46 protein-coding genes and 11 tRNA genes (1 of these 57 only partly in view) are annotated in these 57295 nt (G+C 63.8%); 12 read left to right on the plus strand and 45 right to left on the minus strand.

What is annotated here, in order from left to right; translation table 11 throughout:
• The 7 genes from WM94_RS24565 to WM94_RS24595 all read right to left on the minus strand — a co-directional run.
• Window positions 1-539 carry the 5' portion of a YCF48-related protein gene (locus tag WM94_RS24565; protein ID WP_061552328.1) on the minus strand. Its footprint begins 481 nt before the window's first position, so only the first 539 of its 1020 coding nucleotides appear in the window; the start codon lies at window positions 537-539; its stop codon lies off the left edge, out of view.
• A 267-nt stretch (window positions 540-806) separates the two neighbouring features.
• Window positions 807-3464, minus strand: coding sequence for an aminopeptidase N (pepN, locus tag WM94_RS24570; RefSeq protein ID WP_061552329.1), 2658 nt, complete (start codon window positions 3462-3464; stop codon window positions 807-809).
• A 13-nt stretch (window positions 3465-3477) separates the two neighbouring features.
• A complete protein-coding gene (locus WM94_RS24575; RefSeq protein WP_061552330.1) occupies window positions 3478-4308 on the minus strand; it encodes a DUF2797 domain-containing protein in 831 nt (276 codons plus the stop codon).
• Window positions 4305-4565 (minus strand): YeaC family protein, encoded by a 261-nt coding sequence (locus WM94_RS24580; RefSeq protein ID WP_003260154.1) that lies wholly within the window; start codon window positions 4563-4565, stop codon window positions 4305-4307. The genes WM94_RS24575 and WM94_RS24580 overlap by 4 nt, the downstream gene beginning before the upstream one ends.
• Before the next feature lie 13 nt (window positions 4566-4578).
• Complete coding sequence (locus WM94_RS24585) at window positions 4579-5457, minus strand: rhomboid family intramembrane serine protease (protein WP_038409144.1); 879 nt, start codon at window positions 5455-5457, stop codon at window positions 4579-4581.
• Window positions 5454-6425 (minus strand): metallophosphoesterase, encoded by a 972-nt coding sequence (locus WM94_RS24590; RefSeq protein WP_013971625.1) that lies wholly within the window; start codon window positions 6423-6425, stop codon window positions 5454-5456. The genes WM94_RS24585 and WM94_RS24590 overlap by 4 nt, the downstream gene beginning before the upstream one ends.
• The gene (locus tag WM94_RS24595; RefSeq protein WP_061552331.1) at window positions 6425-7315 is read right to left on the minus strand and encodes an NAD(+) kinase; all 891 of its coding nucleotides are present in this window, start codon (window positions 7313-7315) and stop codon (window positions 6425-6427) included. Before WM94_RS24595 ends, WM94_RS24590 begins: the two co-directional genes overlap by 1 nt.
• 88 nt (window positions 7316-7403) lie before the next feature.
• Between WM94_RS24595 and WM94_RS24600 the strand changes: the two genes are divergently transcribed.
• Together WM94_RS24600 and cybB are read left to right on the plus strand one after the other, a co-directional pair.
• Window positions 7404-8336 (plus strand): DUF1853 family protein, encoded by a 933-nt coding sequence (locus WM94_RS24600; protein WP_061552332.1) that lies wholly within the window; start codon window positions 7404-7406, stop codon window positions 8334-8336.
• 224 nt (window positions 8337-8560) lie between these two features.
• Window positions 8561-9106 (plus strand): cytochrome b561, encoded by a 546-nt coding sequence (gene cybB, locus WM94_RS24605; protein ID WP_013971622.1) that lies wholly within the window; start codon window positions 8561-8563, stop codon window positions 9104-9106.
• Here cybB and WM94_RS24610 read toward each other — a convergent pair.
• Together WM94_RS24610 and WM94_RS24615 are read right to left on the minus strand one after the other, a co-directional pair.
• Window positions 9097-9987 carry a 1-aminocyclopropane-1-carboxylate deaminase/D-cysteine desulfhydrase gene (locus WM94_RS24610; protein WP_061552333.1) on the minus strand — a complete coding sequence of 297 codons (891 nt, stop codon included), beginning with the start codon at window positions 9985-9987 and terminating at the stop codon, window positions 9097-9099. The genes cybB and WM94_RS24610 overlap by 10 nt on opposite strands.
• Before the next feature lie 153 nt (window positions 9988-10140).
• On the minus strand, window positions 10141-12177 hold the full coding sequence (locus WM94_RS24615; RefSeq protein ID WP_061552334.1) for an NADPH-dependent 2,4-dienoyl-CoA reductase: 2037 nt from the start codon (window positions 12175-12177) through the stop codon (window positions 10141-10143).
• 191 nt (window positions 12178-12368) lie between these two features.
• Here WM94_RS24615 and WM94_RS24620 point away from each other — a divergent pair, with 191 nt between their 5' ends.
• Both WM94_RS24620 and WM94_RS24625 read left to right on the plus strand, forming a co-directional pair.
• Window positions 12369-13487, plus strand: coding sequence for a nitrilase-related carbon-nitrogen hydrolase (locus WM94_RS24620; protein ID WP_013971619.1), 1119 nt, complete (start codon window positions 12369-12371; stop codon window positions 13485-13487).
• Between the two features lie 4 nt (window positions 13488-13491).
• The gene (locus WM94_RS24625) at window positions 13492-14532 is read left to right on the plus strand and encodes an AraC family transcriptional regulator (RefSeq protein WP_061552335.1); all 1041 of its coding nucleotides are present in this window, start codon (window positions 13492-13494) and stop codon (window positions 14530-14532) included.
• Window positions 14533-14882: 350 nt separating this feature from the next.
• Here WM94_RS24625 and WM94_RS24630 read toward each other — a convergent pair whose 3' ends face one another.
• The gene (locus WM94_RS24630; protein WP_061552336.1) at window positions 14883-16292 is read right to left on the minus strand and encodes a PLP-dependent aminotransferase family protein; all 1410 of its coding nucleotides are present in this window, start codon (window positions 16290-16292) and stop codon (window positions 14883-14885) included.
• Between the two features lie 121 nt (window positions 16293-16413).
• On the opposite strand from WM94_RS24630, the gene WM94_RS24635 reads away from it, so the two are divergent.
• Complete coding sequence (locus WM94_RS24635) at window positions 16414-17283, plus strand: DMT family transporter (protein WP_061552337.1); 870 nt, start codon at window positions 16414-16416, stop codon at window positions 17281-17283.
• A gap of 207 nt (window positions 17284-17490) precedes the next feature.
• On the opposite strand, the gene WM94_RS24640 is transcribed toward WM94_RS24635, so the two are convergent.
• The 21 genes from WM94_RS24640 to leuC form a co-directional block, all read right to left on the minus strand.
• Window positions 17491-18330 carry a DUF2242 domain-containing protein gene (locus WM94_RS24640; RefSeq protein ID WP_061552338.1) on the minus strand — a complete coding sequence of 280 codons (840 nt, stop codon included), beginning with the start codon at window positions 18328-18330 and terminating at the stop codon, window positions 17491-17493.
• A 199-nt stretch (window positions 18331-18529) separates the two neighbouring features.
• Window positions 18530-18606 (minus strand) — tRNA-Asp (locus tag WM94_RS24645).
• Between the two features lie 141 nt (window positions 18607-18747).
• A tRNA-Asp gene (locus WM94_RS24650) sits at window positions 18748-18824 on the minus strand.
• Between the two features lie 99 nt (window positions 18825-18923).
• Window positions 18924-19000 (minus strand) — tRNA-Asp (locus WM94_RS24655).
• A 66-nt stretch (window positions 19001-19066) separates the two neighbouring features.
• Window positions 19067-19142 (minus strand) — tRNA-Val (locus WM94_RS24660).
• Between the two features lie 241 nt (window positions 19143-19383).
• On the minus strand, window positions 19384-20157 hold the full coding sequence (locus WM94_RS24665; RefSeq protein WP_013971614.1) for an SDR family oxidoreductase: 774 nt from the start codon (window positions 20155-20157) through the stop codon (window positions 19384-19386).
• The gene (locus WM94_RS24670) at window positions 20154-21365 is read right to left on the minus strand and encodes an O-succinylhomoserine sulfhydrylase (protein ID WP_003258500.1); all 1212 of its coding nucleotides are present in this window, start codon (window positions 21363-21365) and stop codon (window positions 20154-20156) included. Before WM94_RS24670 ends, WM94_RS24665 begins: the two co-directional genes overlap by 4 nt.
• A 16-nt stretch (window positions 21366-21381) precedes the next feature.
• Window positions 21382-22887 (minus strand): amidophosphoribosyltransferase, encoded by a 1506-nt coding sequence (gene purF / locus WM94_RS24675; RefSeq protein WP_013971613.1) that lies wholly within the window; start codon window positions 22885-22887, stop codon window positions 21382-21384.
• A gap of 42 nt (window positions 22888-22929) precedes the next feature.
• Window positions 22930-23487: a CvpA family protein gene (locus tag WM94_RS24680; protein ID WP_013971612.1), complete on the minus strand. Its 558-nt coding sequence runs from the start codon at window positions 23485-23487 to the stop codon at window positions 22930-22932.
• A 228-nt stretch (window positions 23488-23715) separates the two neighbouring features.
• The gene (locus tag WM94_RS24685) at window positions 23716-24381 is read right to left on the minus strand and encodes an SPOR domain-containing protein (RefSeq protein ID WP_061552339.1); all 666 of its coding nucleotides are present in this window, start codon (window positions 24379-24381) and stop codon (window positions 23716-23718) included.
• Window positions 24365-25672 (minus strand): bifunctional tetrahydrofolate synthase/dihydrofolate synthase, encoded by a 1308-nt coding sequence (gene folC, locus WM94_RS24690; protein WP_061552340.1) that lies wholly within the window; start codon window positions 25670-25672, stop codon window positions 24365-24367. Before folC ends, WM94_RS24685 begins: the two co-directional genes overlap by 17 nt.
• A complete protein-coding gene (accD, locus tag WM94_RS24695; RefSeq protein ID WP_025338243.1) occupies window positions 25672-26565 on the minus strand; it encodes an acetyl-CoA carboxylase, carboxyltransferase subunit beta in 894 nt (297 codons plus the stop codon). Before accD ends, folC begins: the two co-directional genes overlap by 1 nt.
• A gap of 222 nt (window positions 26566-26787) precedes the next feature.
• Window positions 26788-27408 (minus strand): phosphoribosylanthranilate isomerase, encoded by a 621-nt coding sequence (locus WM94_RS24700; RefSeq protein ID WP_061552341.1) that lies wholly within the window; start codon window positions 27406-27408, stop codon window positions 26788-26790.
• A 61-nt stretch (window positions 27409-27469) separates the two neighbouring features.
• Entirely contained in the window at window positions 27470-28330 is an 861-nt protein-coding gene (gene truA, locus WM94_RS24705) for a tRNA pseudouridine(38-40) synthase TruA (RefSeq protein ID WP_061552342.1), read from the minus strand.
• Between the two features lie 196 nt (window positions 28331-28526).
• Window positions 28527-31253 (minus strand): FimV/HubP family polar landmark protein, encoded by a 2727-nt coding sequence (locus WM94_RS24710; protein WP_061552343.1) that lies wholly within the window; start codon window positions 31251-31253, stop codon window positions 28527-28529.
• A 71-nt stretch (window positions 31254-31324) separates the two neighbouring features.
• Complete coding sequence (locus tag WM94_RS24715; RefSeq protein ID WP_061552344.1) at window positions 31325-32329, minus strand: aspartate-semialdehyde dehydrogenase; 1005 nt, start codon at window positions 32327-32329, stop codon at window positions 31325-31327.
• 483 nt (window positions 32330-32812) lie between these two features.
• Window positions 32813-33925, minus strand: a complete 1113-nt coding sequence (asd, locus tag WM94_RS24720) for an aspartate-semialdehyde dehydrogenase (protein WP_061552345.1) — start codon at window positions 33923-33925, stop codon at window positions 32813-32815.
• Window positions 33926-33988: 63 nt separating this feature from the next.
• Complete coding sequence (leuB, locus tag WM94_RS24725; RefSeq protein ID WP_061552346.1) at window positions 33989-35071, minus strand: 3-isopropylmalate dehydrogenase; 1083 nt, start codon at window positions 35069-35071, stop codon at window positions 33989-33991.
• Between the two features lie 54 nt (window positions 35072-35125).
• Complete coding sequence (locus WM94_RS24730) at window positions 35126-35890, minus strand: class I SAM-dependent methyltransferase (RefSeq protein WP_061552347.1); 765 nt, start codon at window positions 35888-35890, stop codon at window positions 35126-35128.
• A 149-nt stretch (window positions 35891-36039) separates the two neighbouring features.
• Window positions 36040-36684: a 3-isopropylmalate dehydratase small subunit gene (leuD, locus tag WM94_RS24735; protein ID WP_015269431.1), complete on the minus strand. Its 645-nt coding sequence runs from the start codon at window positions 36682-36684 to the stop codon at window positions 36040-36042.
• Window positions 36681-38114: a 3-isopropylmalate dehydratase large subunit gene (gene leuC / locus WM94_RS24740; RefSeq protein WP_013971600.1), complete on the minus strand. Its 1434-nt coding sequence runs from the start codon at window positions 38112-38114 to the stop codon at window positions 36681-36683. Before leuC ends, leuD begins: the two co-directional genes overlap by 4 nt.
• 131 nt (window positions 38115-38245) lie before the next feature.
• Here leuC and WM94_RS24745 point away from each other — a divergent pair, with 131 nt between their 5' ends.
• Window positions 38246-39124, plus strand: a complete 879-nt coding sequence (locus WM94_RS24745; RefSeq protein ID WP_015269430.1) for a LysR family transcriptional regulator — start codon at window positions 38246-38248, stop codon at window positions 39122-39124.
• A gap of 62 nt (window positions 39125-39186) precedes the next feature.
• Window positions 39187-42483: a PAS domain S-box protein gene (locus WM94_RS24750; protein ID WP_061552348.1), complete on the plus strand. Its 3297-nt coding sequence runs from the start codon at window positions 39187-39189 to the stop codon at window positions 42481-42483.
• A gap of 94 nt (window positions 42484-42577) precedes the next feature.
• On the opposite strand, the gene WM94_RS24755 is transcribed toward WM94_RS24750, so the two are convergent.
• The 12 genes from WM94_RS24755 to gltX form a co-directional block, all read right to left on the minus strand.
• On the minus strand, window positions 42578-43021 hold the full coding sequence (locus WM94_RS24755) for an Hsp20 family protein (RefSeq protein WP_061552349.1): 444 nt from the start codon (window positions 43019-43021) through the stop codon (window positions 42578-42580).
• Between the two features lie 233 nt (window positions 43022-43254).
• Window positions 43255-44226, minus strand: coding sequence for a tRNA-dihydrouridine synthase (locus WM94_RS24760; protein WP_023660793.1), 972 nt, complete (start codon window positions 44224-44226; stop codon window positions 43255-43257).
• Window positions 44227-44277: 51 nt separating this feature from the next.
• Window positions 44278-44712: a thioesterase family protein gene (locus WM94_RS24765; protein ID WP_061552350.1), complete on the minus strand. Its 435-nt coding sequence runs from the start codon at window positions 44710-44712 to the stop codon at window positions 44278-44280.
• 141 nt (window positions 44713-44853) lie between these two features.
• Complete coding sequence (locus tag WM94_RS24770; RefSeq protein ID WP_061552351.1) at window positions 44854-45735, minus strand: alpha/beta fold hydrolase; 882 nt, start codon at window positions 45733-45735, stop codon at window positions 44854-44856.
• Between the two features lie 15 nt (window positions 45736-45750).
• Complete coding sequence (locus tag WM94_RS24775) at window positions 45751-46290, minus strand: TetR/AcrR family transcriptional regulator (RefSeq protein ID WP_013971594.1); 540 nt, start codon at window positions 46288-46290, stop codon at window positions 45751-45753.
• A gap of 173 nt (window positions 46291-46463) precedes the next feature.
• Window positions 46464-46539 (minus strand) — tRNA-Glu (locus tag WM94_RS24780).
• A gap of 42 nt (window positions 46540-46581) precedes the next feature.
• Window positions 46582-46657, minus strand: a tRNA-Ala gene (locus WM94_RS24785).
• Between the two features lie 61 nt (window positions 46658-46718).
• Window positions 46719-46794, minus strand: a tRNA-Glu gene (locus WM94_RS24790).
• 41 nt (window positions 46795-46835) lie between these two features.
• Window positions 46836-46911, minus strand: a tRNA-Ala gene (locus WM94_RS24795).
• A gap of 53 nt (window positions 46912-46964) precedes the next feature.
• Window positions 46965-47040 (minus strand) — tRNA-Glu (locus WM94_RS24800).
• A gap of 72 nt (window positions 47041-47112) precedes the next feature.
• Window positions 47113-47188, minus strand: a tRNA-Ala gene (locus tag WM94_RS24805).
• 245 nt (window positions 47189-47433) lie between these two features.
• On the minus strand, window positions 47434-48915 hold the full coding sequence (gene gltX / locus WM94_RS24810; protein WP_025338230.1) for a glutamate--tRNA ligase: 1482 nt from the start codon (window positions 48913-48915) through the stop codon (window positions 47434-47436).
• A gap of 143 nt (window positions 48916-49058) precedes the next feature.
• Here gltX and WM94_RS24815 point away from each other — a divergent pair, with 143 nt between their 5' ends.
• A complete protein-coding gene (locus tag WM94_RS24815) occupies window positions 49059-50114 on the plus strand; it encodes an HlyD family secretion protein (protein WP_013971592.1) in 1056 nt (351 codons plus the stop codon).
• Window positions 50104-51654, plus strand: coding sequence for an MDR family MFS transporter (locus WM94_RS24820; protein ID WP_061552352.1), 1551 nt, complete (start codon window positions 50104-50106; stop codon window positions 51652-51654). Before WM94_RS24815 ends, WM94_RS24820 begins: the two co-directional genes overlap by 11 nt.
• 132 nt (window positions 51655-51786) lie before the next feature.
• On the opposite strand, the gene uvrB is transcribed toward WM94_RS24820, so the two are convergent.
• Window positions 51787-53802: an excinuclease ABC subunit UvrB gene (uvrB, locus tag WM94_RS24825; protein WP_039615454.1), complete on the minus strand. Its 2016-nt coding sequence runs from the start codon at window positions 53800-53802 to the stop codon at window positions 51787-51789.
• Between the two features lie 288 nt (window positions 53803-54090).
• Here uvrB and WM94_RS24830 point away from each other — a divergent pair, with 288 nt between their 5' ends.
• The 3 genes from WM94_RS24830 to WM94_RS24840 all read left to right on the plus strand — a co-directional run bounded on the left by WM94_RS24830 (window position 54091) and on the right by WM94_RS24840 (window position 56826).
• Complete coding sequence (locus WM94_RS24830; protein ID WP_061552353.1) at window positions 54091-55287, plus strand: amino acid aminotransferase; 1197 nt, start codon at window positions 54091-54093, stop codon at window positions 55285-55287.
• A 62-nt stretch (window positions 55288-55349) separates the two neighbouring features.
• A tRNA-Asn gene (locus tag WM94_RS24835) sits at window positions 55350-55425 on the plus strand.
• Window positions 55426-55539: 114 nt separating this feature from the next.
• Window positions 55540-56826, plus strand: a complete 1287-nt coding sequence (locus WM94_RS24840) for a cytosine deaminase (protein WP_061552354.1) — start codon at window positions 55540-55542, stop codon at window positions 56824-56826.
• Here the strand turns inward: WM94_RS24840 and WM94_RS24845 are convergent.
• Window positions 56799-57215: a cupin domain-containing protein gene (locus tag WM94_RS24845; protein WP_061302922.1), complete on the minus strand. Its 417-nt coding sequence runs from the start codon at window positions 57213-57215 to the stop codon at window positions 56799-56801. The genes WM94_RS24840 and WM94_RS24845 overlap by 28 nt on opposite strands.
• Between the last annotated feature and the right edge of the window lie 80 nt (window positions 57216-57295).

Genomic DNA, 57295 nt, shown 5'->3' on the forward strand with positions numbered 1-57295 from the left:
ATACCGTTCAGGTGCAGCTGGTCGGGGTTGTCCAGGCGCTCGGCCACGTCCTGCCAGTGCTGGCCGCCGTCGGTGGTTTCCAGCAAGGCGCCGTAGGCACCTACGGCAAAGCCGTGCCGGGCGTCGAGGAAGGCGACATCGAGCAAGGGTGCTTCGCGGGGCAGGTCTTCGAACTGCTTGCTCCAGGTGGCACCACCATCGCTGCTGGCGAGCACCAGCGCATCGTGGCCGACGGCCCAGCCGCGCTTGTCGTCGAGGAAGAACACCGCGGTCAGCAGTTGCCGGGTGGGCACCCGCGCCTGGGTCCAGGTTCTGCCCTGGTCGTCGGAGAACAGGATATGACCGCGATCGCCCACTACCACCAGGCGCTTACCGGCATGGGTGGCGTCGATCAGCAGGCTTTGGCTGGCCTTGGCCGATTCGGTGGAATATTCGTCGGCGGCAGCGGCTTGCACGCTGTCAGCCCACACGCCGAGCCCCAGCGCCAGTACCGCGCTGGCTGCCAATGGCCAGGCAAAGCGCCTGTTCTGTTCCCTCATGACTGTCCCCCTGTTGTGTTCTTGTCTGGTGGGTCAATGCACTGCAGGTACTGCGAAAAGCCTGATCTAGAGGCTTGCAATAGCTTGAGGGGATCGTAGCGGGGATATTTGCGGGAACACAACGGGCGGGGTGTTATGTTTTGTTGTCGGCTCCAAAAGCTTCGCGGGTAAACCCGCTCCCACAGGTCCTGCACAGCCCGTGAAAGCGGTGCAGGACCTGTGGGAGCGGGTTTACCCGCGAAGAGGTCGGTTCAGGCTACGGAAAACTCAAGCCAGGCTCTTGCTCACAACCTCATACACATCACTGGACAGCTCACCAGAAGCCAGAATTCGCTCCAGCTCGCCCTTCATCAGAGCCTGACGCGCATCGTCATACTTGCGCCAGCGGGTCAGCGGTGCCAGTTGCCGCGAAGCGATCTGCGGGTTCAGCGCATTCAGCTCGATCACCAGGTCCGCCAGGAAGCGGTAGCCGGAGCCATCCGCCGCATGGAAGTTGACCAGGTTCTGCCCGGCAAAGGCGCCGATCAACGCACGTACCTTGTTCGGGTTCTTCAGGGTGAACGCCGGGTGCTCCATCAGCGCCTTGACCCGCGCCAGCCCGCCCGGCAGCGTACTGGCCGCCTGCACGCTGAACCACTGGTCCATGACCAGCGGGTTGTCCTTGAAGTGCTCGGCAAAGGCTTCCAGCGCCTTGGCCCGCTCGGCTTCGAACGGTGAGTTGACCAGCACAGCCAGGGCGGTAAGGCGCTCGGTCATGTTGTCGCAGTGCTCGAACTGCTCCAAAGTCGCCTGCAGCACCTGCGGCTTGCCGCTCTGCATCAGGTACGACAGCGCGATGTTCTGCAGGCTGCGGCGAGCGAAATGCTCGGCCGAGGCCACGTAGGCGGTGCTGCGCGACACTTCGCGGTTGGCCTGGTAGCGCGCCCACAGGGCGTCGAACAGCTGCTCGGCGATCTGCTGGCGGGCGAACTCGCGGGCAGCATGGATGGCGTCCACGTCGGCCACCTGGCTGATCTCGGTGAGGTAGGCCTCACCCGGCAGCGAGAGCATTTCGGCGACCATGGCCGGGTCCAGCGACTCGTTGCCGAGCACGGTGCCCAGGGCGGTGATCAGGCGCTGGTCGAGCTTCAGTGCCTCGCCGCGCTGATGCTGGCCGATCAGCTCCTGCAGCACCTGCACCGACAACTGCTGCCCCGCCTCCCAGCGATTGAAGCCATCGCTGTCGTGCTGCATCAGGAACATCAGCTGGTTGCGGTCGTAGGGGAAGCTCAGCTTGACCGGTGCACTGAAACCACGCAGCAGCGACGGCAGCGGCTTGGCCTGGATGCCCTGGAAGGTGAAGGTCTGCTCGGCCTCGGTCACCGACAGCACGCGGCTGGTGCCCTGCGCCGTATCTTCGCCGGCGAGTTGCAGCGGCAGGTCGTTGCCTGCGGCATCCAGCAGACCAAGCTCCACCGGGATCACGAACGGCAGTTTTTCGGCCTTGTCCGGGGTCTGCGGGCAGCTTTGGCGGAAGGTCAGGCTGTAGGTTTGCGCGGCCGCGTCATAGGCCTCGCTGACTTCCAGGCGCGGGGTGCCGGCCTGGTTGTACCAGCGCTTGAACTGGGTGAAGTCGACGCCGTTGGCGTCTTCCATGGCCTTGATGAAATCGTCGGTGGTCACCGCCTGGCCATCGTGGCGTTCGAAGTACAGGTCGCTGCCCTTGCGGAAGCCGTCGGCGCCCAGCAGGGTACGAACCATGCGCACCACTTCGGCGCCCTTCTCGTACACGGTCAGGGTGTAGAAGTTGGAGATCTCGATGAAGCTGTCCGGGCGCACCGGGTGGGCCATGGGGCCAGCGTCTTCGGCGAACTGGTGAGTACGCAGGTAGGCCACGTCTTCGATGCGCTTGACCGTGCGCGAGTTCATGTCGGCGCTGAACTCGGCATCGCGGAACACCGTGAAGCCTTCCTTCAGCGACAGCTGGAACCAGTCACGGCAGGTGACGCGGTTGCCCGACCAGTTGTGGAAATACTCGTGGGCGACCACGCCTTCGACGCGCTGGTGGGCGGCATCGGTGGCGGTTTCGGCACGGGCCAGCACACAGCTGGAGTTGAAGATGTTCAGGCCCTTGTTTTCCATGGCGCCCATGTTGAAGTCGTTGACCGCTACGATCATGAAGATGTCCAGGTCGTACTCGCGGCCATAGACTTCTTCGTCCCAGCGCATGGACTTCTTCAGGCTGACCATGGCGTGGTCGCACTTGTCGATGTTCTCGGGCTCGACATAGATGCGCAGGGTCACGTCACGGCCGGACTGGCGGGTGAAGCTGTCCTCGACGCACCACAGGTCACCGGCCACCAGGGCAAACAGGTAGGCCGGCTTCATGAACGGGTCTTCCCAGGTTGCCCAGTGGCGACCATCGTCTGCCGGCCCGCTGCCGATCGGGTTGCCGTTCGACAGCAATACCGGGTAGCGATGCTGCTCGGCGATCACCGTGGTGGTGAAGGTGCTCATCACATCCGGACGATCGAGGTAGTAGGTGATCTTGCGGAAGCCTTCGGCCTCGCACTGGGTGCAGAACATCTTGCCCGACTTGTACAAGCCTTCCAGCGCGGTGTTGCTCTCGGGGTGGATCTTCACGCTGGTGTCGAGGGTGAAGCGCTCGGCCTTGGGCTGCACGGTCAGGCTGTCGGCGTCGAGCTGGTAGTCGCCCGGCTGGAGTTCCTGGTCATCCAGCGAGGCGCGCAGCAGCTCCAGCTGCTGGCCATCGAGTACCAGTGGCGGCAGGCCGGCACCGCGTGCCGGGTTGCGGCGCATGACCAGTTGCGCGTGAACCAGGGTATGGTCCTCGAACAGCTCGAAGGTCAGGTGCGTCTCGTCGATCAGGTACTCGGGCGCCTGGTAATCCTTGAGGTAGATCACTTGCGGTTGTTCGGTACGCATGTGCAGGTCCTTTTTACTGGAGTACGGCCAACTGGTAGGCCGTGTACTTGCGAATATTGATCACACCGGTGTCGAAGATCAGGTACTGGCCCTTGATGCCCAGCAGCGTGCCTTCCACTACCGGGTCCTTGTCGAGGTTGAAGCTGACGATCTTCGATGGGTAGGCCTCGACCGGGTACTTCATCTGCACCACTTCGGCGTCGGCCAGCGGCTGGATCGCCTGCAGGCCGAAGCGCCCCTGCAGCTCGCGCAGGCCATCGGCACAGGCGTCGAAGACCTGTTCACGAATGGCCACCAGGTCGAGCTCCTCGGCATCGCCCTTGAGCAGGGCGCGCCAGTTGGTGCGGTCCGGCACCTGGCTGCGCAGCAAGTCTTCGACCAGGCCGGACTGCTGGCGGGTGGCCACGCGCACGATCGGCAGGGCCTGGGTGGCGCCCTGGTCGAGCCAGCGGGTGGGCAGCTGGGTGGCGCGGGTGATACCGACCTTGATCCCCGACGAGTTGGCCAGGTAGACCACATGGTCGGTCATGCAGAACTGTTCGCCCCACGACGGTTCGCGGCAGGTGCCGGCGTCATAGTGGCACTTTTCCGGGGCCATGATGCACACGTCACACTGGGCCAGTTTGGTCATGCACGGGTAGCAGTAACCCTGGCTGAAGCTGGTCTTGGTGCGCTTGCCACAATGGCTGCAGTGAATGGCGCCAAGATACTCAAGGCGCAGGCGCTGGCCGATAAACGGGTTGACCGGCACCTGCGTGTCATCAAGGCGAAAGCTGTACTGCACCACTGGCGCCTGCAGGCTTACCGCCATCTTGCTCAACGAGCCACGAGCGAGTTCGATCAATGTACCGAGTCCGACTTGAACAGAATGTTGGCGATCGGCGCGGACTTCGAGGCGCATTCCTGCGGGCCCATGTAGCCGGTACGCTGGTCTTCGGGCAGGTTTTTCATCTCCCAGGCGATTACCGCCTGCAGCGACAGCTCTTTCTGCTCGGCAGTGAGCTTGCGGCCATCCGACCATTTGCCGATTTCCACGGCCAGTTTCAGGCTCTCGTAGATTTCCGGGGTGATGTTTTCGATCATTTGCGCGAAAGTGGACATAGTGTCTCCTGATTCAAGCCGACAGTTTACGCCGGGCAAGCGCCCCACCCAAGAGCCCGGTCAGGCATCCGATGAGCAGCCCGCCGACGTGGGCAGCGTTGGCGATCTGGCCAAGGCCCAGGGTGTCGATCACGCCGCTCAGGCACACCACCAGCCAGATCAGCATCATCACCAGTACGCCCTTGGGCAGGTTGAAGTAACGGTCGGGTGCCAGCCACTGGTACAGCCAGATGTGCCCGAGCAGGCCGTACAGCACGCCGGACAGGCCACCGAACAGGCTCGGCCCGCTGCTGTAGTGCTGGGCCAGGTTGGACACCAGGCTGAACAGCAGGGTCAGGCCCAGCAGCGCCCACGGGCCCTGGCGCAGTTCGATGCGTTTGCCCAGCTCCCAGTACCACAGGCTGTTCATGGCCAGGTGCAGCACGCCGAAATGCAGCAGCATGGGCGATACCAGGCGCCACCACTGGCCTTGGTCCAGGCTTTGCGCCAGCGGGCTGAAGTACAGGTAGTCGCCCTGGACGCGGAAATCGAGGAAGGTGAACCAGCTGATGGTGGTGAAATTGTCGCCAAGGCCGGTGAGGCCGGCGACGATGAAGCACAGCAGCAGGGTGATAGTCGTGACTTTGCAGGCTTTGGCCTGTTCTGCCAGGGAGGGCCCTTTCGCGGGCTCGCCCGCTCCCACAGGATCGGTGGTGGCCGGCAGGTCGGCGTTGCCGTCGGGGTAGCGCTGGTAGAGTTCGCGGACGTCTGCGGCCAGGGTGTCGGGGGCCCAGAGCACCTGGGCATCGCCCTCCTCGCTGACCCGGTGCGGCACCTGCAGGCGCTGCAGCAGGTGAACGAAGCCGCTGAGGTCGACCGACAGCGGCAGGCGCATCACTTCGATAATGTTCATTGGTTGGCCTGTGGGCGGTCGACGTCGACCCAGACGAACTTGTGCGGGTCGATGCGGGTTTCATCATCCAGCCGGTAGGCTGCCAGCTTGCCATAGAGCACGGCGCTGTAGTCCAGGCAGGCCAGGTTGGCGCGGATTGGCGCCGGGCGGCCGCTGCGCCAGTAATGGCCGACGAACAGCATGGGCTCGTCTTCGGCATAGCGCAGCAAGGCGTTCTTCTGGCTGTGACTGAGCGGGGTGCTGGCCACTTCCGCGGGCAGGGCGTCTGGCTGGAACACGATGTCGCCGTAGGTTTGCGGGTCTTCTTCCCAGAACTTGGTACGGAAGAAGGCACGGGTCAGGCCGTCGCCACCGGTGAGGGTCAGGCCGTCAGGCAGGCGCATGTCGGTACCGCGCAGCAGGCGATTGCACACGGTGGCGGCAAAGCTGCCGTTCACCGCCGAGGCCTGGATGAAGTGTTCGTCGATGCGCCCGTCGGGGTACTGCTGGCGCAGCGGCTCGATCAGCCGCGGGTCCCAGCAGGCATGCACCAGGCGGAAACGCCCGGCGTCGACGAACAGCGGCAATTCGTAGAACCAGTTGACGAAGTCGTGCCAGTCAGCGGGGTGGTGGGCAAATTGGGTCAGGGTTTCGTCGATCAGCCGGGCGTGGCGTGGCGTATGCTCGCGCACAAAGGCCTTGCCGCTGCCAGGCAGTGCCGGGGTGACCCAGCCCAGCGCGTTGTACTCGTGGTTGCCCATGATGCAGAACGCCTGGCCGGCCTCGACCATGTCGTGGACGATGTGCAGCGCCTCGCGGATGCGTGGCCCGCGGTCGACGATGTCGCCAAGGAACAGCGCCTGGCGCCGCGGGTGGCGCCACACGCCTGCCACACGCTTGTAACCGAGGGCGTCGAGCAGGCGTTCAAGGGTCAGCGCACAACCGTGCACGTCACCGATGATGTCGAAACTACGCGCCGGATCGAGCATCAGTCGTCCCTGTTTCCCAGCCGGCTGCCCCAGCCGAGCTTGGTGCGGCAGACCTCGTAGTAATTGTGGTCCAGCGGGTGGATCAGGCGCAGCTTCTGCGGTTTCTTGCTCACCGTGATGGTGTCGCCGGGGGCGCAGGTGAAGTGGTTCTGGCCGTCACAGGATACCTGCGGGTAGATCTGCAGGTCCTTGGACACCACGATCTTCAGTTCGCTGTTGCCGTCGACCACGATCGGCCGGCCCGACAGGGTGTGCGGGTACATCGGCACGATGACGATGGCATCGAGCTTGGGGTGCATGATCGGGCCGCCGGCCGACAGCGCGTAGGCGGTGGAGCCGGTGGGGGTGGCGACGATCAGGCCGTCGGCCTTCTGGCTGCAGACGAACTGGCCATCGATGTAGATCTCGAACTCGATCATGCGCGTGGACTTGCCCGGGTGCAGCACCACATCGTTCAGGGCATCACCCTGGCCGATGGCTTCGTTGTGGCGGCGTACCTCGGCCTGCAGCAGGAAGCGGTTTTCCACCAGGTAGTGGCCGTCGAGCACTTCGGCGACCTTCTCTTCCAGCTCGTCGGGGCGGATGTCGGTGAGGAAGCCAAGGTTGCCACGGTTGATGCCCAGCACCGGAATGTTGTGCCGGGCCAGGGCGCGGGCGGCGCCCAGCAGGCTGCCGTCGCCGCCGACAACGATGACCAGGTCACAGACCTCGCCCAGCAGCTTGCGGGTGGAAGTTTGCAGGCCATGGCCAGGCAACACTTCGGCGATGGTGTCCTCGAGGATCACGTGCAGGTGGCGCTCGATAAGAAATTTTTTCAGTCGGCGAATGGTGTCGAGCACCTGGGAGCTGCCAAGGCGGCCAATGATACCGATATTGCGAAATTGCTCCATGGGGCTCCTGCGAGGCTCTGCGGCGGGTGACTATGCCGCGATTATGGGCGAAACCACCGGGTAGCGGCAAACCGGCTATGCTCGCAGGATGATGCCATTCGCCCTGCTCCACGACCTGCCCCGGCAGCTACGCCGCCCCAACGTGCGCGACCTGGCCTGGGCCCTGCTGTCGCCTCCGTTGCTCAGCGCCCCGCCCTGCCCCCAGCGCCACCCGCTGGCGGGCAGCCTGTGGGCGGACCAGCCACAGCGCCTGGCAGACTGGCTGCGGGCGCTGGATGACGATGACCGCCCATTGCGCGACTGGCTGGCGCAGCTGGGTAGCCGGCGCCTGGGGCACTACTACGAACGGCTGTGGCAATTCGCCCTGGGCCAGGCCCCGGGCATCGAACTGCTGGCGGCCAACCTGGCGATTCGCGAAGGCGGGCGCACCCTGGGCGAGCTGGATGTGGTGCTGCGCGACCGCGATGGTGTGCACCACCTGGAACTGGCCATCAAGCTGTACCTGGGTCCGGAACACCCCGGGCACGACCCCGACGCCTGGCTAGGGCCAGGCTGCCATGACCGACTGGGAAGCAAACTGGCGCACCTGGCACGGCACCAGTTGCCCATGTCGGCGGGGGCACACAGCCGCGAGGTGCTGGCCCGGCTGGGGGTGGAGCAGGTGCAGGCGCATGTGTGGCTGGGTGGCTATCTGTTCTACCCGTGGCCCGGGCATGCGCAGCCACCACAGGGCGCCAACCCGCAGCACTTGCGCGGGCGCTGGTTGCGGCGGCGGGACTGGGTCATGGGCGAAGGTGAGCAATGGCAGCCGCTGCAACGGCATGCCTGGCTGGCGCCGGCGCGGGTCGAGGCGCATGAGTGCTGGGCGGTGGAGCAGTTTGCGGCGTGGCTGCATGTGCTGGAACGGCAGGCTCCGGCGCAGTTGCTGGTGAGGTTGGAGCAAGAGGCTGACGGGGCGTGGCAGGAGGCCGAGCGGGTGTTTCTGGTGGCTGACAGTTGGCCATTTACACCCGAGGCATGATGCAGGCTGTTCCGGCCTCTTCGCGGGCTTGCCCGCTCCCACAGGTACTGCACAGGTCTCTGGCTCAGCGCTGTGCCTGTGGGAGCGGGTTCACCCGCGAAAGGGCCGGTGCAGACAACACAATTTTCACAGACCTGGCGCAAAGATTTGTTACCCCGTAGCCACTACAGTACTTCCTGAGCGCCGGCAAGAGCGCTATTCCGACCTGATGACGAGGACCGATCATGGTTTCATCCACCCCCACGACCCATTACGCGCGCCTGTCCATCGCCCTGCACTGGCTGATGCTGGTGCTGCTGGCCGCTGTCTACGCCCTAATCGAACTGCGTGGCCTGTTCCCCAAGGACAGCGTCGAACGCAACCTGATGAAGGACCTGCACTTCATGCTCGGGCTCAGCGTGTTCGTGCTGGTCTGGTTGCGCCTGGCCATCCGCCTGAGCCGCCCGACTCCACCCATCGTGCCCAAGCCTGCGGCCTGGCAGACCGGCCTCGCGCACCTGATGCACCTGGCGTTGTACCTGCTGATGATCATCCTGCCGCTGGCCGGCTGGCTGATCCTCAGTGCCGCCGACAAACCAGTGCCGTTCTTCGGCCTGGAGCTGCCGCACCTGATCGGCCCGAATCCCGACCAGGCCAAGTTCATCAAAGGCTGGCATGAACGCATCGGCAGCTGGGGCTACTGGCTGATCGGCCTGCACGCGCTGGCCGGGCTCTATCACCACTATGTGCAGCGCGACAACACGCTGCTGCGCATGCTGCCCTACAAGTAACCGCGCCGGCCCTGCAGGCCGCCGGTGTGCACCACGATCAGGCGGGTGCCGGGCGCGAACAGCCCGGCCTCGACCTGCTCACGCAGGGCCAGCAGAGCCTTGCCGGTGTAGAGGGCTTCGAGCGGCACGCCTGTATGCCGCTCGCAATCAGCGATGAACGCCAACTGATCAGCGTCGAATTTGCCGAAACCGCCACGGCAGGCGTCGTGCAGTTGGTAGCCATGCGCGCCGGCCAGTGCTGCTACCGCCTCCGGCACACCATGGTCCCTGGGTACCGCCAATGCACCATGCACCACATGTGCGCCCGCCTCGGCCATTACCAGACCGGCCAAGGTAGTCCCCGTTCCGGTAGCCAGCCACCAGGCGTCGTAACCCGACCAGCCCAGTGCCGCGATCTGCGCCCGTGCCTGCTGCATGATCAGCGCGCAACCCTGTGCACCGGCAAGCCCGCCTCCCCCTTCGGGGATGCAGTGCCAACCCGGGTAGCGTGCCTGCCAAGGGTCCCAGAAACCCGCTTGGTTTCGTGCGCGGTAGCCGCCATAGCCCAGCCAGTGCAGTTCCATGCCCAGCGTCTGCAGGTCACGCACGGTTGGCGTGTCCTGGGCGTGACCACGCAGCAGGCCGGCGGTGGCAAAGCCGAAGCGCTTGCCGGCAGCGGCCAGGGCGTGCAGGTGGTTGGAATGGTTGCCGCCGAGGCTGATCAGGCCCGGGGCGTTGCTGGCGCTGGCCTGTTGCAGGTGATGGCGTAGCTTGAACCATTTGTTGCCGCTGATCAGCGGGTCGATCAGGTCCAGGCGCAGGATGGCGGCTTCTACCTGGGCTTGTTGCAGCCAGGGCAGGATCAGGGGCTGCAGGGGGGCTTGGGGCAGGTCAAAGTGCATCGTGCGAGTTTACCAGTGAAAGCCTGGGGCTGCTTTGCGTCCCTGTGGGAGCGGGTTCACCCGCGAACACCGGCGCAGCCGGTGCCATACACCGCGCAGCCTTATTCGCGGGTGAACCCGCTCCCACAGGGCCGCAAAGCGGCCCCGGCGATCTCAGAGCTCAGCCGCCAATCTCGAACCTTGATTGATCGCCCGCTTGGCATCCAGCTCGGCCGCCACATCGGCCCCACCAATCAGGTGCACCGACTGCCCCGCCGCCACCAGCCCGTCCTGCAGTTCGCGCAGCGGTTCCTGCCCGGCACAGATCACCACGTTGTCTACCGCCAGCACCTGCGGCTCGCCATCGGCCACGCGAATGTGCAGGCCGGCATCGTCGATGCCCAGGTACTCGACGCTGTTGAGCATCTGCACCCGCTTGTTCTTCAACCCGGTGCGGTGAATCCAGCCGGTGGTCTTGCCCAGGCCGTCACCCACCTTGGATTTCTTGCGCTGCAACAGGTACACCTGCCGCGCCGGGACATGCGGCTCGGCCTTGATCCCGGCCACGCCACCACGTGCCTGCAGATGGGTATCGATGCCCCACTCCTTCCAGAACGCCTCACGGTCCTGACTAGTGGCCACGCCCTGGTGCACCAGGTATTCGGAAACGTCGAAACCGATGCCACCCGCGCCAATCACCGCGACAGCCTTGCCCACCGGCTTGCGCTCGAGCAGCACGTCGAGGTAGCTGAGCACCTTGGCATGCTCGACACCGGGGATGGCCGGCGTGCGCGGGGCGATGCCGGTGGCCAGGATGATCTCGTCGTAGCCACCGTCCACCAGGGCCTGCACATTGACCCGGGTGTTCAGGCGCAAGTCCACACCCGTGCTTTTGACCTTGTTGCGGAAGTAACGCAGGGTTTCATGGAACTCTTCCTTTCCCGGTACCCGCTTGGCCACATTGAACTGCCCGCCGATCTCGCTGGCGGCATCGAACAGGGTCACCGCGTGGCCGCGCTCTGCCGCCACCGTGGCTGCCGCCAGGCCGGCCGGGCCTGCGCCGACCACGGCAATGCGCTTCACGGTGCGCACGGGCAGGTAGTTGAGCTCGGTCTCGTGGCAGGCACGCGGGTTGACCAGGCAACTGGTCAGCTTGCCGCCGAAAGTATGGTCCAGGCAGGCCTGGTTGCAGCCGATGCAGGTGTTGATCTCGTCGCCGCGACCAGCAGCGGCCTTGTTGACGAAGTCCGGGTCGGCCAGGAACGGACGTGCCATCGAGACCATGTCGGCATCGCCTTCGGCCAGCACCGCCTCGGCCACCTCCGGAGTATTGATGCGGTTGGTGGTGATCAGCGGAATGTTCACCACGCCGCGCAACTTGGCGGTGACCTTGCTGAATGCCGCGCGCGGCACCTTGGTGGCAATGGTCGGTATACGCGCTTCGTGCCAGCCGATGCCGGTATTGATCAACGTCGCGCCGGCCTGCTCGATGGCCTTGGCCAGCAGCTCGATTTCATCCCAGGTGCTGCCGCCCTCGATGAGATCGAGCATCGACAGGCGGAAGATGATGATGAAGTTCGGCCCGACCGCGCCGCGCACCCGGTTGACGATCTCCACCGCCAGGCGCATGCGGTTTTCATAGCTGCCACCCCAGCGGTCGGTGCGGTGGTTGGTGTGGGCGGCGAGGAACTGGTTGATGAAGTAGCCTTCCGAACCCATGATCTCGACGCCGTCGTAACCGGCGCGCTGGGCCAGCACCGCGCAATTGACGAAGTCGGCGATCTGCTTCTCGATACCCGCCTCGTCCAGTTCCTTGGGCTTGAACGGGTTGATTGGCGCCTGGATTGCGCTGGGCGCCACCTGGCGCGGGCTGTAGGCGTAGCGCCCGGCATGCAGGATCTGCAGGCAGATCTTGCCGCCGGCAGCGTGTACCGCCTCGGTGACGATGCGGTGCTTGTCGGCTTCTTCCTCGGTGCTGAGCTTGGCCGCCCCGGAATACACCCCACCCTCATCGTTGGGCGCGATGCCGCCGGTGACCATCAGGCCGACGCCACCGCGGGCGCGCTCGGCAAAGTACGCCGCCATGCGCTCGAAGCCGCCCGGGCGCTCTTCGAGGCCGGTATGCATCGAGCCCATCAGGGTGCGGTTGCGCAAGGTAGTGAAGCCCAGGTCCAGCGGTGCGAGCAGGTGCGGGTAGCGGTCGGCGGCCATGGAAAGGTCCCCAGGTGGCGTATTCACGGAATGCGGGTGCCTCACCGGCTGGCGGACCCCGTCGTTTGTCTGCCTGCGACATTAAACAGACGTTTGAACGGGCTCAATGATCGAAACTGACAAGTTATTGATCCTCGCGCACAGCGCGACTACCCTAGGAAACTCTTGTTTCCAAGGCGCTGTCCTGCTTCATGCGAAAACTCCTGGCAAGCGCCCTGGCGCTGGTGATGATCGCCGCCCTCTGCGGCTACGGTTTCTGGACCCAGCAGCGCCCGGAAGGCCATTACCTGTCCGACCTGCGCATCGAACTGGCGCTGAACCATGGCGTGCCGGGCGAGCACGGCAACCTGCTTGGCGTCGAACCGCTGCTGTTCCCGGGCGACTACCAGAACCTGCAACGCCTGCACCGCAAGCTCGCGGCCTACCTGGAGCAAGCCCGCACCCAAGGGCTGGTCGGCCCGCGCACGGTGGTGGTGCTACCCGAGCACATCGGCACCTGGCTGTGGGCGCGTGGCGAAAAGAACGAGCTTTATCAAGTCACGCAAAGCCGCGAAGCCCTGCAATGGCTGGAACTGAGCAACCCGCTGCGCTATGGCCTGGCCATGCTCCGTGCCGACGGGGACGACTGGCGCGCCGACGCGCACCTGCGCATGAAAGCCGAGCAGATGGCTGCGGACTACCAGCAACTGTTCGGTGGCCTGGCCAAGGAATTCAATGTCACACTGGTGGCCGGCTCCATCGTGCTGCCCGCCCCCTACGTGAAACAGGGCGTGCTGCATGCCGGCAGCGGCCCGCTGTTCAACAGCAGCGTGGTGTTCGCCGGCGACGGCTCGCTGCTGGGCCAACCGCAACGCCAGCAGTTCCCCGACAGCGAAATGCGCCGCTATGTACACGATGGCCGCCAGCACCCGCTGCAGGTATTGCAAACCCCTGCCGGGCGCCTGGGCGTGCTGGTGGGCAGCGACAGCTGGTACCCGGAAAACCACCAACAACTGGCCCAACAGGCAGTACAACTGATCGCCAACCCGGTGTTCCTCAGCGGCAAGGGCAGCTGGCAAGCGCCCTGGCGCGGCAATCGCCATCAGGATGCCAGCGCCGGGCTGCCCTTGCGGCGCGGCGAAGTCAGCGAACAGGCTGCATGGCAGCGACTGACCCAATCGGCCGGAACCAGCGTCAGCAGCATGAGCGTGTTCATGCGCGGGCAGTTCTGGGAACAGGGCAGCGACGGCCAGGGCTTTGCCCGCCAGGCGGGTGAATTGCTGGCAGGCACCCCCAGCCCTGGAGCCCGCCTGTTGAACCTGTGGTTGTAAGCCCATGGCCCGCCCCCGCGTGCGCCTGGGTGACCTGTCGGTTGGTTTTGTCCAACCGCTGACCGAGGCCCTGCGTGAACTGGGCCACGACCCCGAGCCGCTGCTGCGCCGCTATGGCCTGGACGCGGCACGCCTGGGCGAAGCCGGTGCGCGCTTGTCGATCCCGCGCTACATGCACCTGGGGCACGCTGCCATCGAGCTGTGCGGCGAGGCCGCGCTGGGCCTGCACATGGGGCGCCTGAGCCGCCTGGCGCATGCCGGCCTGGCCGGGGTCACCGCTGCCCAGGCACCGAACCTGGGCGAGGCGGCACGTACCCTGTTGCGCTTCGAACCGCTGTACGCCGCCAACTACCGCGGCCACTCCAGTTTTCAGGAAGATGCCCAGGGCGCCTGGCTGCGCTTCTACTCCATCAGCCCCTACAACGCCTACAACCGCTTTGTCGTCGATTCCCTGCTCGCGGGCTGGTTGGCCCAGTTGAGCGACCTTGCCGGCAGACCGGTGCAGGCCGAACGCCTGGAAATCGAATTTGCCGCCCCCGCCTACGCCGAGCGTTACCAGCCGTTGTGCGGCACACCTGTGCAATTTGCCGCCGAACGCAATCAATTGCGCCTGAGCCGCGCCACGCTGCAGTTGGCCAACCCCCGACATTGCCCAAGCACCTGGCAGCACCTGTTGCAATTGTGCGAGGCGGAGATGCTGCAACGCACGCGTGTACGCAGCCTGGGTGAGCGCATCACGCACTTGCTGGGCCCGTTGCTCAATGGTGGCCGCGAACCAGACCTTGAAGAAGTGGCGCTGCACCTGCAACTGCCGACCTGGACCTTGCGCCGCAAACTGGCCGAGGAAGGCACGCGCTTTCGCGACCTGCTCAGCGAAACACGGCGCGACCTGGCCGAGACCTATATCCGCGATACGGAGTTGGCCTTCGGCGAGATTGCATATCTGCTGGGGTTTGCGTCGGCCGAGGCCTTCCAGCGCGCGTTCAAGCGCTGGACGGGCCTTACACCGGGAGAGTTTCGCCGCAGCCAGCGGCGGGCGGGCTAGAGCTCTGTAGCGTCGTCAGCCGGTTCCGGGGTGTCCAGTTCATAAGCCTGGAATTCGAGAAGTTCTTCTTGGTATTCGTCCATAGCCCTAAGCCCTCTTCACTCATTTTTCCTGGTAACTGTCGCCTCACCCTAGTCAGGAAGGATGAAGGAATCATGACAAGCTTATGATCCGGTGCCCAGCAATCGTTAGCCCCGTGCTACTTGATATTAGCCGTTTGTAGGTCATGCAGGCTTTAGACGGCAGGCCCAAGCCGAACTACGCGTGCGCAGTGCTGGCTGTGCTCCCCCGTGCAGTGCGCGAGCATGCCGTAGCCATTTCTGTCGCCGCAGGTGTGCCCCATGACAAGCTCAGCCTGGCACTAAGTGCTCTGGCGACTGCGCACTCAGCGCCCTTTTCAACACTTCGTAGAGTTTGCCGTCACCCGATTGAGCAACGTTGAAGCGCAGGAAATCCCCCGCCGTCATGGATTGGCTGAACGCATTACCGGGCGCCAGCACTACACCTTCATTCAGGCAGGCCCTGGCCAGCGTTGCTGCATCCTTGCCTTGAGGGAGCTGGCACCAGAGGTACATGCCTGCCTGGGGAATCATCCACGGCTTGATACCAATGGCCTGAAGCCTCGGCACCGTTCTGTCCATTGCCTCGCCTAACCGGTGGCGGACACCTTCCATGTGTTTTCGGTACCCGCTATCCGTAATCGCTTGATAGACGATGTCCGCGGCCAAGCGTCCAGCGCCGAAGGTGGTCGCGATCTTCAGGTCGACCAGGCTCTCGATCCATTCACCACGGGCGGCGATGTAGCCGCATCGGATTGAAGCAGAGATGGTCTTGGAAAAGCTGCCTATCTGAATCACACGCGAGAGGCCGTCGAAGGCAGACAGCCGTGGCGCGGGCGTATTCTCGAAATCCGCGAAGATGTCGTCCTCCACGATCACCAGGCTAGAGGTGTCGGCCAGCTTCAGCAGCCTGTGCGCGGTGACCGGGGACAGGCTGGCCCCGGTTGGGTTGTGGATGCCGGAATTGGTGATGTACAACCTGGGTGCGTGCCTGAGCAGGGCTGCGCCGAACGCCTCGATGTCCGGGCCCGTGTGCGTGTAAGGTACCCCGACAATCTTCACCCTGTGGGCTTTGAGCAGTGCGTGAAAATTGAAATAGCAGGGGTCGTCGACCAGGACCGTGTCCCCCGGTTCCAGCAGAAAACGGCAAATCAGGTCGATGGCGTGGGTGCCCGACTCGGTGAGCATGATCTGTTCCAGCGGGGCTTCGATGCCGATGCCAGCCAGCCGTCGCGACAGGAACTGCCTGAGCGGCGGATGCCCGAGCGGCGACGCGTACTCGGCCAGTTTTACCGTGTCGGAACGGGCAGCGACTCGCAGCGCTTTACGCATGCCGGCTTCGTACATCCAGGAGGCAGGAAGCCACCCGCACCCTGGTTTCAGCGCATCGCTGGAGGTTTCAAGAGACTGCCGCGAGATCCACAGCGGGTCGACCTCACGATCGAGCCTGGGGCCGAGTTCGGTCAGTGCCAAGGGCGCCACGGGCCCTGCCACGTAGTAGCCAGAGCCAGGGCGGGCGCTGAGCACCCCCTCTGCCATCAACCGTTCATAGGCCTCAAGTACGGTAGAAACCGATACCTGCATGGCCTGCGCCATTGCCCGGACCGAAGGGATCCGCGTACCGGGTGTGTAGGTCCGGGAGGCTATCCTCGCCTGCACCTCACCCATGACGGTCCGAATCAGCGTTCCACTGCGTTTCATCGCACCCTCAACTGTGCTGGATTAATGTGCATAACAGTTCGGTCAAACTGTATTGGATTGTACATGGCCTTGGTGAACGCGTCAGTGATGTACTGAACCCAGACTTATCGAGGACTGGGCGATGGAAAAATCAACAAGCGGATGGATCAACGGCTTCATAGGCGTCGCCATCTTCGCCGGCTCGCTGCCGGCCACCCGTGTGGCAGTGACGGCCTTCGAACCGACGTTCCTGACCTGTGCCAGGGCAACGATTGCCGCTCTGTTGGGGGCGCTTTTCTTGCTTGTGCTGCGCCAGCCTCGCCCTGAACGTGGTGACCTGTGGTCATTGGCGGTAACAGCGTTGGGCGTGGTAATCGGTTTCCCGCTGCTGACGGCACTGGCCCTGCAGCATGTAACCTCTGCGCATTCCATTGTCTTTGTCGGGCTGCTGCCGCTGTGTACCGCAGGGTTTGCCGTGCTGCGGGGCGGTGAGCGACCTCGGCCACTGTTCTGGTTGTTCTCGTTGACGGGTGCCGGAATCGTCGTTGGTTATGCGCTTATGAATGGTGGGGAGGCATCGGCGCTGGGCGATTTGCTGATGATGGCGGCGGTCATCGTCTGTGGGTTGGGTTATGCCGAAGGGGCGCGGCTGTCGCGGACGTTGGGGGGTTGGCAGGTGATCAGTTGGGCGTTGCTGGTGGCGTTGCCGCTGATGCTACTACTGACAATCACTAATCTTCCGACACCAGATGCCTTCGCCAGAGTAAGCGCCCCTGCGTGGTTCAGCCTCGGCTACGTTTCACTGTTCAGCATGCTGATCGGTTTTGTGTTCTGGTACCGAGGGCTGGTCCAGGGTGGCATTGCAGCAGTAGGCCAGTTGCAACTCTTTCAGCCGTTCATGGGGCTTGGGCTGGCAGCGTTGCTGCTGCACGAACAGGTCAGCTGGATGATGCTTGTGGTGACGCTGGGGGCTGTCATCTGTGTTGCCGGGGCCAAGAAGTACGCCTTGTAGATGTCGATTCAGAAAAAAGCGAATTGGGAAGGCTTCGCCAAGCCGCAGCGCGCCTTGGGGACCTCCGTAAGCTGTTCGGACCGGGGCAGTTGCACAGCACAGGGCCAAGTTCATGGGCACGGAGGATTTTGCCCCATGGCGGTACTGCGCAGATGTTGAGAACTGCGCAGTACCTGTGGGAGCGGGTTTACCCCTACAGGCAAGCCATCAGAGGGCGGGGGACGCGGGCTCAGCGGCCTCGGCAGGCTGTGCTTGCTGTTGTACTTCAATAGGCGCAGCCTCAGCCGGCGGTGCCACTGGCTGCGAGCCCTGGCTGTTATCCAGCACCGGCGCTGCTACCGCCTCGCTGGCCGGGGCTACAGGGGCCGGGGCTGGCGCCGCATCAACCAAAGGCGCCGCCACCGGGGCCGGAGCCATCGGCGCTGCGGCGGCCTGCTCCGGCAGCCCCAAGGCAGCCGCTGGCGCGTCGACCTTCGGCGCGGGCTCCTCGACCTTGGCCTTGCTCTCCTGTTTAGGCTTGGGCTTTGGCAGGTAGCTTTCAACCAGGGCGAAATAGCGATCATAGAACTGCGCCGCTGTCACAGTCTCGCTGGCCACCTTGACCATCGAGTCGTCGCTGGAGCCGATCGGCATCGAAACCGACCCCAGTACACCAACGCCCAGGCTGGCGGAAGTGTTGGACTTTTTCAGGGCGTAGCGGTCCTGCAGGGCGTTGGCGAACATGGTCGAACGCTGCTCGTCGCTCACATCCGGCGCACAGGTGACGTTGAAACTGATCTGCAGGTGGTTCTCGCTGTTCTGCTGGAAGCTCTTGTTGCCCACCACCTGGTTGGCGCCGCTGCTGGTGATGATGTAGCCCTGGCTGAGCAAGGCGCGTCGGGCGGCCTCGCAGGAGCCGGCATCGCTCACCGGGAAGCTGCGCGAGAAGGTGCCCGAGTCATCGAAGTTCTCGTGCTCGTAGACGGCGGCTTTTTTCGAGGAACAACCGGTCACGCCCGCCAGCACCAGGGCCAGCCCGAGCGCACCAAAGACGGAAGATCTGGTCATTGCGAATTCCGGGTAAGTCAAGAAGATGCCTATTGTGCAACACAGCAGGCAGGCACAGGAACCGCTGATCGGTGAAGAGTCTGTCAGGTTCTTGTAAATCTGGATCAAGGGCGGCAATTGCCAGACGCAAAAACGAAAAAAGCGACCCTAAGGTCGCTTCTCGTGGCTTCGAGACGTTCAAGGGGCCTCGAGGCGAAGATGGCGCAGCGGACGGGACTCGAACCCGCGACCCCCGGCGTGACAGGCCGGTATTCTAACCGACTGAACTACCGCTGCGTATCATTCAGGCTTGCGCCCGATTGAAACCTGGGTCTACCCTTCCGGCGCGATGGCCTCAGGACAGGCACAAAAAAAGCGATAACGTGATCGCTTCTCTTGTGTTTGCTTCAAGGTGTTCAAGGGACCTTGAAACGAAGATGGCGCAGCGGACGGGACTCGAACCCGCGACCCCCGGCGTGACAGGCCGGTATTCTAACCGACTGAACTACCGCTGCGTATCGTTCAGGCTTTCGCCCGATTGAAACTGGGATCAGCCCAAGGCGTTTACCTTGTGGCTTCAGACCGGTGCCAGGCACCCATCTGATACTGAAAAATGGCGCAGCGGACGGGACTCGAACCCGCGACCCCCGGCGTGACAGGCCGGTATTCTAACCGACTGAACTACCGCTGCGCAGTGCGTTCCTCTCTGGCTATCGGTTTCTTGCGAAACCTGAAGCACCAGGAACATCTCAGGAAGTGGTGGGTGATGACGGGATCGAACCGCCGACCCTCTGCTTGTAAGGCAGATGCTCTCCCGGCTGAGCTAATCACCCTCGCGATGTTGCTTGTTGCGTTTGCTTCGCTGAGGCCGCGAAATTTACGCAGGTGGCGAAGCTAAGTCAATAGCCCCATTGAATTTTTTTCAGAAAGGAGCAAAAAGCGGTTCGGTTGCCTGTGGCGGCCTCTTCGCGGGTAAACCCGCTCCCACAGGTACCGCACAGGTCTTGAGAACTGCGCTGCATCTGTGGGAGCGGGCGTGCCCGCGAAGAGGCCGGTACAGGATATGCACAAGGCTCAGGTGTAGATCATCTTGCGGGTCATGCCGCCATCGACCACGAACTCCTGGCCGGTGACGAACGCCGCTTGCCGAGACAACAGCCAGGCAACCATGGCCGCCACGTCTTCCACCGTCCCTACCCTGCCCGTCGGGTGCTGGGCATGGTCCGCCTCGGTCAACGGCTCGGCACGGCGCTGCGACGGATCACGGGCATCGATCCAGCCCGGGCTCACCGCATTGACGCGAATCTCCGGGCCCAGGCTCATGGCCAAGGCATGGGTCAAGGCCACCAGGCCGCCCTTGCTCGCTGCGTAGGCCTCGGTATCGGGCTCGGACTGCCGCGCCCGGGTGGAGGTGAGATTGACGATCGCCCCATTGTGCGCACGCAGGTACGGCGCACAATGCTTGGCCAGCAGCATCGGGCCGTTGAGGTTGACCGCCAGCACCCGGTTCCACTGCGCCAGGCTCAGGCTTTCCAGGGTCTGGTTGTGCGGGTTGGCGATGGCCGCATTGCACACCAGCGCGTCCAGGCGACCAAACTGCCCCAGCACCTCCGACACCCCGGCGCTGACCTGGGCCTCGTCGGCAACGTCCATGGTGATGAACCAGGCATTGTCACCCAGCGCCTTGGCCGCCTTTGCGCCGCGCTGGCGGTCGAGGTCGCTGAGCACCACCTGCCAGCCTTCGCAGATCAACCAGGCGGCAATACCCAGGCCGATGCCGCGTGCGGCACCGGTCACCAGGGCTACCCGGCCGTTATGGCCGGGCGTGCCGCCGCGAATTTCAATCACAGTGCCGCCAACCCGCGCGCCAGGTCGGCCTGCAGGTCGGCCACATCTTCCAGGCCCACGGCAACCCGGATCAGGCTGTCGCGGATACCCGCGGCTTCACGCTCCTGCGGCGTCAGGCGACCGTGGGAGGTGGTGGCCGGGTGGGCGATGGTGGTCTTGCTGTCACCCAGGTTGGTGGTGATGGAAATCACCCGGGTAGCGTCGATGAAGCGCCAGGCGCCTTCTTTGCCACCCTTGACCTCGAAGCTGACCACCGCACCGAAGCCACTCATCTGGCGCTTGGCCAGTTCGTGCTGCGGGTGGCTCGGCAGGCCGGCGTAATGCACCTTCTCCACGCCCTCCTGCTGCTCCAGCCATTCGGCCAGCAGCTGGGCGCTTTCGCAGTGCGCACGCATGCGCAGGCGCAGGGTTTCCAGGCCCTTGGTGAAGATCCAGGCGTTGAACGGGCTGAGGGTGGGGCCTGCGGTACGCAGGAAGCCCACCACTTCTTTCATCTGCTCGGCACGGCCGGCAACCACGCCACCCATGCAGCGGCCCTGGCCGTCGATGAACTTGGTGGCCGAGTGGAACACGATGTCGGCACCCAGCTTCAGCGGCTGCTGCAGCGCCGGGGTGCTGAAGCAGTTGTCCACCACCAGCATGGCGCCGTGGGCATGGGCGATTTCGCTGAGCGCGGTGATATCGACCAGCTCTGCCAGCGGGTTGGACGGCGATTCGACGATCAGCAGCTTGGTATTGGCCTTGATGGCCTTTTCCCAGCCGGCGAGGTCGACCAGTGGCACGTAGTCCACCTGCACGCCAAAGCGCTTGAAGTACTTCTCGAACAGGCTGATGGTCGAGCCGAACACACTCTGCGACACCAGCACATGGTCACCGGCACTGCAAAGCGACATCACCACGGCGAGGATCGCCGCCATGCCGGTGGAGGTGCCCACAGCCTGCTCGGCGCCTTCCATCGCCGCCAGGCGCTCCTCGAAGGCACGCACCGACGGGTTGGTGTAGCGCGAATAGACGTTGCCCGGCGTTTCACCGGCAAAGCGCGCGGCGGCATCGGCAGCCGTGCGGAACACATAGCTGGAGGTCAGGAACAGCGCTTCGCTGTGCTCGGCCTCCGGTGTACGGTTTTGACCGGCGCGCACCGCCAGGGTGTCGAAACCGACACCCTCGAGGTCACTGTCCAGTCGTCCGGCATCCCATTGATCCGTCATGCCGTCGCTCCCGAAATCAGTTGTTGTAGAGGTCGATGATCGCACTGACCGCCTGGTTCTTGGCCTTGGCCAGGTCGTTACGAGCCTGCTCGATGCGGTCGAGGTAGGCTTCGTCGATATCGCCAGTGACATACTCACCGTTGAACACCGCACAATCGAACTGATCGATCTTGATCTTGCCGCCACCGACCGAGTCGATCAGGTCCGGCAGGTCCTGGTAGACCAGCCAGTCGGCGCCAATCAACTCGGCCACCTGTTCGGTGGTACGGTTGTGGGCGATCAGTTCGTGAACACTCGGCATGTCGATGCCGTAGACGTTGGGGTAGCGCACGGCAGGAGCTGCGGAGCAGAAGTAGACGTTCTTGGCGCCGGCTTCGCGGGCCATCTGGATGATCTGCTTGCAGGTGGTGCCGCGCACGATCGAGTCGTCCACCAGCATCACGTTCTTGCCGCGGAACTCCAGTTCGATGGCATTGAGCTTCTGGCGTACCGATTTCTTGCGCGCGGCCTGGCCTGGCATGATGAAGGTACGGCCGATGTAGCGGTTCTTGACGAAACCTTCGCGGAACTTCACGCCCAGACGGTTGGCCAGCTCCAGGGCCGCGGTGCGGCTGGTGTCCGGGATCGGGATGACCACGTCGATGTCATGCTCGGGACGTTCGCGCATGATCTTGTCGGCCAGTTTTTCACCCATGCGCAGACGGGCCTTGTACACCGACACGCCATCCATGATCGAGTCAGGGCGGGCCAGGTAGACATGCTCGAAGATGCACGGTTGCAGCTTCGGTGCTTCGGCGCACTGCTTGGTGTACAGCTGGCCTTCTTCGGTGATGTATACCGCTTCGCCCGGCGCCAGGTCGCGGATCAGGGTGAAGCCGAGGACGTCCAGGGCCACGCTTTCCGAAGCGATCATGTATTCCACGCCTTCGTCGGTGTGACGCTGGCCGAACACCACCGGGCGGATGCCGTTGGGGTCGCGGAAGCCGACGATGCCGTAGCCGGTGATCATCGCCACCACGGCGTAACCGCCAACGCAGCGGCTGTGCACGTGGGAAACCGCGGCGAACACGTCTTCTTCGGTCGGCTGCAGCTTGCCACGCACCGCCAGCTCATGGGCGAACACGTTCAGCAGTACTTCCGAGTCGGAGTTGGTGTTGACGTGGCGCAGGTCGGACTCGTAGATCTCCTTGGCCAGCTGCTCGACGTTGGTCAGGTTGCCGTTGTGCGCCAGGGTGATGCCATACGGCGAGTTGACGTAGAACGGCTGCGCCTCGGCCGAGGTCGAGCTGCCCGCCGTCGGGTAGCGCACGTGGCCGATACCGATGCTGCCGACCAGGCGCTGCATGTGGCGCTGCTGGAACACGTCGCGCACCAGGCCATTATCCTTGCGCAGGAACAACCGGCCGTCATGGCTGGTCACGATACCGGCAGCGTCCTGGCCGCGGTGCTGGAGGACCGTAAGCGCGTCATACAGCGCCTGATTGACGTTCGACTTACCGACGATACCGACGATGCCACACATGCGACGCAACCCCTACTTTGACGAAACTTGAGTGAATAGTGCTCAGGGCTTTGCCGGCCCGAGCAACTGTTCCTTGAACGGAAGATCAGCTGGAGTGCCGATCAGCCCACTAGGTGTCCACTGGCCGGTAAAACCCAGGATCAGGTTTTTCGACCAGTCGGCGACCAAGAGAAATTGTGGTATCAGGCGTGATTCCTGCCACCAGGTGTCTTGTTGAACCGGCCCCAGGCTGATCAGCCCGATGGCCACCACCACCAGCAAGGCCCCGCGCGCGGCGCCAAAGGCCATGCCCAGGAAACGATCGGTGCCGGACAGCCCGGTCACGCGAATCAGCTCGCCGATGAGGAAGTTGATCATGGCCCCCACCAGCAAGGTGGCGACGAAAAGAATGGCGCAGCCGGCGATGACGCGCATCGACGGCGTCTGGATGTAGCTTTCAAGATACACCGAGAGCGAACCGCCGAACATCCAGGCAACCGCACCGGCAATGATCCAGATGAGCAAGGACAAGGCTTCCTTGACGAAGCCGCGCTTGAGACTGATCAGTGTGGAGACGGCGATGATCGCGATGATCGCCCAATCAACCAAGGTAAATGCCACGGTGCTGCCTGCAGACGTTTGAGGCGGCGCATTTTAACAGAGCGGCGGGCTGGGAGTAAGCGGAATGTCGGGTGGATTAGCATGCGCACTTCTGTAGGAGCGGCCTTGTGTCGCGATCGGGCCGCACAGCGGCCCCAAGGGTCTCGGACACAGCCAAAATCGCTAGGGCCGCCATGCGGCCAGATCGCGACACAAGGCCGCTCCTACAAGGGCCCGAGTCAGCCAGACTCAGCTGCGCTCAGGCTGGAAACGCACCACGAAGCCCTTGAGGCTGTTCTGGCGGTTGATGGCGTCGCGCACGCGCTCGGCCTCGGCCCGCTCGATCAGCGGCCCCACGTACACCCGGTTCATGCCACCCGCCGAGCGGATATAGGCGTTGTAACCCTGGCTACGCAAGGTTTGCTGCAGCTTTTCGGCCCCGGCACGGTTGGACAGGCTGGCCAACTGGATCGACCAGCTGACCGGCAGGCCATTGACGTCGATCTTCGATGGCGCCGTCGGCACGGCCGGCTTGGCTGCCGGCTGAGGCTCGACCTTGGCCACAGGCGCCTGCGGCTTGGCAGGCTGAGGCTGGGGCTGCACCTGCACTTGAGGCTGGGTCTGCGGTGACGGTGTAATCGGCTGGCTGGGCGTGCTCGCCGGCGCGGTGGACTCGTCCACCACCACCGGTGGCTGTTGCGGCTCTTGCGCAATGGCCTGCGGCTCCGGCACTGCGACCGGCTCCACCTTCACTTCCGGCAGGCTTGGCATGGCCGGCGCCTGCGGGGCATCGACGCGCACCTGACGCATCTCGTCCTCGCGGGTGAACAGCATCGGCAGGAAAATCACCGCCAGCGCCACCAGCACCAACGCACCCACCATGCGCTGTTTCATCCCTTTATCCAGCACTGCCATCTACTCCACCCTCCTGGGCGTGCCGCTCCAGCCATTCCAGTGCCTGGGCAACACAGAAAAACGAACCGAACAGCAAGATCTGGTCATCCGCCGTTGCCTGCGCGCATTGCCCTTCAAGGGCAGCATCGACGCTGGCATAAGACTTCACCGCGGCGCCGACGTTCGTCAAGGCCATGGCCAGCTCCGCAGCCGGGCGGCTGCGCGGGGTATCCAGTGGCGCCACTGCCCAGTCGTCGACCAGCCCCTGCAGCGGCGCGACAACACCGTCCAGGTCCTTGTCGGCGAGCAGGCCGAACACCGCCAGGCGGCGCCCCTTCAGCGGCCGGGCCGCCAGGCGCCGGGCCAGGTACTCCGCGGCGTGCGGGTTGTGCCCGACATCCAGCAACAGTTCCACCGGCTTGCCCTGCCAGCTCAGCTGGCGACGGTCGAGGCGACCCGTGATGCGGGTATCCAGCAGCGCCTGGCGAATCTGCCCGGCGTCCCAGGGCAGCCCCATCAGCAGGTAGGCCTGCAGGGCCAGCGTGGCGTTTTCCATGGGCAGGTCGAGCAAAGGCAGGCCAAGCAGCTCTACCGGCGCTCCATCAGCCGCAGTACCCCGCCAGCTCCAGCTGCCATCGGCAATGGCCAGGTCGAAGTCACGACCACGCAGGAACAGCGGCGCAGCCAGTTCGGCGGCCTTGTCCAGCAGCGGCTGAGGCGGATCCAGGTCACCGCACAGTGCCGGCTTGCCCTGACGGAAGATGCCTGCCTTCTCGAAGGCCACCAGCTCGCGGGTATCACCCAGGTAATCGACATGATCGACGCCGATGCTGGTCACCAGGGCCAGGTCGGCATCCACCACGTTCACGGTGTCCAGGCGGCCACCAAGCCCCACTTCCAGTACCACGGCATCCAGCTGCGACTGGTAGAACAACCAGAACGCGGCCAGAGTGCCCATCTCGAAGTAGGTCAGGGAAATTTCGCCCCGCGCCGCCTCGACGGCGGCGAAGGCTTCGCACAGGCGCTCATCGCTGGCCTCTTGGCCATCGATCAGCACCCGCTCGTTGTAACGCAACAGGTGCGGCGAGCTGTACACGCCAACCTTCAACCCCTGGGCACGCAGCAGCGAGGCCACGAAGGCACAGGTCGAGCCCTTGCCGTTGGTGCCGGTTACCGTCACCACACGTGGCGCCAGCTTGCCCAGCGCCAGCCGGGCAAGCACCTTCTGCGACCGCTCCAGACCCATGTCGATGGCCGAGGGGTGCAACTGCTCGAGGTAGGCGAGCCATTCGCCCAGGGATCGTTGTTTCATCACGCGACGGCAGCCGCCTCACGCGCTTGCTCCGGGGTTTCCTGGCCGGTCATCTGCGCCAGCAGGCGGGCCAGACGCGGGCGCAGCTCGCCACGGGAGATGATCAGGTCGATGGCGCCGTGCTCCAGCAGGAACTCGCTGCGCTGGAAGCCTTCCGGCAGCTTCTCGCGCACGGTCTGTTCGATCACGCGCGGGCCGGCGAAGCCGATCAGTGCCTTCGGCTCGCCGACGATCACGTCACCGAGCATGGCCAGGCTGGCGGAAACACCACCGTATACAGGGTCGGTCAGTACCGAGATGAACGGGATGCCTTCTTCGCGCAGGCGCGCCAGCACGGCCGAGGTCTTGGCCATCTGCATCAGCGAGATCAGCGCTTCCTGCATGCGTGCACCGCCCGAAGCGGAGAAGCAGACCATCGGGCAGCGGTGCTCCAGGGCATAGTTGGCCGCGCGCACGAAGCGCTCGCCGACGATGGCACCCATGGAGCCGCCCATGAACGAGAACTCGAAGGCGCTGACCACGATCGGCATGCCCATCAGGGTGCCGCTCATGGAGATCAGGGCGTCCTTCTCGCCGGTCTGCTTCTGCGCGCCGGTCAGGCGGTCCTTGTACTTCTTGCCATCACGGAACTTCAGGCGGTCGACCGGCTCCAGGTCGGCGCCCAGTTCGGCACGGCCATCGGCGTCGAGGAAGATGTCGATGCGCGCACGTGCGCCGATGCGCATGTGGTGGTTGCACTTGGGGCAGACATCCAGGGTCTTTTCCAGCTCCGGACGATACAGCACGGCCTCGCAGGCCGGGCACTTGTGCCACAGGCCTTCAGGCACCGAGCTCTTCTTCACCTCGGAACGCATGATCGAAGGGATCAGTTTGTCGACTAACCAGTTGCTCATGCTTTCTTTCTCCAGTATTGGCAGGCGTGGGCCGGTGTCGCCGGCCCTGCCCTGCCCTTGAGCTCAAAATCTTTTATGAAACGATGATGGACCGGCCGCCGGGACTTCCAGCGCGCCACCCCACCGCTAATGTGTTGTCTTGCCGCCACAGGCGCAGGCGGCTGCCCCGCAGGGCTGCGAAAGCTATGGACGATGGCGCGCAGCCAGCCGTCACATCTGCCATCACGCCTGTTTCACCGCACGCATGAAGGCCTCGATCTTCGCCGCGTCCTTGATGCCCTTGGCTTGCTCCACGCCGCCACTGACATCCACCGCGTATGGCCGCACCTGGGCGATGGCCTGGCCGACATTGTCGGCAGACAGCCCGCCCGCCAGGATGATCGGTTTGCTCAGGCGCGCAGGCACCAGCGACCAGTCGAACGCTTCACCGGTGCCTCCGGGTACGCCCGGCACGTAGGTGTCCAGCAGAATGCCGCGGGCACCAGCGTAGAACCGGCAGGCCGCCTCCAGGTCGTCGCCCGGGCGTACGCGCAGGGCCTTGATCCAGGGGCGGTGGTAGCCTTCGCAGTCCTGTGGGGTTTCGTCGCCGTGGAACTGTAGCAGGTCCAGCGGAACCGCTTCGAGGATCTCGTTCAGCTCGCAGCGCGAAGCATTGACGAACAAACCGACCGTGGTCACGAACGGCGGCAGCTCGGCAATGATCGCCCGCGCCTGGCGCACGTCCACGGCGCGCGGGCTCTTGGCATAGAAGACGAAGCCGATGGCATCGGCCCCTGCTTCGGCAGCGGCCAGTGCGTCTTCGATGCGGGTAATCCCGCAGATCTTGCTGCGAACATTGCTCATGGACAGCGAACCCTGCTTGTTACGGTGAAAGGCCGGATGTTAGCAAATGACTTTTCGCCCGTCAGTCTGCCAATGCTTCGTAACCGGTCAAAAAGTGTGGACCGATGTAACGCTTGGGCAGCGCGTACTCCTCGGGGTACTCCACCTGCACCAGGTAGAGGCCGTATGGGTGCGCCGTGACCCCACCTTCGCGGCGGTTGCGCCCTTCCAGCACCTCACGCGCCCAGGTGACCGGGCGCTCTCCGGCACCGATGGTCATCAGTACACCGGCAATGTTACGCACCATGTGGTGCAGGAAAGCCGTGGCGCGAACGTCCAGCACGATCATCTGGCCATGGCGGGTGACGCGCAGATGGTAGATGTGCTTGATCGGCGACTTGGCCTGGCACTGGCTGGCGCGGAAGGCACTGAAGTCATGGGTACCAAGCAGGTACTGCGCGGCTTCGGCCATGCGTTCGACATCCAGCGGGCGGTGGTTCCAGGTGACTTCCTCGGCCAGGTGGGCCGGGCGGATCGGGTCGTTGTAGATGACGTAGCGGTAACGCCGGGCGCAGGCCTTGAAGCGGGCATGGAAGTCGGCCGGCATCGGCCGCGACCAGACCACGCTGATGTCATGGGGCAGGTTGAAGTTGGTGCCCATGGTCCAGGCGCGCTCATCGCGCACGGCGCGGGTGTCGAAGTGCACGATCTGCCCGCAGCCATGCACACCGGCGTCGGTGCGCCCGGCGCAGATTACCGAGATGGGCTCGTTGGCCACCTTGGACAGGGCCTGCTCCAGGGCCTGCTGGACACTGGGCACGCCACTGGCCTGGCGCTGCCAGCCACGATAGCGCGCGCCTTTGTATTCCACGCCCAGGGCGATGCGGAAGTAGCCTTCGGCCGCAGACTCGGCGGCGGCGGTGTCGATGATGTCCAAGAGCATGAAACCTGTGGGGGGTGTACGGAATGGCGGGGATTATAACGACAACGGCAGCCGTGTAGGGCTGCCGTTGAATATGCACCGCATTTGAGGGCCTCTTCGCGGGCTCGCCCGCTCCCACAGGTTACTCACAAGGTCGAAAATGTGTGGAGATCCTGTGGGAGCGGGCAAGCCCGCGAAGAGGCCGGCCCTGCTTACATCAGACCAACCGGGAGAGCATGTCCTCGGCCTCCTGACGCTGGCTGTCGTCGCCATCCTTGACCACTTCATCGAGGATGTCGCGAGCGCCCTGGTTGTCGCCCATGTCGATATAGGCGCGGGCCAGGTCAAGCTTGGTGGCCACTTCGTCGCTACCGGAGAAGAAGTCGAAGTCCAGGTCGTCCAGTGGTTCGGGCTCTGGCTGGGCGGCCGCATCCTCGCTGGTGAAGTGCGGCTCCAGCGACGGCGACTCGAGGCTCTGCGACAGCTTGTCCAGTTCGGCGTTGACGTTGTCCAGCTCCGAGGCAAAGCTCTTGGCTGCCGGCGAATCGTCTTCCAGCGACAGTGAAAGATCGAAGTCGGATGGCAGATCGAACTCGGAAAGCGGGTCGAACGCTGGCTCGCTGTCGAAGGCAGCCAGCTCGGCAGCGACATCCACCGGGGTTTCGTCGACCGCAGCCGGGGCGGCCGGGGCAACCGGCTCGCTGATGTCGAGGTCGAAGTCGGACAGGTCCACAGCGGGCTGTGGCTCGGCCTGTGCCAGCATGGCCTCGAATTCGGCGTCAGCGTCGGCCTGTAGCTCGGCGTCCACCGCAAACGGCTCGTCTTCGGGCTGAGCCGATTCCAGCACGGGTTCATCCAGTACCGGCTCTTCGACTACAGGTTGCTGGGCCACAGATTCGTCCAGCAGCGGCGCTGCCAGCGGGTCTTGCTCGGGCAGGTCGTCACCCAGGCTCAGGTCGAAGGCACTGTCCAGGTCCTGCTCGTCCAGGCCCGGCGCATCGAGGGTCGGCACTTCATCGAAGGCATCCAGCTCAGCATCCAGATCAACTTCGGGTTCGAGCGTTGCTTCAGGTTCCGCCAGGGCAACGGCCTCTGGTTCAATCGCCACCTCTGGCTCGACCGCCGGCACTTCCTCCGGCGCCACATCGGCAACGACTTGCGTATCAGGCTGATCCTGCAACAGCTCCTGCACGTACTGCTCATCCATCTCGGCAGCCAGGGCCGCCGCGCCCAGGCCGACAGCGGCCAGGCCGAGCATGGCCGGGTAGCGCTCTTTCAGCCCGGCAACCGCTGCACTGTTCTGCTCACTGGCCGGCAACTTGCGCTCCTGCTCGACGAACGCGCTCTGGTCACCCTGGCGGGCGTACACATCCATCAGTTTCAGGCGCAGGTCGTCACGCTGCGGCGCGGCGGCCACGGCAGGTTCCAACAGGTCGGTAGCGCGGTTCAGGCGGCCTTCGGCCACGCATTGCTCGACTTCCGCCAGCAGCGCGGCATGGGGGTCGGCTTGCGGTTCAGGTTGCGCTTCGAAGGCGGGCGCCGCCGTTTTTTCCGCGGCGGTGGCGGCGGCAGCCGAAGCGGCGACCACGGCCGGCGACAGGGTCACGCTCGGCGCCGAGACTTCTACGCCATCGAAGCTTGCGCTATCGCTGTCAAAGCCTGCGCCCTGCTCTTCTTCCAGCGCCCGCGCCATGCGCAGGTGTTTTTCAGCCTCCTGCTGGGCCTTGCGCTTGCGCGCCAGCAACAGCAGCAGAAGCAACAGTACGAGGAAGGCACTACCGGCAATCAGCCCGAGCAGCAGCGGGTTGCCCATGATTTCGTCGACGACGCTACCTGGCTGGCCGGCGGCAGGTGCAGCTTCGGCGGCAGACACCGGTTTGGGTGAGGTATCGACGGCGTCAGGCGCAGGCTTAACGACCGGTTCGGCCGGTGCAGCCGCCCCCTGCGCTTCAAGGCGGGCCAGCTGGTTGTTCTTCAACTCGATCAGACGCTGCAGCTTGTCCAGCTGGCTCTGCAGGTCGGCCATGCGGCTCTTGAGCTCTTCGTTGTCGCGACGACTGGTGTCCAGGCTTTCCTGGGCCACCGCCAGCTTGTCATTGAGGGCCTTGGCCTGGCCAGCACCGGCCTGGTTGCCCGGGCTGACCAGGCGCAGGTTGTCGCCCTGGGCGATACGCGCCGGAGCTGCCTCGGCGGCACCGCGGCGAGTGGCGTCCAGCTGGCGGGCACGCGGGCCCAGGCGACGGCCTTCACGCCAGGCAGCATACTGCTCGGCCACCTCGGCGGTCGCCTCGCCCTGCGGGATGTTCTGGATCTGCTGCTGGTCGGGCAGGCGCAACACCTGGCCAACCTTCAGCTGGTTGATGTTGTTGCCGATGAACGCGTCCGGGTTCAGGGCCTGAATCGCGATCATGGTCTGCTGGATCGAGCCGCCCTGGGTATTGCGCGCGGCAATCTGCCACAGGGTGTCCCGGCGCTGGGTGGTATAGCTGCCGGCAGCGGTCACCGCTGGCGCGACATTGCCTGCCGCAGGCTTGTCGCCCTGGGCCTTGGCCTGGTCGAGCAACACGCTGTAGTCACGCAGCAGGCGGCCCTGCGGCCACATCACCTGGACCAGGAACTTTACCACCGGCTCCGGTAGCGGCTGGCTGGAGGTAACACGCAGCACGCTCTTGCCGTTGGGGTTGATCACCGGTGTGAAGGTTAGGTCTTCGAGGTAGGTTGGGAATGCCACCCCGGCCTTGCTGAAATCTTCCGGCGGCGCCAGGCTCGGTGCCACTTCGGCAGCGGTGAGGTCGCGCACGTCGAGCAGTTCGATCTCGGCGTCCAGGGGCTGGTTCTGTGCCGATTTGAGGGTCAGTTCCCCCAGACCCAGGGCATTCGCCATGCCCGACGACAGCGCCGATGCTGCAGCCATGGCCAGAACCAGTTTGCGAATTCGAAGCATGACCTCTTCCCTTGTATAAAGCGTCCTGAAACCTGCATGCGGAGCAGGACAATAGTGCTCGCCAGTATCTTTTACGGCATGTGTTTAATCAACAATTGCGCCACTTGCACGGCATTGAGCGCGGCGCCTTTGCGCACGTTGTCGGTGGTCAGCCAGAGGTTGAGCTGCTGGTCTTCATCAACACCATGCCGTACACGACCAACATAGACCACGTCCTGGCCTACTGCGTCGCCTACCGGAGTCGGATAATCGTCGCGCTCCACCAGTTCGACGCTGTCAGCCGCCTCGAGGGCCTGGTTGACCGCCTCCAGGTCGACCGGGCGACGGCTCTGTACCGCCACAGTGAAGCTATCGCCGAAAAACACCGGGACTTGAACGCAGCTCACGGAAATCTTCAGTTCAGGCAGGCCCAGCAGCACACGCAGCTCGCTGACCAGGCGGCGCTCCAGGGCGGTGTGGCCTTGCTCATCGGCGGCACCGACCTGCGCCAACATGTTGAACGCCACCTGGCGATCGAAGAAGCGCGGTTCCAGGGGCCGGGCATTGAGCAGCTCGGCAGTTTGCCGGGCGAGTTCGTTGACAGCTTCCCGACCTTGTGCGGACACCGCCAGCGCGGCCATCACCTGCACCCGTTCGATATCCAGCAGGCGCTTGAGCGGTGCCAGAGCAACGGCCAGGGCAACCGCGGCCGAGCACGGGCTGACGATGCGCGCGGGCAATGCCAGGTCAACCAGGCGTTCGGCGTTGGCTTCGGGCACCAGAGCCAGGGCGTCGTCCAGACCAGCGGACAGGTCGATGACCGTGCAGCCTGCCTGCAGCGCCTTGCTGGCAAAGCTTCGGCTGACTGCGGCGCCTGCGGCGAAAAAGGCCAGCTTGGCCTGGGCAAAGTCGAAGCTGTCCACCTCACGTACCTTCAGCTTCTTTCCGGCGAACATCACGCTACTGCCCGCCGATTCCATGCTGGCCAGCAGGTGCAGGGTGGCGACCGGGAAATCCAGCTCTTCGAGGATCTGCACCAGGGCTTCACCGACGCTGCCGGTGGCGCCGACGACGGCGATGTCCAAAGGGTGTGTCATGGAAGGGATCCTTTTGCAGAAAACGGCGGGGGCGGCACTTTACTTGGATTGTAGGCGTTTGTCTTTGTTGGCCCTATGGTGGGCATGACGGGTCCCGCATTTGATGCGTGATGGCGGCTATGGGCTTGTCGCGAGATATTTGGCGCCTGCGAGATCGAGCGCCGCGCGGGCGGCGCTTCGCAGCGCAAGGCTGCTCCTACCGTTTGTTTCGGGCCAGTAAAGCCTGTACCAGTGCACGCGACCGCCTCGTTTGCCCGGCACGATATCGAGGCGTATGCCAGGGGCCGCGTGCCGCGCTCACAGGAATAATTGGCCCGAAACAAACGGTAGGAGCAGCCTTGCGCTGCGAAGCGCCGCGCGGGCGGCGCTCGATCTCACAGGCGCTGAAAATGCCGTGGCGAGCACCTTGCAGCCAAAATGCTTTTTCAGACCTAAAAAAACCCGCGCTGTCACCAGCGCGGGTTTTCGGTCAAACCGGAACGATCAACGCTCCAGCAGAATCCGCAGCATGCGACGCAGCGGCTCGGCCGCGCCCCACAGCAGCTGGTCACCTACGGTGAACGCGCCCAGGTACTGGGAGCCCATGTTCAGCTTGCGCAGGCGGCCAACCGGGATGTTCAGGGTGCCGGTAACCTTGGTCGGGCTCAGCTCCTGCATGCTGATTTCACGCTGGTTAGGCACCAGCTTCACCCAAGGGTTGTGCTGGCTGATCATGCCTTCGATATCGGCCAGCGGCACGTCCTTGTTCAGCTTGATGGTCAGCGCCTGGCTGTGGCAACGCATGGCGCCGATGCGCACGCAGATGCCGTCGACCGGGATCGGGCTCTTGAAGCGGCCGAGGATCTTGTTGGTCTCGGCCTGGGCCTTCCACTCTTCACGGCTCTGGCCGTTCGGCAGTTCCTTGTCGATCCACGGGATCAGGCTGCCAGCCAGTGGCACGCCGAAGTTCTCGGTCGGGAACGCTTCGCTGCGCATGGTCTCGGCAACCTTGCGGTCGATGTCGAGGATGGCGCTGGCCGGGTTAGCCAGGTCATCGGCGACGGCAGCATGGGTAGCACCCATCTGCTTGATCAGCTCGCGCATGTTCTGCGCACCGGCACCCGAGGCCGCCTGGTAGGTCATGGCGCTCATCCACTCGACCAGGCCGGCTTCGAACAGGCCACCCAGGCCCATCAGCATCAGGCTGACGGTGCAATTGCCGCCGATGTAGTTCTTGGTACCCGCGTCCAGTTGCTGGTCGATGACCTTGCGGTTGACCGGGTCGAGGATGATCACCGCGTTATCCTGCATGCGCAGGGACGAGGCGGCGTCGATCCAGTAACCCTGCCAGCCGGCTTCACGCAGCTTGGGGAAGACCTCGTTGGTGTAGTCGCCGCCCTGGCAGGTCAGGATAACGTCGAGGGTCTTGAGTTCTTCGATCGAATAAGCATCCTTGAGCGGAGCTGTATCCTTGCCCACGTTCGGGCCCTGGCCGCCAACATTGGAGGTGGTGAAGAACACCGGCTCGATGAGGTCGAAATCCTGCTCCTCCAGCATCCGCTGCATGAGCACGGAACCGACCATACCGCGCCAACCGATCAGACCTACACGTTTCATCGCAACTACACCTTTGCTAAAAGTGGGCCGCCACCGGGAATTTTGGGTGGCGGGCCAGAGAGATTACAGATTCCGCAGCGCTGCGACTACTGCGTCGCCCATTTCCTGCGTACCAACTTTGCGGCAGCCTTCCGAGAAGATGTCGCCGGTGCGCAGCCCCTGGTCCAGGACCAGGCTCACGGCCTTCTCGATCGCCTCGGCGGCAGCCGACTGATTGAAGCTGTAACGCAGCATCATCGACACCGACAGGATGGTCGCCAGCGGGTTGGCGATGCCCAGGCCTGCGATGTCCGGTGCCGAGCCGTGGCACGGCTCGTACATGCCCTTGTTGTCGGCATCCAGCGACGCCGAAGGCAGCATGCCGATGGAACCGGTCAGCATGGAAGCTTCATCCGACAGAATGTCACCGAACATGTTGTCGGTCACCATCACATCGAACTGCTTGGGCGCACGCACAAGCTGCATGGCGGCGTTGTCGACGTACATGTGGCTCAGCTCCACATCCGGGTAGTCCTTGGCCACGTCCTCGACCACTTCACGCCACAGCTGGCTGGAAGCCAGGACGTTGGCCTTGTCTACCGAGCACAGCTTCTTGCCGCGCACGCGGGCCATGTCGAAACCGACACGGGCAATGCGGCGCACTTCGCTTTCGCTGTACGGCAGGGTGTCGTAGGCCTGGCGCTCGCCGCCTTCCAGCTCGCGCTGGCCACGCGGGGCACCGAAGTAGATACCGCCGGTCAGCTCACGGACGATGAGGATGTCCAGGCCGGAAACGATCTCTGGCTTGAGCGACGAGGCATCGGCCAGTTGCGGGTAGAGGATGGCCGGGCGCAGGTTGGCGAACAGGCCCAGTTGCGAACGGATTTTCAGCAGGCCGCGCTCGGGGCGGATGTCACGCTCGATCTTGTCCCACTTCGGCCCGCCCACGGCGCCCAGCAGCACGGCATCGGCCTTGCGCGCACGCTCCAGGGTCTCGTCGGCCAGCGGCACGCCGTGCTTGTCGATGGCGGCGCCACCGATCACATCGTGCTCCAGGCTGAAGCCGAGCTGGAACTTGTCGTTGGCCACCTCCAGCACCTTGACCGCCTCGGCCATGATTTCCGGGCCGATACCGTCACCTGGGAGAATCAGAATCTGCTTGCTCATGCTTTCCTCTATCCAATCACGCGGTGCGGCCAAGCGGGCCCCACCGAAAAGTTCTTAACGCTCGGCCCACAACACCAGCACATCGGTGCTGAACGAACCATCGGCCTCGATCCGGTAATACTGCCGTACTTCTTCACCCATGGCTTGCTGCAATTGGCGAATTGCCAAGCGCATTGGCTCGGGGGTGCGCATGCGCTCGACCCAGCTGGAAAACTCCAGGCGCAGCGGCTGGCGAGTGTGGCTGCGCACATGCAGGCCAGCCTCGCTGACCTGGAGTTGCCATTCGGCAGCGGAATAATCGCGCACGTGGCTGGTGTCGCGCAGTACTTCGACCGTTTGCAGGTAGGTGTCGAGCAGCGGGCTGCCCGGCGACATGACGTCGATGAACGCCGCCACGCCACCCGGCTTGAGCACTCGGCGCACTTCGCGCAGGGCCAGGCCCAGGTCGCTCCAGTGGTGGGCCGAGTAGCGGCTGAAGACGAAGTCGAACGAGGCGTCGGCAAACGGCAGGCGTTCGGCAGCACCGCGCTCGGTGGTGATATTGGCCAGGCCGCGCTCGGCGGCGGCACTGGCGACCACGTCGAGCATGGCTTGCGAGAGGTCGTAGGCGACCACTTCGGCAACCAGAGGGGCGACATGGAAACTGACATGACCGGCACCGCAGCCAAGGTCGAGCACGCGGGCATGGCCCCGCCCTGCCAGCGCGTCTTGCAGCAGGCCGAATTCACTGCCTTGGGCGTGCACGGCGCTGCTGAGGTAGGCGCTGGCCTGTTCGCCGAACTGGCGTTGAACCACATCGGTGTGCTGGGTGCTGGTCATGTCTCGATCCTTTTGGTCTTTCTGCTGCCTGTACCGGCCCTTTCGCGGGTAAACCCGCTCCCACAGGACCTCTACAGGTTTCGAATCCTGCGCTGTACCTGTGGGAGCGGGCTTGCCCGCGAATAGGCCGGTACTGTCACCTGCAAACTTCAGGCATCACGGAACAGCCAAGGCTGCCCGGCGCGGTGCTTGCCCTCGAAGGCCTTGATCGCATCGCTGTCCTGCAGGGTCAGGCCGATGTCATCCAGGCCGTTGAGCAGGCAGTGCTTGCGAAACGCATCGATCTCGAAGTGCAGCACCTTGCCATCCGGACGGGTCACCGCCTGCGCCTGCAGGTCGATGGTCAGCTGATAGCCCGGGATGGCTTCGACCTGCTTGAACAACTCGTCGACTTCCTCGTCGCTGAGGATGATCGGCAGCAAGCCGTTCTTGAAGCTGTTGTTGAAGAAGATGTCGGCAAAACTCGGCGCGATCACGCTGCGGAAGCCGTACTCGTCCAGCGCCCACGGGGCGTGCTCACGGCTGGAGCCGCAACCGAAGTTCTCCCGCGCCAGCAACACGCTGGCACCCTGGTAGCGTTCGTGGTTGAGCACGAACTCCTTGTTCAGCGGGCGCTTGCTGTTGTCCTGGTAAGGCTGGCCCACATCCAGGTAACGCCACTCGTCGAACAGGTTGGGGCCGAAGCCGGTGCGCTTGATCGACTTAAGGAACTGCTTGGGGATGATCTGGTCGGTGTCGACGTTGGCACGGTCCAACGGCGCGACGAGGCCAGTGTGCTGGGTAAAAGCTTTCATGCTGCGCTCCCTTGGATCAACTCGCGGACATCGATGAAGTGGCCGGTCACCGCGGCGGCGGCGGCCATGGCCGGGCTGACCAGGTGGGTGCGGCCACCGGCCCCCTGACGGCCTTCGAAGTTGCGGTTGGAGGTAGACGCGCAGTGCTCGCCGCTCTCCAGGCGGTCCGGGTTCATCGCCAGGCACATCGAGCAGCCTGGCTCACGCCATTCGAAACCGGCCTCGAGGAAGATCTTGTCCAGGCCTTCGCGCTCGGCCTGGGCCTTGACCAGGCCCGAACCCGGCACCACCAGCGCCTGCTTGACGTTGGCAGCGACCTTGCGGCCCTTGGCGATTTCGGCGGCAGCGCGCAGGTCTTCGATACGCGAGTTGGTGCACGAACCGATGAAGACGCGGTCGAGCTTGATATCGGTGATCGCCTGGTTGGCGGCGAGGCCCATGTACTTGAGGGCACGCTCGATCGAACCACGTTTGATCAGGTCAGGCTCGGCAGCCGGGTCCGGCACGCGCTGGTCGACAGCGAGGACCATCTCCGGCGAAGTGCCCCAGCTGACCTGCGGCTTGATTTGCGCAGCGTCGAGCTCGACCACGGTGTCGAACACCGCGTCAGCGTCGGAGACCAGGCCTTTCCAGGCTTCGACCGCCTGCTTCCACTGCTCGCCCTTCGGCGCGTACGGGCGGCCTTCGACATAGGCAACAGTGGTGTCGTCCACCGCCACCAGGCCTACGCGGGCACCGGCTTCGATGGACATGTTGCAGATGGTCATGCGGCCTTCCATCGACAATTCGCGGATGGCGCTGCCAGCAAATTCCATGGCGTGGCCGTTACCACCGGCGGTACCGATCTTGCCGATCACGGCCAGGACGATGTCCTTGGCGGTCACGCCGGCAGGCAACTGGCCTTCCACGCGCACCAGCATGTTCTTCATTTTCTTGGCGACCAGGCACTGGGTTGCAAGCACGTGCTCCACTTCGGAGGTGCCGATGCCGTGGGCCAGGGCACCGAAGGCGCCGTGGGTGGAGGTGTGCGAGTCACCGCAGACCACAGTCATGCCAGGCAAGGTGGCACCCTGCTCCGGGCTGATGACGTGGACGATGCCTTGACGCTCGTCATTCATCTTGAATTCGACGATGCCGTATTCGTCACAGTTCTCGTCGAGGGTCTGCACCTGCAGGCGCGACACCTGGTCGACGATGGCCTCGATACCGCCCTTGCGCTCTGGCGTGGTCGGCACGTTGTGGTCAGGCGTGGCGATGTTGGCGTCGATGCGCCAAGGTTTGCGGTTGGCCAGGCGCAGGCCTTCGAAGGCCTGGGGCGACGTCACTTCGTGGATGATGTGACGGTCGATGTAGATCAAGGACGAGCCGTCATCACGGCGCTTGACCTCATGGGCTTCCCAGAGTTTGTCGTAGAGCGTTTTGCCAGCCATCAGACTGTTCCTCATCAGCGTCTTTCTATGCCAAAGACCCCTTGGCTTGTGCGGTCGATGCTAGGGGGTTAGATTGAATAACTCAAATTCATAATTTTTATGCTTTGGATAACCAACAGGAATGCGACCCCATGGATCTGGCCAACCTTAGCGCCTTCATCGCAATTGCCGAAACCGGTAGTTTTTCCGGGGCGGCCGACCGCCTGTTCCTGACTCAACCGGCCGTCAGCAAACGCATCGCCGGACTGGAACAGCAACTGGATGTGCGCCTGTTCGACCGGCTGGGCCGCGAGGTGACCCTGACCGAGGCGGGCCGCGCCCTGCTTCCCCGCGCCTACCAGATCCTCAACGTCCTCGATGATACCCGGCGCGCGCTGACCAATTTGACCGGGGAAGTGAGTGGTCGGCTGACCCTTGCCACCAGCCACCATATCGGCTTGCACCGCCTACCCCCGCTGCTGCGGGCCTTCACCCGGGAATACCCTGCAGTGGCGCTGGATATTCAGTTCATGGATTCGGAAGCGGCCTACGACGAAATCCTCCATGGCCGCGCGGAGATTGCCGTTATCACCTTGGCACCCGAGCCGCACCACCTGGTCAAGGCCGTGCCGGTATGGGACGACGCCCTGGACTTCGTCGCCGCTCCCGAGCACCCGCTGGCCAACAACAACACGGTCAGCCTGGCCGACGTCGCCCGCCACCCGGCCGTGTTCCCGGGCGGCAACACTTTTACCCACCACATTGTTCAGCGCCTGTTCGAAAGCCAGGGCCTGACGCCGAACATCGCCATGAGCACCAACTATCTGGAAACCATCAAGATGATGGTGTCCATCGGCCTGGCCTGGAGCGTGCTGCCGCGCACCATGCTCGACGAACAGGTTGCACCCATCGCCTTGCCGGGCATACAGCTGTCTCGCCAGCTAGGCTACATTTTGCACACGGAGCGTACGCTTTCGAACGCGGCCAGGGCATTCATGGCCCTGCTCGACAGCCACGCGGGGCCCGCCTGACCGGTCGTCAGCCCGGTATTGCCACCTCCAAGGACGCGTCATACGCCAAAGGTCTGGTACCGATGCCCAAATCAGCGAATCGCTTTTTGCGCCTGCCGCGCATACCAGCGGCCGACCCTCAGGAGTCGGAACAGGCCTGGCAGAACGCCCCACAGTTGCTGGCCGCACTCAACGGCGCACGGCTGGGAGCCTGGCTATGGGATATCGACAGCGGCCGGGTGAGCTGGTCACGGGGCACCCAGGCTCTGTTCGGCTTCGACCCGCAGCGCCCGCTCCCCGCAGATATCGACTACCTCGACCTGCTGCCGGAGGAAGACCGTGCGCGCACACGCCAGGTGTTCCAGGCAGTGTTCAACGGCGAACCGGTGGAGCAGGCCATGCGCCACCGCATCCGCTGGCCGGACGGCAGCCTGCACTGGCTGGAGATCAACGGCAGCCTGACCCACGACCCGAACGGCCGGCCGCAGATGATCGGGGTGATCCGTGAAATCACCCGCCAGCGCGAGCGGGAAACGGCGTTGATCAATTCGGAAAAACGCTTCGCCACCCTGTTCCACCTCAGCCCCAATGCCATTTTGCTCACCCGACGCCACGACGGCATGATCTTCGAGGTCAACCAGCACTTCGAAGACATGTTCGGCTGGCCCGGTAGCCAGGTGATCGGCAAGACCAGCCTGGAGCTTGGCCTGTGGGCAAACCCCGAACAGCGCCACCAGTTGCTGGAGTCGACCCGTGGCAACACTGGCCCTTTGATAATGGAAGTCCAGTTCCGCGCTACCAGCGGCAAGGTACATGACGGCATCCTCTGTACCCAGGGCATCGAACTGGAGGGCGGGACCTTCCTGCTCAGCACCTTTATCGACACCACCGAGCGCAAACGTGCCGAGCAGGCCTTGAAGGACAGCCAGGAGCGCCTGGACCTGGCGCTGGATTCGGCACAGCTGGGCACCTGGGACTGGCATATTCCCAGCGGCATGCTGTACGGTTCGGCGCGCGCCGCGCAGCTGCACGGCCTGCCGCCCATCCCGTTTCACGAATCGTTCGACGCGTTTTTCGAAGGGGTCCCGGAGCAAGAGCGCAATTCGATGCGCCAGGCCTACCGCAGCCTGCGCGAAGGACCTGCAGGCAACTACCAGATCACCTACCGGGTACAGCTGGAAAACGGCATCTCGCGCTACATCGAAAGCCGCGCCCGGCTGTACCGCGACGAGCAGGGCAACCCGCTGCGCATGGCTGGCACTTTGCTCGACATCACCGACCAGGTGGAGCGCGAACAGCGCCTGAGCGCTTCGGAAGAGAAGTTCGCCAGCCTGTTCCAGGTAAGCCCCGACCCAATCTGTGTCACCCGCCAGGACACCGGGCAGTTCATCGAGATCAATCCGGCGTTCACCCAGACCTTCGGCTGGAGCACCGAGCAGGTGATCGGCCGCACCGCCGAGGAAATCGGCCTGTGGGCGGAGTCCATCGAGCGCGCGCAACGCATCGAGCGGGTAATCCGCGAACAGGCCCTGAGCAACGTCGCCGTAGTGGTCAACCACCGCAATGGGGCACCGCTGACCTGCGTGATTTCCAGCCGCCTGATCACCGTCGATGACCAGCCTTGCAGTGTTACCACCCTGCGCGACATCACCCAGCAGCAGCGCGCCGAGGCGGCGCTGAAGTCCAGCGAGGAGAAGTTTGCCAAGGCCTTCCATTCCAGCCCTGACGCCATCACCATCACCGAACGCTACAGCGGTCGCTACCTGGAAATCAACGACGGTTTCTGCCGCCTGACCGGCTACAACGCCGCCGACGTGGTCGGCCGCACGGTGTACGAGATCGGCATCTGGGCCGACGACAAGCAGCGCAGCGCCCTGCTGGCCGAGTTGCGCGAGCGTGGCCGGGTGCATCATCGCGAGATGCTAGGGCGTAACAAGCGCGGTGACATCCTTACCGTGGAGGTGTCGGTGGAGCCGATCACCCTCAATGAGGTGGACTGCCTGCTGGTAACCGCCCGCGATGTCAGCCAGCTGAAAAACGCCCAGGCACAGATTCGCCACCTGGCCTACCACGACCCGCTGACCAACCTGCCCAACCGCGCCCTGCTGATGGACCGCCTGAGCCAGCAGATCGCCCTGCTCAGGCGCCACAACCTTCGCGGCGCCCTGCTGTTCCTCGACCTCGACCACTTCAAGCACATCAACGACTCGCTGGGCCACCCGGTGGGCGACACGGTGCTGAAGATCATCACAGCACGGCTGGAAGCCAGTGTGCGCCTGGAAGACACCGTGGCGCGCCTGGGTGGCGATGAGTTCGTGGTATTGCTCAGCGGCCTGGAAGGCAGCCGCGAGCTGGTCGAAGAGAAAGTCCGCGGGCTGGCCGATACCCTGCGCGAACTGCTGGCCGAGCCGATGTCGCTGGATGGCCAGCGCCTGCAGGTAACACCCAGCATCGGCGTGGCGCTGATCCCTGACCACGGCGCCACCCCGGCCGACCTGCTCAAGCGTGCCGATATCGCCCTGTACCGTGCCAAGGATTCCGGGCGCAACACCACCCAGCTGTTCCATACCACCATGCAGAAGGCTGCCAGCGAGCGCCTGCGCATGGAAAACGACCTGCGCCTGGCCCTGGCCCGCGGCGAGTTGGCGCTGCACTTCCAGCCACAGGTGGATGCGCGCGACAACCGCATCGTCGGTGCCGAGGTGCTGCTGCGCTGGCATCATCCGCAACTGGGTCAGCAGCCACCGGCGCAATTCATTCAGGTGCTGGAAGAAAGCGGCCTGATCCTGGAGGTTGGCAGCTGGATACTCGACGAAGCTTGCGATGCCTGCGCACGCATGCTCGGCGACGGGCTGATCGACGCCGATGATTTCAGCTTGTGCGTGAACATCAGCCCACGGCAGTTCCGCCAGAACGACTTTGTCGGGCGGGTGCTGCGCAGCCTGGACGATTACCGCCTGCCACGGCAAATGCTGACGCTGGAAATTACCGAAGGCATCGTCATCCAGAACCTGGAGGACACCATCAGCAAGATGCGCGAGCTGAAGCGCTACGGGGTGAGCTTTGCCATGGATGACTTCGGCACCGGTTATTCCTCGCTGACCTACCTGAAACGCCTGCCAGTGGATGCGCTGAAAATCGACCAGACCTTCGTGCGCGATGCGCCGGAAGACCCCAACGACGCCGAAATCGTCCGCGCCATCGTCGCCATGGCTCGCAGCCTGGATCTGACGGTGATTGCCGAAGGGGTGGAGCTGACCGAACAGCTGGAGTTCCTTGAACGGCTGGGGTGCCACCTGTACCAGGGGTACTTGCACAGCCGGCCGCTGCCGTTGCCGGAGTTCCGGCAGATGTTGCTGGAGGCGCCGGCGGATTACTGAAACCGATGCAGATGCGATTCCTGTGGGAGCCGGCCTTCAGGCGATCACAATAAAAAGGGCACCCCTGGGGGTGCCCTTTTTCACATCTACACGATCAGTTCAGCGCTGGTTTGTCGCCATTGATCGGAATGCGCTTGGCCTTGGCCTCTTCAGGCACGATGCGCAGCAGGTCGATGCTGAGCAGGCCATTGGCCAGGCCGGCGGCCTTGACTTCGATATGGTCGGCCAGGCGGAACGACAGCTTGAAGGCGCGCTGCGCGATACCCTGATGCAGGTATGTCACTTCAGCAGGGCCATTGTCGCGCTTGCTACCGGTCACGGTCAGGACACCTTTTTCAACCTGCAGGTCGAGGTCCTCTTCCTGGAAACCGGCTGCAGCAACCACGATACGGTAGTGGTCATCGCCATGCTTTTCCACATTGTAGGGCGGGTAGCTGCTACCGGCCTCGTTACGTGCCGCGGATTCGAACAGGTCGTTGAAACGGTCGAAACCAACGGAATGGCGGAACAGTGGAGCGAGAGAGAAAGCGGTAGTCATGGTCATGAACTCCTGAGATTCAGCAAGTAAGTCATTACGCGACCCGACTTCGGCATCGCGTACTCAAGAGATATGGCCGGGGGAAATGCTTTCAAGGGGGAGCAGAAAAAATCTGGATTCCTGCGTTGGGCTTGATGGCCTCTTCGCGGGTAAACCCGCTCCCACAGGGAGCTCACACATTCCAAAACCTGCGCCGAACCTGTGGGAGCGGGTTTACCCGCGAAAGGGCCGGATCAGGCAACACAAGCCTCCAAGGAAACCGCCTCAACCCCCAGCAACCGGCTGATCCGCGCACAGTCATCCTCCCGCCGCAATTCGGCAAACAGCACAACCGCTTCGGGATAACTGCGGGTCAGCATCGCCAGCCACTGCTTCATCCGCCCCGGTGCATAGCGCGGCGACAACTTGGCCTGGGCCTGACGCCAGAACTCGCGAAGCAACGGCAGCAGGTCGTCCCAGCTCATCGGCTGGTACTCCCGCCCGTCACGCGCCGCGGCAATCTGCAGCCCAAGATCGGGGCGCGAAACCAGCCCACGGCCCAGCATTATGTCTTCGGCGCCACTGACCTCACGACAGCGCCGCCAGTCGTCCACGGTCCAGATCTCGCCATTGGCGAACACCGGCACCTTGACCACATCCTGCACCCGCGCCACCCACTCCCAGTGGGCCGGGGGCTTGTAGCCCTCGACCTTCGTCCGCGCATGCACCACCAGGTGCGCCGAACCACCTTCGGCCAGCGCCGTGGCACACTCCAGCGCGCCATCGGGGCTGTCGAAACCCAGGCGCATCTTCGAGGTGACCGGGATATGTGCGGGCACGGCACGGCGCACTTCACGCACGATGGCGTGCAGCAGCTCCGGTTCCTTGAGCAGCACCGCTCCACCGCGCGACTTGTTCACGGTCTTGGCCGGGCAACCGAAGTTCAGGTCTATCACCGGCGCGCCCAACTGGCAGGCCAGCGCGGCGTTTTCCGCCAGGCACACAGGGTCCGACCCCAACAACTGCACGCGCATTGGTACCCCTGCAGCGGTCCGTGCGCCATTGCGCAACTCGGGCGCCAGCTTGTCGAACGAGGAAGGCGGCAGCAGGCGGTCGCACACGCGAATGAACTCGGTGACGCACCAGTCGATACCGCCCACGCGGGTCAGCACGTCGCGCAGGATGTTGTCGACCAGCCCCTCCATGGGGGCCAGGGCAATTTGCATGTCGGGGTCTCGGCGGAAAAAGCCGGCAGTCTAACAAAAATTGCCGGTGTTTCAGGCGCCGATCAGCGCCGGGCCGTAACCGTCGAGGAACTCCGCCGGCATGCGCCTGGGCTTGCCGCTGGACAGCTCGATGCAGGCAAAGGTGGTCTGGGCGCGCAGCAAAGTCACGCCGTCGCGCGGGCGCTTGAGCTGGAAGCGCCGGGTCATGCGCAGGCGCTGGTCCCAGTCGATGATCCAGGTGGCCAGTTGCAACTCGTCATTCTCGTAGGCAGCGGCCAGGTAGTCGATTTCGTGGCGCACCACCGCCATGGCCCGGTCCAGCCGGCGATATTCGGCCAGGTCCAGGCCCAGGCGCTGGGAATGGCGCCAGGCGCAGCGCTCCAGCCAGGTGACGTAGACCGCGTTGTTGGCGTGGCCGAGGCCGTCGATATCCTCGCTACCGACGCGCAGGTCGATGACGAAGGGTGTTGCCAGGTCCCAGCTCATGTTCGCTTCCTTGGAGCAAAAGTGGATTTAGCAGGGACCGCCCAGGGAAAGTCCAGCCCTTCTGCACTTGCCTGCGGGGCTACGCGGTCCCTGTAGGAGCGGCCTTGTGTCGCGATGGGGCGCGCAGCGGCCCCAAAAATCTCAGTCCCGACACAGATTGCCGGGGCTGCTGCGCAGCCCATCGCGACACAAGGCCGCTCCTACAGGCACCGCGCCAGCCCGGGCCAGCAGCTCCAGCACCGCTTCACTCAGGCGCGGGTCGGACAGCACGCGCTGGTGGCCACCCGCCTCCAGCAGCATCAGACGGCTATCGAACCAGGCCTTGTGGATAACCCGGGCCTCATCGGCTGCGACCAAGGCATCATCGGCGGCATGCACCACCAGCCCGGGTAACTCCAACTGGTAACCCGTCACATCCAGCCGCGCAATCTGCATGCCCACATCCCGCTCCACCTGGCGAATGAATGCAGCCCGCGCCCGCGCCGGCAGCCCCAGACGATGGGCAAAGCCACGCAGTACGCCCAATAGCCGCGCCGGGGCAGCGACGCTGACCGCTGCCTCGGTACGCAGCCCCATCTGCAAGGCCAGCAATACACTGGCGCCGCCCATGGAATGGCCAATAACCGCGCGCAGCGGCGGCAGCTCGGCGGCAGCTTCCAGCAGCGCTCGGGCAAACAACACCACATTTGCCTGTTCGCCAGGCGAACGGCCATGCCCCGGCCCCTCCAGCGACACCACCGTGTGCCCCGCCTGGACCAAGGTTTCGATCAACGCGGCAAACTGGGTCGGGCGCCCCTCCCAGCCGTGCATCATCAGCACGGTCGGCCCCTTGCCCCAACGCAAGGCCGACAAGCCGAAGCGCAAAGTGATGCGCTCGGCGCTGGCCAGCACGGGCAACTCCCAATCCCGTGGCGGCAGGTTGCGAGGGGTCATGAAGGCACGGCGCATCTTGCCCGCGACATGCTCGGGGGCCAGGCGGCCCAAGGTGCCATTGACACCACGAATCCAGCTTAGGGTAGTCATCGCCATGCTCCAGGCTCAAAGCACCGCCGATTTGGCGGCGCGCAGAATACGATCGGACAGTTCGCTGGTGCCCAGGGCACGGGCAAGCGCCAGGCCACCAACCATCAGGGCCAGGTCGGCCAATGCCTTGTCGGCGTCCTCGGGGCGGTCGACCATGGCGGCTGCCATCAACTCGATGTGCTCGGCCAGAACCTCGCGGAAGGCCTCTGGCAGGCGCTGCATCTCGCCCAGCGAATTGGGCAGCGGGCAGGCATGCACTTCGGCATCACGGTGCTTGCGCGACAGATAGAAAGCACTGGCCAACGCCCGCCGCCCGGCACCATCGAGGCTGGGATCGATCTGCGCGAGCAAGGCGCGGCGCTCGCCCAGCAACTGGCGGAACGCTTCGAGCATCAACTCGTCCTTGCTGTCGAAGTGGGCGTAGAAACCACCGACGGTCAGGCCTGCCGCACCCATGACCTGGCTGACGCTGGGCTCGGCCGGGCCGTGCTGGATCAGCGCACTTCGCGCCGCCTCGAGAATGCGCTCGCGGGTTCTGCTCTTCTTGTCGCTCATCAGGCCACTCGCCGATCAAAATATGATGAACGAAATATTATTCGCATAATATTTTTTGGCAAGCAGAATCTGCAGCCGCCTGTCGGTCGCGAAATCTTGAGTAGGGGAGAAAAACAAAAGGCCCATTCAATAATCGAATGAGCCTTCAAAGTCCCGCAAAACGCGGGTAAACGTGGCGTCCCCTAGGGGACTCGAACCCCTGTTACCGCCGTGAAAGGGCGGTGTCCTAGGCCACTAGACGAAGGGGACGTAACCTTCGTGCCGATCCGCTTACGCGAACCGCGGCAGAAATGGTGGAGCTAAGCGGGATCGAACCGCTGACCTCCTGCATGCCATGCAGGCGCTCTCCCAGCTGAGCTATAGCCCCGAAACAAAAGGCTCATCAGTAATCGACGAGCCTTTAAAGCCCTGCAAAACGCAGGAAAAAGTGGCGTCCCCTAGGGGACTCGAACCCCTGTTACCGCCGTGAAAGGGCGGTGTCCTAGGCCACTAGACGAAGGGGACGTAACCTTCGTGCCGATCCGCTTTCGCGAACCGCGGCAAATTGGTGGAGCTAAGCGGGATCGAACCGCTGACCTCCTGCATGCCATGCAGGCGCTCTCCCAGCTGAGCTATAGCCCCGGATTTCTAGCCTCTCGGCCCAGCGACATCCTGAAACATCGCTTGTGCAAAACTGGCGTCCCCTAGGGGACTCGAACCCCTGTTACCGCCGTGAAAGGGCGGTGTCCTAGGCCACTAGACGAAGGGGACGAACCTTCTTACCTTCAAGACCCGGTTGCTGGACCCGGTCTTGCCCGACAGCCTTGGCTGCCAGGCGGAATTTGGTGGAGCTAAGCGGGATCGAACCGCTGACCTCCTGCATGCCATGCAGGCGCTCTCCCAGCTGAGCTATAGCCCCACAATGTCGCTTTGAACCGAAGCGCTGGCTGGGTGCCTGGCGTTTCGTTTTCGTTCATCGCTGTGGACGGGGCGCATATTAAGATCGGATTGCAGGGCTGTCAAACGAATTTTTCAAAATATTCAAAAAATTTTTCACAGATAACAATCACTTACCGCCCTCCCCTTGCCAAAACTCAACACTGAGCCCCGTGGGAGCGGGTTTACCCGCTCCCACAAGTTCGGCTAATGGCCTCGGGACCACTGTCAGGCGATGGACGCCAGCAGCTTTTCCCACTCTTTGTTTTCTTTCTTCGACACACCCCCCAGCAGGTCCAGGGCCTGGCGCAGGCGGTAGCGGGTCAGGTCCGGGCCAAGGATTTCCATCGCGTCCAGTACCGAAACCGAGCTGGCCTGGCCGGTAATGGCGGCAAACATCAGCGGCATGGCATCACGCAGCTTCAGCTCCAGCGCCTCGACCACCGCCTGGATGCAACCGGTGATGCGCTCTTTTTCCCACTGACGCAGGCTTTCGAGCTTCCACAGGATCAGCTGGATCACCTGGCGTACCTGGTCGGCCGACAGCTTCTTGCTTTCGAACAACTTGGCGTCCAGCTTCAGCGCGCCTTCGAAGAAGAACCCGCCCAGCGGGGCAACCTGGCTGAAGGTTTCCACCCGGCCTTGCACGTGCGGGGCGATCTTCATCATGTAGTCGCTGTTGAACGCCCACTTCTGCAGGCGCGCGGCGAACTCCTCGACCGGCAGTTCGCGCAGCCACTGGCCGTTCAGCCAGGACAGCTTCTCGATGTCGAAGATCGGGCCGCCCAGCGAGATACGCGACAGGTCGAAGTGCTCGACCATCTCGGCCAGCGAGAACTTCTCGCGCTCGTCCGGCATCGACCAGCCCATGCGGCCCAGGTAGTTGAGCATCGCCTCGGGCATGAAGCCCATGCGCTCGTAGAAAGTCACCGAGGTCGGGTTCTTGCGCTTGGACAGCTTGGACTTGTCCGGGTTACGCAGCAGCGGCATGTAGCACAGCTTGGGCTGTTCCCAGCCGAAGTATTCGTACAGCTTGATCAGCTTGGGTGCCGATGGCAGCCACTCTTCGCCGCGCAGCACGTGGGTGATGCCCATCAGATGGTCGTCGACCACGTTGGCCAGGAAGTACGTCGGCAGGCCGTCGTTCTTCATCAGCACCTGCATGTCCATGCGGTCCCACGGGATTTCGACATCGCCACGCAGCATGTCCGGTACCACGCACACGCCTTCGCTCGGCACTTTCATGCGGATAACGTGCGGCTCGCCAGCGTCCAGGCGGCGCTGCACTTCCTCGGCGCTCAGCAGCAGCGCGCGGCCGTCGTAGCGCGGGGTTTCGCCACGGGCTTGCTGCTCGGCGCGCATCTGCTCCAGCTCTTCGGCGGTGCAGAAGCAGTAGAAGGCATGGCCGGCGTCAACCAGCTCCTTGGCATACCTGGCGTAGATTTCGCCACGCTCGCTCTGCCGGTAAGGGCCGTGCGGGCCGCCGACGTCCGGACCTTCGTTCCATTCGATGCCGAGCCAGCGCAAGGCATCGAAGATCTGCTGCTCCGACTCGCGCGTGGAGCGCAGCTGGTCGGTGTCTTCGATGCGCAGGATGAACTCACCGCCGTGCTGCTTGGCAAAGCAGTAGTTGAACAGGGCGATGTAGGCAGTGCCGACATGGGGGTCGCCGGTAGGCGATGGCGCGATACGCGTGCGTACGGTGGTCATGGAGAGTCTCGAACGAAAGATGAAACAAAGGCGGGATGTTAGCAGGAGGCAGGCATTGGGCTCCAGCAATGGCGCGAACGTCACTTGTCGACTGGCCATGTGCCGCTGTTAAATTTATTTACATTTCTGGAACGATAGTCCTCATGCCTGCCCAACTCAAACGCCGCCTGCTGGTCTTCTTCACCTTGGTGGCCGTCATCGCCCTCGCCTTCCTGGGCCACTGGTACTTCAAGGGCCGCTTCTACGAAAGCACCGACAACGCCTACGTACAGGGCGAGATCACCCGCATTTCCAGCCAGTTGGGCGCACGCATCGACGAGGTGCGGGTCGAGGACAACCAGCACGTCAAAAAAGGCGACCTGCTGGTGCGCCTGGAGGCCGCCGACTTCGAACTGGCCGTGCAACGCGCCCGTGCCGCCCTGGCTACCCGCGAAGCCGAGCAGGTGCAGGCGCAAAGCCGCCTGACCCAGCAAGCCAGCCTGATCGCCGCCGGCCAGGCCCAGGTGGCGGCCAACCAGGCTACATTTGACCGCTCGCGCCTGGACCTGAGCCGTGCCGAGAAGCTGCGCAAACCAGGTTTCGTATCGGAAGAACGGGTCACCACCCTGTCCGCGGACAGCCATGTCGCCGGCTCGCAGGTCGACAAGGCCCGTGCCGACCTGCAAAGCCAGCGCCAGCAAGTCAACGCATTGACCGCCGAACTCAAGCGCCTCGACGCGCAGATCGCCAACGCCCGCGCCGACCTGGCACAAGCCGAACTGAACCTGACCCGCTGTGAAATCCGTGCACCGATCAGCGGCAGCATTGGCCAGCGCAACGCGCGCAATGGCCAGGTGGTACAGGCCGGTGCCTACCTGCTGTCGATCGTGCCGGATGAAGACATCTGGGTGCAGGCCAATTTCAAGGAGACCCAGATCGGCCGCATGCAGCCCGGCCAGCGTGCCGAGCTGCTGTTCGACAGCTACCCCGACACACCGATAGAAGGCCGGGTCGACAGCCTTTTCGCCGCCTCCGGCGCGCAGTTCAGCCTGCTACCGCCCGACAACGCCACCGGCAACTTCACCAAGGTGGTGCAGCGCATTCCGGTCAAGCTGACCTTCCGCGCTGACAACCCGCTGCACGGGCGCATCCGCCCTGGCATGTCGGTGACCGCCACCGTCGACCTGCGCAGCGAAGACGAAGGCCACAATGGCCGGTGACCAGCTGCTCAGGCCAACCGCGGAGCCGACACGGCGGGACTGGATCGCGGTAATGAGCGTGATGCTCGGCGCCTTCATGGCGGTGCTGGACATCCAGATCACCAACTCGTCGCTCAAGGACATCCAGGGCGCACTGTCGGCGACGCTGGAGGAAGGCTCGTGGATTTCCACCTCTTACCTGGTCGCGGAAATCATCATGATCCCGCTCACCGCCTGGCTGGTGCAGCTGCTGTCGGCGCGGCGCCTGGCCGTGTGGGTATCCGGCGGCTTCCTGTTGTCGTCGCTGTTATGTTCGATGGCCTGGAACCTGGAGAGCATGATCCTGTTCCGCGCCCTGCAAGGTTTTACCGGCGGTGCGCTGATCCCGCTGGCCTTCACCCTGACCCTGATCAAGCTGCCCGAACACCACCGCGCCAAGGGCATGGCCATGTTCGCCATGACCGCCACCTTCGCCCCCTCCATCGGCCCCACCTTGGGCGGCTGGCTGACCGAGAACTGGGGCTGGGAGTACATTTTCTACATCAATATCCCACCGGGCCTGGTGATGATCGCCGGCCTGCTGTACGGGCTGGAAAAGAAGGACGCGCACTGGGAACTGCTGAAAAGCACCGATTACGCCGGCATCGTCACCCTGGGCCTGGGGCTTGGCTGCCTGCAGGTGTTCCTGGAGGAAGGCCACCGCAAGGACTGGCTGGAATCGCAGCTGATCGTCGGCCTGGGCAGCATCGCCCTGGTCAGCCTGATCACCTTCGTCATCCTGCAGTTTTCCAAGCCACACCCGCTGATCAACCTGCGCATCCTCGGCAACCGCAACTTTGGCCTGTCGAGCATCGCCAGCCTTGGCATGGGGGTGGGCTTGTACGGGTCGATCTACCTGCTGCCGCTGTACCTGGCGCAGGTGCAGGGCTACAACGCCTTGCAGATCGGCGAGGTGATCATGTGGATGGGTATCCCGCAGCTGTTCCTGATCCCGTTGGTGCCGCAACTGATGAAAGTGGTGTCGCCCAAGGTGTTGTGTGCCCTGGGGTTCTGCCTGTTCGGCGCCGCCAGTTTCGGCTCGGGGGTGCTCAACCCGGACTTTGCAGGGCCGCAGTTCAACCATATCCAGATCATCCGAGCCATCGGCCAGCCAATGATCATGGTGACCATTTCGCTGATCGCCACGGCGTATATACAGCCGCAGGATGCGGGTTCGGCGTCGAGCCTGTTCAATATCCTGCGTAACCTGGGCGGTGCGATCGGCATTGCGCTGCTGGCCACGCTGCTGGATGCACGGACCAAGGTGTATTTCGATTACCTGAGGGAGGCAGTGGTGCCGAGCAACCCGCAGGTGGCGGAACGGTTGGCGCAACTGGCGGAGCGGCTGGGCAATGACAATGCGGCGCTGGGCAAGTTGAGCGAGATCACTCACCAGCAGGCGTTGATCATGGCCTATAACGATGCGTTCCACTTTGTGGGGATCGGGTTGGCGGTGAGCATGGTGGCGGTGTTGTTGACCCGCAAGTTGCCGGAGGGGCTGAAGGCTGGGGAGGCCCACTGAATGGGTTGTCGCCTGAGCCGGCCTCTTCGCGGGTAAACCCGCTCCCACAGGTACTGCGCAGAGCTCAAGGATTACAACGATCCTGTGGGAGCGGGTTTACCCGCGAAGAGGCCAGTGCAGGCAGTAAAGAAATCAGCTGGTAATCAACCGCTCGCGCAGCTGGGCAATCTCGTCGCGCAATTGCGCCGCGGCCTCGAACTCCAGGTCGCGGGCGAACTGCATCATCTTCTCTTCCAGCTGCTTGATGCGCTTGGTGATCTCGCCCGGCGTACGCAGCTCGGCCTCGTAACGGGCACTCTCCTCCGCAGCCTTGGCCATGCCCTTGCGCTTTTTGCTGCGCGCGCCGGGCACGGTGGCGCCTTCCATGATATCGGTGATGTCCTTGACCACACCTTTGGGCACGATGCCATTGGCCAGGTTGAAGGCGATCTGCTTCTCGCGACGACGCTCGGTCTCGTCGATGGCGCGCTGCATGGAACCGGTGATGTTGTCGGCATACAGGATGGCCCGGCCATTGAGGTTACGCGCAGCACGGCCGATGGTCTGGATCAGTGAGCGCTCGGAGCGCAGGAAACCTTCCTTGTCGGCATCGAGGATCGCCACCAGCGACACCTCGGGCATATCCAGGCCCTCACGCAGCAGGTTGATGCCCACCAGCACGTCGAAAGTACCCAGGCGCAGGTCGCGGATGATCTCCACCCGCTCGACGGTGTCGATGTCCGAGTGCAGGTAACGCACCCGCACGTCGTGGTCGGCCAGGTAGTCGGTAAGGTCTTCGGCCATGCGCTTGGTCAGCGTGGTGGCCAGCACCCGCTCGCCCTGTGCCACGCGCTTGCGGATTTCCGACAGCAGGTCATCCACCTGGGTAAGCGCCGGGCGTACTTCCACCTGTGGGTCGACCAGGCCGGTGGGTCGCACCACCTGCTCTACCACGCGCCCGGCGTGCTCGGCCTCATAGGGGCCCGGGGTGGCGGATACGAAGATGGTCTGCGGGCTGACGTCCTCCCACTCGTCGAAACGCATCGGCCGGTTGTCCAGCGCCGAAGGCAGGCGGAAGCCGTATTCGACCAGGGTTTCCTTGCGCGAGCGGTCGCCTTTGTACATGGCGCCGACCTGCGGAACGCTGACGTGGGATTCATCGATCACCAGCAGCGCATCGGGCGGCAGGTAGTCGTACAGGGTGGGCGGCGGCGCCCCGGCCGGGCGCCCGGACAGGTAGCGCGAGTAGTTCTCGATGCCGTTGCAGTAGCCCAGCTCCAGGATCATCTCCAGATCGAAGCGGGTGCGTTGCTCCAGGCGCTGGGCCTCGACCAGCTTGTTGGCCTTCTGTAGGTACTCCAGGCGGTCCTTGAGCTCTTCCTTGATGCCTTCCACCGCCTCCAGCAGGGTTTCCCGCGGGGTGACGTAGTGGCTCTTGGGGTAGAAGGTGAAACGCGGCAGCTTGCGGAAGACCTCGCCAGTCAGTGGGTCGAAGGCGGCGATGTTCTCCACCTCGTCATCGAACAGTTCGATGCGGATGGCCTCGAGGTCCGATTCGGCCGGGAAGATGTCGATCACATCGCCGCGCACGCGGAAGGTGGCGCGGGCAAAGTCCATCTCGTTGCGGGTGTATTGCAGGTCGGCCAGGCGGCGCAGCAGCGCGCGCTGGTCGAGCTTGTCGCCGCGGTCCACGTGCAGGACCATTTTCAGGTAGGTCTCGGGGCTGCCCAGGCCGTAGATGCAAGACACGGTGGTGACGATGATCGCGTCACGCCGCTCCAGCAATGCCTTGGTCGCTGACAGGCGCATCTGCTCGATGTGGTCGTTGATCGAAGCGTCCTTCTCGATGAAGGTGTCGGACGACGGTACGTAGGCTTCAGGCTGGTAGTAGTCGTAGTAGGAAACGAAGTACTCCACCGCATTGTTGGGGAAGAATGCCTTGAATTCGCCATAAAGCTGCGCGGCCAGGGTCTTGTTCGGCGCAAGCACCAGGGTAGGCCGCTGCACCTGCTGAATGACGTTGGCGATGCTGAAGGTCTTGCCCGACCCAGTCACCCCGAGCAGCGTCTGGTGCGACAGCCCCGCCTCGATGCCTTCGACCATCTGGCGGATGGCCTCGGGCTGGTCGCCGGCCGGCTGGAAACGGGTGACGAGCTGGAACTCGGACATGACGGACCTCGCGGTGTTGCAGCAACTGTAAATTTAGCCAGTAGTCTATACCCAAATGCGCCCGCCGGGGGGCGCTTTCAAGGCACAGCTGTGAGCGCTTGTTACGGTGGACCCGGCAATTAGACCAATGGTCGAAAAATATTTGCGCAAATGACCTGAAAAGCGATGCCGGACTGTCGCGGTGACCGGTCGGTATCACTATACTGACTCCCCGTTTGTGCACCGCTTCAGTGCATTGGGGCTGGAGCGTGTACGTCCTATCACACTCCAATCAGAGCCAAGGTAACAATGAGCCTGTTTTCCGCTGTCGAGCTGGCACCCCGCGACCCTATTCTGGGCCTCAACGAAGCATTCAACGCCGACCCACGTACCGACAAGGTCAACCTGGGCGTCGGCGTGTATTGCAATGAGGAAGGCCGAATTCCGCTGCTGCGCGCCGTGATCGAAGCCGAGACCCAGCGTGCCGCCCAGCACGCCTCGCGCGGCTACCTGCCGATCGACGGTATCGCCACCTACGACCAGGCTGTACAAAAGCTGCTGTTCGGCGCCGAGTCGCCACTGCTGGCCGCTGGCCGCGTGGTTACCGTGCAGGCCGTCGGCGGTACCGGCGCACTGAAGATTGGCGCTGACTTCCTCAAGCGTGTGTCGCCAAACGCCGTGGTTGCCATCAGCGACCCGAGCTGGGAAAACCACCGTGCGCTGTTCGAATCGGCCGGCTTCCCGGTGCAGAACTACCGCTACTACGACGCGCCGACCAACGACGTCAACCGCGCCGGCATGCTCGAAGACCTGAACAACCTGCCGTCCGGCTCGATCGTGGTGCTGCACGCCTGCTGCCACAACCCGACCGGCGTCGACCTGAACCTGGACGACTGGAAAAACGTCCTGGAAGTGGTCAAGGCCAAGGGCCACGTGCCATTCCTCGACATGGCCTACCAGGGCTTCGGTGACGGCATCGCCGAAGACGCCTTCGCCGTGCGCCTGTTCGCCGAGTCGGGCCTGGAGTTCTTCGTGTCCAGCTCGTTCTCCAAGTCGTTCTCGCTGTACGGCGAGCGCGTCGGTGCGCTGTCGATCGTCACCGCCTCCAAGGACGAGAGCACCCGCGTGCTGTCGCAGGTCAAGCGTGTGATCCGCACCACCTACTCCAACCCGCCGACCCACGGTGCAACCATCGTTGCCACCGTGCTGAACAGCGCCGAACTGCGCCAGATGTGGGAAACCGAGCTGGCCGAAATGCGCGAGCGCATCCACGGCATGCGCAAGCAGATGGTTTCGCTGCTGGCCGAATATGGCGCCAACCGCGACTTCAGCTTCGTTGGCCGCCAGGTTGGCATGTTCTCGTACTCGGGCCTGACCGTCGAACAGGTCGCCCGCCTGAAGAACGAGTTCGGCATCTATGCGCTGGACACCGGCCGCATCGCCGTGGCCACGCTGAACCAGAGCAACATCCACGTAGTGACCAAAGCTATCGTGCAGGTGCTGTAACTCATTGTTTTGCCTAGGGGTGGCTTGACTTCCCCTGGGCAATCAGTAAGATACGCACAGATTCCGCGATAGCTCAGTCGGTAGAGCAAATGACTGTTAATCATTGGGTCCCTGGTTCGAGTCCAGGTCGCGGAGCCAAAATTTGAAAACCTCCAGATGCGCAAGCACTGGAGGTTTTTTGTTGCACTTATCCCCTCATGCCAGCGCACGGCTGCTGTATCGTCCGAGATCCCTCGACGAGCACAGGCAAGCATGAAAGCCAACGATTTCACCCAGAACGCTCAGCAAGCGGTAGCAATCGCCGCCAACCAGGCCCTCCTGGCAAGCCGACAAGCAACGTTCGCCGTGGGTGGCTGCATCATTGAAAATGCCACTGGCAAGGTACTGATCGCCCTGCACAACCGCGTGCTGGAGCCCTCTGCCAGCCAGGCGCAACCCGCATTCAGGCTCCGCGACCCAACGGGGCATGGTGAGCGCCGGCTGGTCGACTGGTATTTCGACAACCAGCAGCGCCTTGCCCTCCCCCCCACGCATGAACTGACCGTCATCACCACGCTCGACCCCTGCGCCATGTGCGCAGGCGCCTTGCTGACTGCCGGCTTCAATGTTGCCGTAAGTGCGCTCGACACCTTTGCCGGCATCAATCATGACGGCCGTTTCGAATTCCCCGGCCTGCCGGCCGCACTTCGTCTGCGCGCGCAAGCCACGTGGGGCTACTATGCTGTCGGCAGCCCTTTTGATCGCGACTATGCCGGGCCGCCGCAAGGGCCGGTCTACGCTGGCGAACGCATCGACGCCGCAACGATGTGCCTTACCCGTTCGTTGTTCGAGGCCAGCGTGAACCACGTGCACGACGAAAGCAGCAACGCCGGCCTTCCGCCATCTGCCCTGAAAGACCCGATCACCCTACCCAACCGGAGCCTGGTACGCCAGGCCCTGGCGGGCTTGAGCCCATGGAGCCTGCGCAGCAAAAGTGCAGACCCTCGCCTGCCCGGGATCGAACTGGCCGAGCCATTGGTCGACACAGCTCTCGCGGCAGATACGTGCAATGCCGTAGCCTTGCTGGACCCATTCGGCAATCTGCTGGCCTGCCTGGGCGGTGACGAAACGCGCTCCCCCATTCGCACTGCGTTCATGGAGACCACTCGCAGCTACGCCGCGTTGCGCTGGAACCTGATGAACCATGACGACCCACTGGTCCGCGACGAAGCACACCAGCATCTCACCCACCCCCGTTACTGCACATTCGTCCTGCTCCGTTTTCCGGACCCGGCCGGCAGCGAGGCGGTCATGACCCTTGGCGCCTATGGCTCCACCATGGAACGGCACACCGCGCCGTCCTTCCCCTCCAGCCTGCAATATGTGTTGCTGCCAACAGGCTGCACTGCCAAGGACGTTGCTCGACTGGCGCAAAATCTGCCGCCGTTCTACACGAGCAACGTGCAGGTCGCGCCTTGCCAGGTACTGGACCCGAACCTGATGCAGGAAGTTACAACCCGGCTGGGGCAGGCTCAGCGCTCCGAGCCTGCTGCCGGATAGGGCAATGTGACCGCACTGCCTTCATCCACCAAGCTCCAAACCAGCAACTTGGCTGACTGCTTCTGACTGGCGTTGCGCGACACGCTGTGCACGGTACCCGGGGCTTCGTACCAGTATTCACCGGCCTTGTAGGTTTTCTCCGGCTCGTTATCGAGCTTCGATACCACTGCCCCTTCCAGCACGTAGGCCATCACTGCGCCCGGGTGCTGATGCGCGGGTGACGCCTGGCCGGGGGCGTAGCTGACGGTGAGCATCACGGCGCTCTTGCCGGGGGCGTTCGAGGGTTGTTGCTGCTGCAGCACCTTGACCTGGTCGGCAGCATCGCCGTGCGCCCAGGCAGGGGTTTGAGCGGCGAACAGGGCAAGAAGGATGATGCTAAAGAGTTTCATGGGGGCTTCTCCTGGATGGCAATTGCCTGCAGGTTAGGCCTGTGGGGCAGAGAGACAAATGACCAATTCGGGGAAAAACC

It is taken from the genome of Pseudomonas sp. ABFPK, from assembly GCF_001586765.1.
GTDB lineage: Bacteria > Pseudomonadota > Gammaproteobacteria > Pseudomonadales > Pseudomonadaceae > Aquipseudomonas > Aquipseudomonas asiatica.

Bases quoted from the DNA above. Each gene is read 5' to 3' on its own strand.
- pepN (WP_061552329.1), bottom strand. From the start codon at position 3,464: ATGCGTACCGAACAACCGCAAGTGATCTACCTCAAGGATTACCAGGCG.
- WM94_RS24580 (WP_003260154.1), bottom strand. From the start codon at position 4,565: ATGTCCACTTTCGCGCAAATGATCGAAAACATCACCCCGGAAATCTAC.
- WM94_RS24585 (WP_038409144.1), bottom strand. From the start codon at position 5,457: ATGAACATTATCGAAGTGATGCGCCTGCCGCTGTCGGTCGACCTCAGC.
- WM94_RS24590 (WP_013971625.1), bottom strand. From the start codon at position 6,425: ATGCTCGATCCGGCGCGTAGTTTCGACATCATCGGTGACGTGCACGGT.
- WM94_RS24595 (WP_061552331.1), bottom strand. From the start codon at position 7,315: ATGGAGCAATTTCGCAATATCGGTATCATTGGCCGCCTTGGCAGCTCC.
- WM94_RS24600 (WP_061552332.1), top strand. From the start codon at position 7,404: ATGATGCCATTCGCCCTGCTCCACGACCTGCCCCGGCAGCTACGCCGC.
- cybB (WP_013971622.1), top strand. From the start codon at position 8,561: ATGGTTTCATCCACCCCCACGACCCATTACGCGCGCCTGTCCATCGCC.
- WM94_RS24610 (WP_061552333.1), bottom strand. From the start codon at position 9,987: ATGCACTTTGACCTGCCCCAAGCCCCCCTGCAGCCCCTGATCCTGCCC.
- WM94_RS24615 (WP_061552334.1), bottom strand. From the start codon at position 12,177: ATGGCCGCCGACCGCTACCCGCACCTGCTCGCACCGCTGGACCTGGGC.
- WM94_RS24620 (WP_013971619.1), top strand. From the start codon at position 12,369: ATGCGAAAACTCCTGGCAAGCGCCCTGGCGCTGGTGATGATCGCCGCC.
- WM94_RS24625 (WP_061552335.1), top strand. From the start codon at position 13,492: ATGGCCCGCCCCCGCGTGCGCCTGGGTGACCTGTCGGTTGGTTTTGTC.
- WM94_RS24630 (WP_061552336.1), bottom strand. From the start codon at position 16,292: ATGAAACGCAGTGGAACGCTGATTCGGACCGTCATGGGTGAGGTGCAG.
- WM94_RS24635 (WP_061552337.1), top strand. From the start codon at position 16,414: ATGGAAAAATCAACAAGCGGATGGATCAACGGCTTCATAGGCGTCGCC.
- WM94_RS24640 (WP_061552338.1), bottom strand. From the start codon at position 18,330: ATGACCAGATCTTCCGTCTTTGGTGCGCTCGGGCTGGCCCTGGTGCTG.
- WM94_RS24670 (WP_003258500.1), bottom strand. From the start codon at position 21,365: ATGACGGATCAATGGGATGCCGGACGACTGGACAGTGACCTCGAGGGT.
- purF (WP_013971613.1), bottom strand. From the start codon at position 22,887: ATGTGTGGCATCGTCGGTATCGTCGGTAAGTCGAACGTCAATCAGGCG.
- WM94_RS24685 (WP_061552339.1), bottom strand. From the start codon at position 24,381: ATGGCAGTGCTGGATAAAGGGATGAAACAGCGCATGGTGGGTGCGTTG.
- folC (WP_061552340.1), bottom strand. From the start codon at position 25,672: ATGAAACAACGATCCCTGGGCGAATGGCTCGCCTACCTCGAGCAGTTG.
- accD (WP_025338243.1), bottom strand. From the start codon at position 26,565: ATGAGCAACTGGTTAGTCGACAAACTGATCCCTTCGATCATGCGTTCC.
- WM94_RS24700 (WP_061552341.1), bottom strand. From the start codon at position 27,408: ATGAGCAATGTTCGCAGCAAGATCTGCGGGATTACCCGCATCGAAGAC.
- truA (WP_061552342.1), bottom strand. From the start codon at position 28,330: ATGCTCTTGGACATCATCGACACCGCCGCCGCCGAGTCTGCGGCCGAA.
- WM94_RS24710 (WP_061552343.1), bottom strand. From the start codon at position 31,253: ATGCTTCGAATTCGCAAACTGGTTCTGGCCATGGCTGCAGCATCGGCG.
- WM94_RS24715 (WP_061552344.1), bottom strand. From the start codon at position 32,329: ATGACACACCCTTTGGACATCGCCGTCGTCGGCGCCACCGGCAGCGTC.
- asd (WP_061552345.1), bottom strand. From the start codon at position 33,925: ATGAAACGTGTAGGTCTGATCGGTTGGCGCGGTATGGTCGGTTCCGTG.
- leuB (WP_061552346.1), bottom strand. From the start codon at position 35,071: ATGAGCAAGCAGATTCTGATTCTCCCAGGTGACGGTATCGGCCCGGAA.
- WM94_RS24730 (WP_061552347.1), bottom strand. From the start codon at position 35,890: ATGACCAGCACCCAGCACACCGATGTGGTTCAACGCCAGTTCGGCGAA.
- leuD (WP_015269431.1), bottom strand. From the start codon at position 36,684: ATGAAAGCTTTTACCCAGCACACTGGCCTCGTCGCGCCGTTGGACCGT.
- leuC (WP_013971600.1), bottom strand. From the start codon at position 38,114: ATGGCTGGCAAAACGCTCTACGACAAACTCTGGGAAGCCCATGAGGTC.
- WM94_RS24745 (WP_015269430.1), top strand. From the start codon at position 38,246: ATGGATCTGGCCAACCTTAGCGCCTTCATCGCAATTGCCGAAACCGGT.
- WM94_RS24750 (WP_061552348.1), top strand. From the start codon at position 39,187: ATGCCCAAATCAGCGAATCGCTTTTTGCGCCTGCCGCGCATACCAGCG.
- WM94_RS24755 (WP_061552349.1), bottom strand. From the start codon at position 43,021: ATGACTACCGCTTTCTCTCTCGCTCCACTGTTCCGCCATTCCGTTGGT.
- WM94_RS24760 (WP_023660793.1), bottom strand. From the start codon at position 44,226: ATGCAAATTGCCCTGGCCCCCATGGAGGGGCTGGTCGACAACATCCTG.
- WM94_RS24765 (WP_061552350.1), bottom strand. From the start codon at position 44,712: ATGAGCTGGGACCTGGCAACACCCTTCGTCATCGACCTGCGCGTCGGT.
- WM94_RS24770 (WP_061552351.1), bottom strand. From the start codon at position 45,735: ATGACTACCCTAAGCTGGATTCGTGGTGTCAATGGCACCTTGGGCCGC.
- WM94_RS24775 (WP_013971594.1), bottom strand. From the start codon at position 46,290: ATGAGCGACAAGAAGAGCAGAACCCGCGAGCGCATTCTCGAGGCGGCG.
- gltX (WP_025338230.1), bottom strand. From the start codon at position 48,915: ATGACCACCGTACGCACGCGTATCGCGCCATCGCCTACCGGCGACCCC.
- WM94_RS24815 (WP_013971592.1), top strand. From the start codon at position 49,059: ATGCCTGCCCAACTCAAACGCCGCCTGCTGGTCTTCTTCACCTTGGTG.
- WM94_RS24820 (WP_061552352.1), top strand. From the start codon at position 50,104: ATGGCCGGTGACCAGCTGCTCAGGCCAACCGCGGAGCCGACACGGCGG.
- uvrB (WP_039615454.1), bottom strand. From the start codon at position 53,802: ATGTCCGAGTTCCAGCTCGTCACCCGTTTCCAGCCGGCCGGCGACCAG.
- WM94_RS24830 (WP_061552353.1), top strand. From the start codon at position 54,091: ATGAGCCTGTTTTCCGCTGTCGAGCTGGCACCCCGCGACCCTATTCTG.
- WM94_RS24840 (WP_061552354.1), top strand. From the start codon at position 55,540: ATGAAAGCCAACGATTTCACCCAGAACGCTCAGCAAGCGGTAGCAATC.
- WM94_RS24845 (WP_061302922.1), bottom strand. From the start codon at position 57,215: ATGAAACTCTTTAGCATCATCCTTCTTGCCCTGTTCGCCGCTCAAACC.